The organism is Streptomyces sp. NPDC102278 (genome assembly GCF_044766345.1).
Taxonomy (GTDB): Bacteria; Actinomycetota; Actinomycetes; order Streptomycetales; family Streptomycetaceae; genus Streptomyces.
This window is the reverse complement of the sequence record NZ_JBIWLV010000012.1, coordinates 55,572-111,404: the sequence shown is the minus strand read 5'-3', so window position 1 is coordinate 111,404 and position 55,833 is coordinate 55,572. Positions and strand designations below refer to the sequence as shown.

51 protein-coding genes, 1 tRNA gene, 2 pseudogenes and 1 riboswitch (1 of these 55 cut by a window edge) are annotated in these 55,833 nt (G+C 71.4%); of the genes and pseudogenes, 27 read left to right on the top strand and 27 right to left on the bottom strand.

The features are described from left to right. The first annotated feature begins 107 nt into the window (after positions 1-107). The 3 genes and pseudogenes from ACIRO3_RS26470 to ACIRO3_RS26460 form a co-directional block, all read left to right on the top strand. Positions 108-722, top strand: coding sequence for an NAD(P)H-dependent oxidoreductase (locus tag ACIRO3_RS26470; protein WP_361774118.1), 615 nt, complete (start codon positions 108-110; stop codon positions 720-722). Between the two features lie 144 nt (positions 723-866). Beyond that, positions 867-1,085, top strand: a complete 219-nt coding sequence (locus ACIRO3_RS26465; RefSeq protein WP_404140982.1) for a hypothetical protein — start codon at positions 867-869, stop codon at positions 1,083-1,085. Between the two features lie 184 nt (positions 1,086-1,269). Next, positions 1,270-1,515 (top strand): annotated as a pseudogene (locus ACIRO3_RS26460) (polyphosphate kinase 2); the annotation flags it as partial. Positions 1,516-1,713: 198 nt separating this feature from the next. Here the strand turns inward: ACIRO3_RS26460 and ACIRO3_RS26455 are convergent. The 4 genes from ACIRO3_RS26455 to ACIRO3_RS26440 all read right to left on the bottom strand — a co-directional run bounded on the left by ACIRO3_RS26455 (position 1,714) and on the right by ACIRO3_RS26440 (position 4,530). Continuing rightward, positions 1,714-2,298 (bottom strand): hypothetical protein, encoded by a 585-nt coding sequence (locus ACIRO3_RS26455; protein ID WP_404140980.1) that lies wholly within the window; start codon positions 2,296-2,298, stop codon positions 1,714-1,716. Positions 2,299-2,527: 229 nt separating this feature from the next. Beyond that, a complete protein-coding gene (locus tag ACIRO3_RS26450) occupies positions 2,528-2,845 on the bottom strand; it encodes a hypothetical protein (RefSeq protein WP_404140978.1) in 318 nt (105 codons plus the stop codon). 207 nt (positions 2,846-3,052) lie between these two features. After that, entirely contained in the window at positions 3,053-3,910 is an 858-nt protein-coding gene (locus ACIRO3_RS26445) for an alpha/beta fold hydrolase (RefSeq protein ID WP_404140977.1), read from the bottom strand. After that, positions 3,907-4,530 carry a TetR/AcrR family transcriptional regulator gene (locus tag ACIRO3_RS26440; RefSeq protein ID WP_404140975.1) on the bottom strand — a complete coding sequence of 208 codons (624 nt, stop codon included), beginning with the start codon at positions 4,528-4,530 and terminating at the stop codon, positions 3,907-3,909. Before ACIRO3_RS26440 ends, ACIRO3_RS26445 begins: the two co-directional genes overlap by 4 nt. A gap of 460 nt (positions 4,531-4,990) precedes the next feature. Between ACIRO3_RS26440 and ACIRO3_RS26435 the strand changes: the two genes are divergently transcribed. Next, positions 4,991-5,224: a chaplin gene (locus ACIRO3_RS26435; RefSeq protein WP_404140973.1), complete on the top strand. Its 234-nt coding sequence runs from the start codon at positions 4,991-4,993 to the stop codon at positions 5,222-5,224. A 224-nt stretch (positions 5,225-5,448) separates the two neighbouring features. Here ACIRO3_RS26435 and ACIRO3_RS26430 read toward each other — a convergent pair whose 3' ends face one another. Both ACIRO3_RS26430 and ACIRO3_RS26425 read right to left on the bottom strand, forming a co-directional pair. Next, positions 5,449-6,645, bottom strand: a complete 1,197-nt coding sequence (locus ACIRO3_RS26430) for a protein-L-isoaspartate O-methyltransferase (RefSeq protein ID WP_404140971.1) — start codon at positions 6,643-6,645, stop codon at positions 5,449-5,451. A 283-nt stretch (positions 6,646-6,928) separates the two neighbouring features. Next, the gene (locus ACIRO3_RS26425) at positions 6,929-7,981 is read right to left on the bottom strand and encodes a serine hydrolase domain-containing protein (protein WP_404140969.1); all 1,053 of its coding nucleotides are present in this window, start codon (positions 7,979-7,981) and stop codon (positions 6,929-6,931) included. A gap of 209 nt (positions 7,982-8,190) precedes the next feature. Then, positions 8,191-8,414, top strand: a riboswitch (cobalamin riboswitch). Positions 8,415-8,555: 141 nt separating this feature from the next. Here ACIRO3_RS26425 and ACIRO3_RS26420 point away from each other — a divergent pair. The 4 genes and pseudogenes from ACIRO3_RS26420 to ACIRO3_RS26405 all read left to right on the top strand — a co-directional run. Further along, positions 8,556-8,888 (top strand): annotated as a pseudogene (locus ACIRO3_RS26420) (acyl-CoA thioesterase); the annotation flags it as partial. 351 nt (positions 8,889-9,239) lie between these two features. Continuing rightward, the gene (locus ACIRO3_RS26415; RefSeq protein WP_404140967.1) at positions 9,240-10,238 is read left to right on the top strand and encodes an ABC transporter substrate-binding protein; all 999 of its coding nucleotides are present in this window, start codon (positions 9,240-9,242) and stop codon (positions 10,236-10,238) included. A 77-nt stretch (positions 10,239-10,315) separates the two neighbouring features. Beyond that, positions 10,316-11,332 carry a FecCD family ABC transporter permease gene (locus ACIRO3_RS26410; protein ID WP_404141194.1) on the top strand — a complete coding sequence of 339 codons (1,017 nt, stop codon included), beginning with the start codon at positions 10,316-10,318 and terminating at the stop codon, positions 11,330-11,332. Continuing rightward, positions 11,329-12,183, top strand: a complete 855-nt coding sequence (locus ACIRO3_RS26405; protein ID WP_404140965.1) for an ABC transporter ATP-binding protein — start codon at positions 11,329-11,331, stop codon at positions 12,181-12,183. Before ACIRO3_RS26410 ends, ACIRO3_RS26405 begins: the two co-directional genes overlap by 4 nt. Positions 12,184-12,313: 130 nt before the next feature. Here the strand turns inward: ACIRO3_RS26405 and ACIRO3_RS26400 are convergent, their stop codons facing one another. From ACIRO3_RS26400 to ACIRO3_RS26370, 7 genes are all read right to left on the bottom strand, one after another. Beyond that, a complete protein-coding gene (locus tag ACIRO3_RS26400) occupies positions 12,314-12,703 on the bottom strand; it encodes a hypothetical protein (RefSeq protein ID WP_404140964.1) in 390 nt (129 codons plus the stop codon). A 241-nt stretch (positions 12,704-12,944) separates the two neighbouring features. Beyond that, on the bottom strand, positions 12,945-13,862 hold the full coding sequence (locus ACIRO3_RS26395; RefSeq protein WP_404140963.1) for an SMP-30/gluconolactonase/LRE family protein: 918 nt from the start codon (positions 13,860-13,862) through the stop codon (positions 12,945-12,947). Between the two features lie 133 nt (positions 13,863-13,995). Continuing rightward, positions 13,996-14,655 (bottom strand): DUF5825 family protein, encoded by a 660-nt coding sequence (locus tag ACIRO3_RS26390; RefSeq protein ID WP_366146938.1) that lies wholly within the window; start codon positions 14,653-14,655, stop codon positions 13,996-13,998. Positions 14,656-14,768: 113 nt separating this feature from the next. Continuing rightward, positions 14,769-16,670: a RiPP maturation radical SAM C-methyltransferase gene (locus ACIRO3_RS26385; protein ID WP_404140960.1), complete on the bottom strand. Its 1,902-nt coding sequence runs from the start codon at positions 16,668-16,670 to the stop codon at positions 14,769-14,771. A gap of 311 nt (positions 16,671-16,981) precedes the next feature. Beyond that, positions 16,982-18,829, bottom strand: a complete 1,848-nt coding sequence (locus tag ACIRO3_RS26380; RefSeq protein WP_404140959.1) for an alpha/beta hydrolase family protein — start codon at positions 18,827-18,829, stop codon at positions 16,982-16,984. After that, positions 18,826-20,085, bottom strand: a complete 1,260-nt coding sequence (locus ACIRO3_RS26375; RefSeq protein ID WP_404140957.1) for an MFS transporter — start codon at positions 20,083-20,085, stop codon at positions 18,826-18,828. The genes ACIRO3_RS26380 and ACIRO3_RS26375 overlap by 4 nt, the downstream gene beginning before the upstream one ends. 531 nt (positions 20,086-20,616) lie before the next feature. Beyond that, on the bottom strand, positions 20,617-22,506 hold the full coding sequence (locus tag ACIRO3_RS26370; protein WP_404140955.1) for a PIG-L family deacetylase: 1,890 nt from the start codon (positions 22,504-22,506) through the stop codon (positions 20,617-20,619). Between ACIRO3_RS26370 and ACIRO3_RS26365 the strand changes: the two genes are divergently transcribed. After that, complete coding sequence (locus ACIRO3_RS26365) at positions 22,505-22,681, top strand: hypothetical protein (protein ID WP_404140953.1); 177 nt, start codon at positions 22,505-22,507, stop codon at positions 22,679-22,681. The two genes, ACIRO3_RS26370 and ACIRO3_RS26365, sit on opposite strands and share 2 nt — an antisense overlap. A 370-nt stretch (positions 22,682-23,051) precedes the next feature. Here ACIRO3_RS26365 and ACIRO3_RS26360 read toward each other — a convergent pair whose 3' ends face one another. Then, positions 23,052-23,399, bottom strand: a complete 348-nt coding sequence (locus ACIRO3_RS26360; RefSeq protein WP_404140951.1) for a hypothetical protein — start codon at positions 23,397-23,399, stop codon at positions 23,052-23,054. 127 nt (positions 23,400-23,526) lie between these two features. On the opposite strand from ACIRO3_RS26360, the gene ACIRO3_RS26355 reads away from it, so the two are divergent. From ACIRO3_RS26355 to ACIRO3_RS26340, 4 genes are all read left to right on the top strand, one after another. Beyond that, positions 23,527-24,102 (top strand): hypothetical protein, encoded by a 576-nt coding sequence (locus ACIRO3_RS26355; RefSeq protein WP_404140950.1) that lies wholly within the window; start codon positions 23,527-23,529, stop codon positions 24,100-24,102. A 64-nt stretch (positions 24,103-24,166) separates the two neighbouring features. After that, on the top strand, positions 24,167-24,412 hold the full coding sequence (locus ACIRO3_RS26350) for a hypothetical protein (protein WP_404140949.1): 246 nt from the start codon (positions 24,167-24,169) through the stop codon (positions 24,410-24,412). Between the two features lie 548 nt (positions 24,413-24,960). Continuing rightward, on the top strand, positions 24,961-25,374 hold the full coding sequence (locus tag ACIRO3_RS26345; RefSeq protein WP_404140947.1) for a TraR/DksA family transcriptional regulator: 414 nt from the start codon (positions 24,961-24,963) through the stop codon (positions 25,372-25,374). Between the two features lie 359 nt (positions 25,375-25,733). Beyond that, the gene (locus ACIRO3_RS26340) at positions 25,734-26,657 is read left to right on the top strand and encodes a MerR family transcriptional regulator (protein ID WP_404140945.1); all 924 of its coding nucleotides are present in this window, start codon (positions 25,734-25,736) and stop codon (positions 26,655-26,657) included. A gap of 36 nt (positions 26,658-26,693) precedes the next feature. Here ACIRO3_RS26340 and ACIRO3_RS26335 read toward each other — a convergent pair whose 3' ends face one another. Further along, the gene (locus ACIRO3_RS26335) at positions 26,694-27,308 is read right to left on the bottom strand and encodes a hypothetical protein (RefSeq protein WP_404140943.1); all 615 of its coding nucleotides are present in this window, start codon (positions 27,306-27,308) and stop codon (positions 26,694-26,696) included. Positions 27,309-27,791: 483 nt separating this feature from the next. On the opposite strand from ACIRO3_RS26335, the gene ACIRO3_RS26330 reads away from it, so the two are divergent. Next, on the top strand, positions 27,792-28,262 hold the full coding sequence (locus ACIRO3_RS26330) for a protein kilB (RefSeq protein ID WP_404140941.1): 471 nt from the start codon (positions 27,792-27,794) through the stop codon (positions 28,260-28,262). Between the two features lie 740 nt (positions 28,263-29,002). Here ACIRO3_RS26330 and ACIRO3_RS26325 read toward each other — a convergent pair. After that, positions 29,003-30,913 (bottom strand): helix-turn-helix domain-containing protein, encoded by a 1,911-nt coding sequence (locus ACIRO3_RS26325; RefSeq protein WP_404140939.1) that lies wholly within the window; start codon positions 30,911-30,913, stop codon positions 29,003-29,005. 627 nt (positions 30,914-31,540) lie between these two features. Here ACIRO3_RS26325 and ACIRO3_RS26320 point away from each other — a divergent pair. Continuing rightward, a complete protein-coding gene (locus ACIRO3_RS26320; RefSeq protein WP_361782070.1) occupies positions 31,541-32,044 on the top strand; it encodes a helix-turn-helix domain-containing protein in 504 nt (167 codons plus the stop codon). Between the two features lie 3 nt (positions 32,045-32,047). Further along, a complete protein-coding gene (locus ACIRO3_RS26315; RefSeq protein WP_404140937.1) occupies positions 32,048-32,809 on the top strand; it encodes a hypothetical protein in 762 nt (253 codons plus the stop codon). Between the two features lie 79 nt (positions 32,810-32,888). Here the strand turns inward: ACIRO3_RS26315 and ACIRO3_RS26310 are convergent, their stop codons facing one another. Then, a complete protein-coding gene (locus ACIRO3_RS26310) occupies positions 32,889-34,079 on the bottom strand; it encodes a cytochrome P450 (RefSeq protein ID WP_404140936.1) in 1,191 nt (396 codons plus the stop codon). 195 nt (positions 34,080-34,274) lie between these two features. Here ACIRO3_RS26310 and ACIRO3_RS26305 point away from each other — a divergent pair, with 195 nt between their 5' ends. Further along, the gene (locus ACIRO3_RS26305; RefSeq protein ID WP_404140934.1) at positions 34,275-35,747 is read left to right on the top strand and encodes an MFS transporter; all 1,473 of its coding nucleotides are present in this window, start codon (positions 34,275-34,277) and stop codon (positions 35,745-35,747) included. A 448-nt stretch (positions 35,748-36,195) separates the two neighbouring features. Further along, on the top strand, positions 36,196-36,864 hold the full coding sequence (locus tag ACIRO3_RS26300; protein WP_404140932.1) for a hypothetical protein: 669 nt from the start codon (positions 36,196-36,198) through the stop codon (positions 36,862-36,864). On the opposite strand, the gene zwf is transcribed toward ACIRO3_RS26300, so the two are convergent. The 3 genes from zwf to ACIRO3_RS26285 all read right to left on the bottom strand — a co-directional run bounded on the left by zwf (position 36,815) and on the right by ACIRO3_RS26285 (position 40,019). Further along, entirely contained in the window at positions 36,815-38,281 is a 1,467-nt protein-coding gene (gene zwf, locus ACIRO3_RS26295; RefSeq protein ID WP_404140930.1) for a glucose-6-phosphate dehydrogenase, read from the bottom strand. The genes ACIRO3_RS26300 and zwf overlap by 50 nt on opposite strands. A 215-nt stretch (positions 38,282-38,496) precedes the next feature. Beyond that, positions 38,497-39,099 carry a TIGR03086 family metal-binding protein gene (locus ACIRO3_RS26290; RefSeq protein ID WP_404140928.1) on the bottom strand — a complete coding sequence of 201 codons (603 nt, stop codon included), beginning with the start codon at positions 39,097-39,099 and terminating at the stop codon, positions 38,497-38,499. A 260-nt stretch (positions 39,100-39,359) separates the two neighbouring features. Next, positions 39,360-40,019 (bottom strand): MerR family transcriptional regulator, encoded by a 660-nt coding sequence (locus tag ACIRO3_RS26285; RefSeq protein WP_404140926.1) that lies wholly within the window; start codon positions 40,017-40,019, stop codon positions 39,360-39,362. Between the two features lie 156 nt (positions 40,020-40,175). Between ACIRO3_RS26285 and ACIRO3_RS26280 the strand changes: the two genes are divergently transcribed. Then, a complete protein-coding gene (locus ACIRO3_RS26280) occupies positions 40,176-41,561 on the top strand; it encodes a YhgE/Pip family protein (protein ID WP_404140924.1) in 1,386 nt (461 codons plus the stop codon). A gap of 83 nt (positions 41,562-41,644) precedes the next feature. Here ACIRO3_RS26280 and ACIRO3_RS26275 read toward each other — a convergent pair whose 3' ends face one another. Continuing rightward, entirely contained in the window at positions 41,645-42,328 is a 684-nt protein-coding gene (locus ACIRO3_RS26275) for a DUF4232 domain-containing protein (protein WP_404140922.1), read from the bottom strand. A gap of 607 nt (positions 42,329-42,935) precedes the next feature. On the opposite strand from ACIRO3_RS26275, the gene ACIRO3_RS26270 reads away from it, so the two are divergent. Both ACIRO3_RS26270 and ACIRO3_RS26265 read left to right on the top strand, forming a co-directional pair. After that, positions 42,936-44,039 (top strand): serine hydrolase domain-containing protein, encoded by a 1,104-nt coding sequence (locus ACIRO3_RS26270; protein WP_404140920.1) that lies wholly within the window; start codon positions 42,936-42,938, stop codon positions 44,037-44,039. A gap of 72 nt (positions 44,040-44,111) precedes the next feature. Beyond that, positions 44,112-44,185: transfer RNA gene (locus ACIRO3_RS26265), tRNA-Ala, on the top strand. A 382-nt stretch (positions 44,186-44,567) separates the two neighbouring features. On the opposite strand, the gene ACIRO3_RS26260 is transcribed toward ACIRO3_RS26265, so the two are convergent. After that, positions 44,568-44,888 carry a hypothetical protein gene (locus ACIRO3_RS26260; RefSeq protein ID WP_365997154.1) on the bottom strand — a complete coding sequence of 107 codons (321 nt, stop codon included), beginning with the start codon at positions 44,886-44,888 and terminating at the stop codon, positions 44,568-44,570. A 430-nt stretch (positions 44,889-45,318) separates the two neighbouring features. Here ACIRO3_RS26260 and ACIRO3_RS26255 point away from each other — a divergent pair, with 430 nt between their 5' ends. The 5 genes from ACIRO3_RS26255 to ACIRO3_RS26235 all read left to right on the top strand — a co-directional run bounded on the left by ACIRO3_RS26255 (position 45,319) and on the right by ACIRO3_RS26235 (position 47,977). Then, the gene (locus ACIRO3_RS26255) at positions 45,319-45,975 is read left to right on the top strand and encodes a nucleotidyltransferase family protein (protein ID WP_404140918.1); all 657 of its coding nucleotides are present in this window, start codon (positions 45,319-45,321) and stop codon (positions 45,973-45,975) included. Continuing rightward, positions 45,972-46,226, top strand: coding sequence for a hypothetical protein (locus ACIRO3_RS26250; RefSeq protein ID WP_361782101.1), 255 nt, complete (start codon positions 45,972-45,974; stop codon positions 46,224-46,226). Before ACIRO3_RS26255 ends, ACIRO3_RS26250 begins: the two co-directional genes overlap by 4 nt. Beyond that, complete coding sequence (locus tag ACIRO3_RS26245) at positions 46,223-47,020, top strand: metallophosphoesterase (protein WP_404140916.1); 798 nt, start codon at positions 46,223-46,225, stop codon at positions 47,018-47,020. Before ACIRO3_RS26250 ends, ACIRO3_RS26245 begins: the two co-directional genes overlap by 4 nt. Before the next feature lie 72 nt (positions 47,021-47,092). After that, positions 47,093-47,689 carry a hypothetical protein gene (locus tag ACIRO3_RS26240; RefSeq protein ID WP_404140914.1) on the top strand — a complete coding sequence of 199 codons (597 nt, stop codon included), beginning with the start codon at positions 47,093-47,095 and terminating at the stop codon, positions 47,687-47,689. Positions 47,690-47,752: 63 nt separating this feature from the next. Continuing rightward, a complete protein-coding gene (locus tag ACIRO3_RS26235; RefSeq protein ID WP_404140912.1) occupies positions 47,753-47,977 on the top strand; it encodes a DUF2945 domain-containing protein in 225 nt (74 codons plus the stop codon). A 131-nt stretch (positions 47,978-48,108) separates the two neighbouring features. Here the strand turns inward: ACIRO3_RS26235 and ACIRO3_RS26230 are convergent, their stop codons facing one another. Next, the gene (locus ACIRO3_RS26230; protein ID WP_404140910.1) at positions 48,109-49,203 is read right to left on the bottom strand and encodes a hypothetical protein; all 1,095 of its coding nucleotides are present in this window, start codon (positions 49,201-49,203) and stop codon (positions 48,109-48,111) included. A 179-nt stretch (positions 49,204-49,382) separates the two neighbouring features. Next, positions 49,383-50,126, bottom strand: a complete 744-nt coding sequence (locus ACIRO3_RS26225) for a maleylpyruvate isomerase family mycothiol-dependent enzyme (protein WP_404140908.1) — start codon at positions 50,124-50,126, stop codon at positions 49,383-49,385. Between the two features lie 305 nt (positions 50,127-50,431). Between ACIRO3_RS26225 and tkt the strand changes: the two genes are divergently transcribed. Further along, on the top strand, positions 50,432-52,648 hold the full coding sequence (gene tkt / locus ACIRO3_RS26220; RefSeq protein ID WP_404140906.1) for a transketolase: 2,217 nt from the start codon (positions 50,432-50,434) through the stop codon (positions 52,646-52,648). Between the two features lie 16 nt (positions 52,649-52,664). On the opposite strand, the gene ACIRO3_RS26215 is transcribed toward tkt, so the two are convergent. From ACIRO3_RS26215 to ACIRO3_RS26205, 3 genes are all read right to left on the bottom strand, one after another. After that, positions 52,665-53,294 carry a histidine phosphatase family protein gene (locus ACIRO3_RS26215; protein WP_404140904.1) on the bottom strand — a complete coding sequence of 210 codons (630 nt, stop codon included), beginning with the start codon at positions 53,292-53,294 and terminating at the stop codon, positions 52,665-52,667. Between the two features lie 85 nt (positions 53,295-53,379). After that, positions 53,380-55,119: an asparagine synthase (glutamine-hydrolyzing) gene (asnB, locus tag ACIRO3_RS26210; RefSeq protein ID WP_404140902.1), complete on the bottom strand. Its 1,740-nt coding sequence runs from the start codon at positions 55,117-55,119 to the stop codon at positions 53,380-53,382. Between the two features lie 41 nt (positions 55,120-55,160). Then, positions 55,161-55,833, bottom strand: the 3' portion of a protein-coding gene (locus ACIRO3_RS26205) for a hypothetical protein (RefSeq protein ID WP_404140900.1). It continues 428 nt past the right edge of the window; 673 of the gene's 1,101 nt are visible here — the last part of the coding sequence; the start codon falls outside the window, past its right edge; its stop codon occupies positions 55,161-55,163.

Genomic DNA, 55,833 nt, shown 5'->3' with positions numbered 1-55,833 from the left:
GCGTCGGGGCGGCGTGCGGCCCGCGGCTCGGGTCCGGGCGTGACCCGAAAGGATCAATTCGGGGCCGGAGTGATATCAGGCGGGATGGGCGGGGTAGCCGGGCACGTATGAATCAGACACCTCTGCGGGCTGTCGCCCTGGTCTGCACCCTGTCCCCCTCGCCCGCCCGATCCAGCTCTCAGCTGCTGGCCGAGCAGACGATGGCCGCGCTCGGCGAGCATGGCGTCACCGGCACCACCATCCGGATCGCCGACCACGACGTGAAGCCCGGCGTGAAGACCGACATGGGAGACGGCGACGCCTGGCCCGGCATCCGCGACGCAATCCTGGGTGCCGACATCCTGATCCTGTCCACACCCATCTGGCTCGGCCATCCATCGAGCATCGCCCAGCGGGTGCTGGAGCGCCTGGACGCGGAGCTAGGCGAGAGCGACGACGAGGGGCGCCTGCTCACCTACGGCAAAGCCGCGGCCGTCTGCGTCGTCGGCAACGAGGACGGAGCCCACAAGGTCGGCGCCGACCTCTTCCAAGGACTCAACGACGTCGGCTTCTCCCTCGCCCCCAACGCCGTCACCTACTGGGTCGGCGAAGCCATGCAGGGCACCGACTACCAAGACCTCGACAAGACCCCCGAAAAGACCGCCGCCACCACCAAAACCCTCGCCGCGAACACCGCCCACCTCGCCCGACACCTCAAGACCAACCCCTACCCGCCCAGCTGAACCGCCCCCACAACCCACCCACGCGACGTTCCCCGGGACGTTCCCCGGGACGTTCACGGGAACAGGCATCCGTCCCGCGTGGCGGCGGTGGCCGCACGACATCTTCCCGAGCCCGGAACATTCAGAGTCGAGAGGTAGAAGAACGTGGTCGGCAACGCTCCCTCACCAGGCCAGTCAGCGCGTCGGAAGGCCTTCCTTGTCGCTGATCAGCTGGTCGAAGCAGGCAATGGCACCCCACCGGAGATCAGCAATGGCGTCCCCGCGGCGCGCGCCGCCCTGGCACGGCCGGCGGTCCGCTACGGCCTGCTGCTCACCGTCGCGACGCTCGCGGTCCTCGCCCGGCGCAGAAGCAAGCGGCGCTGAGGCGGCTCGTCCGCTGAGCGCGGCGGGCAGGGCGGTCGGCGCGGACACCCCGGCCCGGGGGCCGGATGTTTCCCCGCGGGGTGGCCGGCGCCCAGGGCGCCCTGGCGGGCGGAGGCGCGTTCCCCGCGTCCGGCCCTGTACGGGAGCCTTCCAGGGTAGGAGAACCGGTATGGAGACGCACGGAATGCGGCAGCCCGGGGGCGTGGGCCTCCTGGCGGGGCTGCGGGTGGATGACCAGCATCCGGAGCAGCCGGTGCTGCTGGACGCGGACGGCTACCCGATCCGCACCTGGCGGGAGAACCATCCGTACGACCGCAAGATCCGGCGCGGCGCGTACGAGCGGACAAAGCGGATCCTGCGGATCGAGCTGTTGAAGCTCCAGCGTTGGGTGAAGGAGACGGGGGCCCGTCTGGTGGTGATCTGCGAGGGGACGGCCCGGCGCCGGTGAGCCGGTCGCTTCCAGGCCCGGTACTGCGAGCATCCGGGCGTGCGGATCGGCGAGCGGCAGTTCCCGCCGAGGGCAGCTCCGGTCCCACCCTCACCGCCGGTCCTCGTGCGGGCTCCGGGTCACGGGCGTCTTCCTCTGGTGCGCGTTGATCCAAGCGGCACCGTCCGGCGCCAGTTGATCTCAGACCGGTACGGCCAGGCCTTGTCCTCGAAGGTCGACCAGCATGCGCCGGAAGCACCGACCGACCTCTGCCCCGTCGAAGCGCAGCATGTCGAGCAGTGGGCCGTCGCGAACGATGAGGGTCCATCCCGGTGTCCTCCGCTCGCCATCGGCCTTGAGGAAGACGCTCAAGCCCTGCTCTGCCAGCCAGTCCAACACGAGCACCCCGATCCCCTCGACGCAGTCCGCCCTGAGCCCCGCTGCCCCTGAGGTCCCGCCTACCGGCAGACCCGCTTCCTCCAGCAGGGGAAGGGCGATACGCACGCACTGCCCCGCAGTGGCTTCCTCGGCCACGACGCTCTGCCGTGGATCTGTAGTGGCACCGGGCCCCGAGCCGGCGCGAAACACCCACCTGGGCTCGTCCGCGCGCGACGGCCCGCCGGCGGCAGAGAGGATGGCGACCACGCCATGCTCGGCCAGCCACTGCATGAGGAGCAGGATTCCATCCTGGTCGAAGTCCGGATAGGTGTCGGTGCTCGCCAGCAGGGTGACTGCACCCCTGCCGAGCGCCGCTGTCCCTCGACCACGCATCGAGTCGTCTCCCATGCCTCTTCGTCGGCGTCGATGTCCCGCCACAGCGGAGACACTACGCCGGGCCTGGTTCTGAGGGCCCGCGCGTCGCCTGACCCTCAGACACCTCCGGGAGCCGTCGAGCGGGCGGCTCCGGCGCCCGCGCCGCCCGTGCCGTCCGTGACGCGACAGAAGCCCGTTCTCCGGCAGATCGGGGGTTGCGGGCCGGGCCGGGGTAGTGGCCGAACGTGCGCGGACCTCGTCGTCAGCCGGCGCCCGGGCCTTCGAAGCGGTTGCGGGCCCGATACTGCCTACGGAACTCCTCCGCGACCCGCCGCAGGTTTGCCGTGACCGGGCTTTCCTCGTCCGCCGACCGGCGCGGCTCCTGGTCACGCCGTCCCCGCTGGTACCGCTGCCCTCCGCAGACGGCCGTCTCCTGCCACTTCTCCACCGACCACCACAGCCTCGTGTAGGGCGCGGCGCCGGGCACGAGGATGCCCAGGGTCCGCCACTGCTCCGGCGTATAGCTCTTGACCCGAGCGGTCTTCTCCAGCTCGCGCAGCAGGCCGAGTACCGCCTCCACCGAAGCCGAAGCCGACGCCGACGCCGGAACCGAAACCGACGGCGCCGTCCTGCCGCGTCCGGTCCTCTCATCGACCCTCGCGGCGACTTCTGCCGCAGCCGAGGGGCGTGCCAGTGATGCGACGGCCTCCAACACCTCTTCCTCGCCCGGTACGTATGCCCGCCGGTTGTTTCCGCTCGTCCCCACCGTCCGTCTCCCCCACTCGTTTCATGCGGTTCCCGCCAGGAACGGGACGATCGCGTCGAGGAAGTGCTCGTTGCGATCGCCGACCACCATGTGCCCCGCGCCGGCCACGTCGACGCGCCGCGCCTTGGGAACCCCCGCGCAGAACTGCCGGGCGACCTCTTCGCACACCACGTCGCTGCTCCCGCCGCGGACGAGCAGGATCGGCACGTCGGCGTGGCGGGCGGCGTCGAGGAGGCGCTCCGCCATGCCGGGCGGGTCCATCCGGCCCTCGAAGCTGTCCAGCATCCGGGGGTCCCAGTGCCAGACCCAGCGGTCGCCGCGGCGCCGCAGGTTGGTCCGTATGCCCTCGGGGTCGGACGGACGCGGACGGTGCGGCAGGTAGGCGGACACCGCAGCGGCCGCCTCCCCCACTTCGGCGAATCCGTCCGGATCGCGGCGCATGAACGTGACGATCCGGCGGAACCCGCGGGGATCCGGCCGATGGGCGACGTCGACGAGAACCAGGGCGCGGACCGCCACCGCGGGTTCTTCTCCGGCTGCCAGCAGGGAACTCAGACCTCCCAGCGAGGCGCCGACGAGCACCGGCCGGTCGCCGACCTCGGCGGCGATCGCCCGGACGTCGCCGGCGAACAGATCGAGGTCGTAGTCACCGTCGGCCGACCAGGCGCTGTCGCCGTGCCCCCGCAGGTCCGGCGCGATGGCCCGCCATCCCAGCGCGGCCAGCCGGGGCCCGGTCCGGGCCCAGGCGTGCCGCGTCTGGCCGCCGCCGTGCAGCAGGACGAGAGGGGGATCGGATGTCCGGCCCCACACGTCCGCCGCGAGCCGGATCCCGCCCCGACCCACGAAGTTCCGTGACCGGGGCGGCGCGTCGGCGGTCATTTCGCGTCCCGGGTGCGCAGCGGCGCCAGCAGTTGGTCGCGGTACGGATCCGCGGCCGCCGCGGCGAGCGCGACGTCCAGCGCGAACAGGGAACGGGTGAGGAACCGGTCGTCGTCGATCAGGCCTGCGACCCACTGGTGCAGCGCCCCCACGCACGAGGCGCTGACCACGGCGGCCAACGCGTCGGTATCGATGTCGGCGCGCAGGAGGCCTCGTGTCCGGGCGTCCGCCATCGCCCGACGGAGCTGGGTGTGGGGACTGCGGGCGAGTACGAGGCCGCTCGCCTCCCACCCGCGCACCATGCGGCGCGACACGACCGGATCGCTCACGAAGAGCTGGACGGTCGACCTGACGACATCCCGCGGGTCACCGGCTTCCAGCGGGGCCAGGCGGTCCTCCAGCTCGTCCACGAACCCGTCGGCGAGCGCCTCCCAGATCTTCTCGCGCGGCCCGATCAGGTTGTACACGGTGGCTGGGGAGACCTCGGCCCGTTCGGCGATCCGCTCGGTACTGATCACCGATTCCGGTCCTTCCCGCAGGAGTTCGCGCGTCGCTTCGAGGATCCGCGACCGTCTCCGCGCCTTGTGTCGCTCACGCAGCCCCCCTTCGGCTGTCCGCATGCGCCCACCCGCCTTCCGCAAAACTTAGAGAGTCGTCTAAAAACAGAGTTCCCTCTGGAGAGGGTCGGGCAAACCTCGGTCGGGCAAACCTCGCCGGAGTGCGCGGTTACGTGCCGCTGGGGCTGGTGTGGCTCCGCCGGCCTTGGCGCCCGGCGGCGAGCTGGTGGGCGAGGTGGGTCTCGGAGCCCTCGCCGAAGGCCAACGCACGCGAGGTACACCGTGCCCGGGACTTCCCTCGTTGCCCGGCGAAGCGGAAGCGCCGGCCGGGGTCGGCCGGTTCAATGGCTGCCCGATTCGTTCAGGAGGGCTCGCAGCGTGCGCCGCTCGGCCGTGGACCACCCAACTTCGAACGTACTGCCACAGCACGTCATCGCTTTCCTGGAGATGGAATCGGCATCCCTCCAGAAGCCGGTCGGCCGTTCCCCTGGCGAAGAGCCGGAACCGGAGGCGCTGGTGGGCAATGACCGTGCCCTGGGATTCGATCGCCGCGACCGCGGCCACCGTCGTCATGGGCGCGGCCGGCCTCGCCTCCGCCGACGCCGGCGCCGAGGCCGCCGCCGTGGGCTCCCCCGGCGTCCTGTCCGGCAACACGGCCCAGGTCCCCGTCCACGTTCCCGTCAACGTGTGCGGCAACAGCGTCAACGTCATCGGCCTGCTCAACCCGGCCTTCGGCAACCAGTGCGCCAACGACTGACACCCACCACGCCTGGCGGCGAAGCCTTCACGGCCTCCCCGCCGCCGCGGGAGCGGTGAGCCGGAGAGACCCGGGGGAGACGATCGGATCTCCTCCCCGGCTCCCCCGCTCACACACCACAGGGCCCGCCCCACACCCCGGGGGCGGGCCCTGCCCGTTCCGGGACGCGCCCGGTCCGGTCCGGCTCCAGAAGGCCGCAGGTCAGAAAGCCGGCAGTCAGAAGGTCAGAAGGCAGTCACGGCGGTCGCGGGAGTGTCCACCCACACCGTGGTGGTGGGCCCCGTGACGGTGAGGCCGTAGCGGTCGATGCCGGGTCGGCCGAGTTGTTCCCAGTGCCGGTGTGCGGTGGCGATCTCGTCCCACAGGCGTCGGGGTCCGGCCTGGGTGACGGTGAAGGCGGCCGAGGTGAGGCCGTCGTGGTCGACGGTCGCCCAGGAGTCGGCGGTGTCCGCGACGTGGAGGCGGGTGGGGGCGTGTTCACCGCCGGTGTCCCAGGCGAAGGCGGTGCCGGGGACCGTGAGGCCGATGTGGAACTCGGTGTCGAGGTCACCGCCCGCGACCGCCCACGGCGACAACGTGGTCGACGAGCGCACGGCCTGGCGAGCATCGGCGCCCCGTGCGGCCGGTCCAGGCGCCGGGCCACATCGATCCGTGCCGGGGCGTGCCATCTGCATGAACGAGGCGAACGAGTGGAACCGGCCCTCGGCGCGGCCGTGCTGGTGGGACGTCAACGCGAGGGTGCCGTACGTGCACCAGGCCGAGGACCACGGGGTCACGATCCGGCCGCCGGATGGGACCTGGGTGAGCCAGGTGGGCGGGATGTGATCGACGGAGAACGTGGCGAGAACCACGTCGTGGGGGCCCCCGGGCGGGCGGCAGTCGGCGGCGTCCCCGACGACGACCGTCGGTGTGTACCCGGTCGCCTTGAGGTTCTCCTGCGCCTCGGCGGCGATCACCGGGTCGAGCTCGACGGTGGTCACCCGCCGGTCCCCGACGAGCGCGCACAGCAGGGCCGCGTTGTAGCCGGTGCCTGCGCCCCACTCCAACACCCGGGCGCCGGGGGCTGCCGGACCCGGGGATGATCCGCCGAAGCCGGCCAGGAGCAGCATGCGCGCGACCATCGAGGGCATCGATGCCGACGAGGACGGCAGCCCGTCGGTGAACCGTGTGACGAGCGGCTCGTCCGAGTAGGCCGCGGCCGTCCACCGGTCGGGCTCGGTGGCGCGGTCGACGGGCTCGTAGCCACCGGAGACGTCCCGCTGCCAGATCCGGTCGGGCAGGAACCGGTGCCGGTGCACGCGGCGGAGTACCTGCTCCAGCCCGGCGGGCAACGGTTGATCGAGCTGCTCGGCGACCGCGGTGAGCAGCCCGTCGACGAGCACGTCGTCTGCCGGGGCATCGCCGCGCGGGGTGGTGACCACGGGTCTACTTCTTCTTGTCGGGGTCGGTGGGCGGCGGAGGCGGAGGGGGCGGCGGCACCGGCCGGTTCGGCTGGTGCCCGTCGTCACCGATCGGAGACCGGTGTTTGCCTTCCACGATCCCTGCCACGGCAACCTCCTCGCGGGTCCGAATCCCCAACGGTAGAAGCGGAACAGCGGATGCGGCAGGGCGCGTGTCGGGCGCATACCTGGCCGACGAGTGAAATCGTCGGCCACCGCGGCCCTGGCACGGCCAGGGAGGGGAACCGTACGCGCGGCGGGCGGGTCAGTGCGGCGCGGACGGGTGTTGTGCCTGCAGGGTGCGCAGGAGGTCGAAGGCGGGTCGGTCGACCGGGCGGGGGGTGTTGGCGAGGGCGATGACTCCCAGCCGCTTCTCCGGGTCGAAGCTCACGAAGGAGGAGAATCCGCCGGTGCCGCCGTTGTGCCAGATCTGGAGGTGGGCGCCCTGCCGGGGGTGGAGGCGGTGGGCCATCCAGCCCAGGTGTACCCGGGCGAAGGGACTTTGGCGGTACTCGACCTCCCGGCTCAGGCGGATCGCGGCCGTGAGGGGCTCGGGGCCGCCGTCCAGTTGGGCCCGGACGAAGGCGACCAGGTCGGTCGCGGTCGACCGCAGGCCGCCGGATCCGGTCAGGTCGGCGAGGTGCCAGGCAGGGGTGGGCCGTCCGCCGCGGTCGTGGCCCCGGGCGGAACGTCGCGCCCGTGCAGCGTCCACGCTCACCACGGTGTCCCCCATGTCCAGGGGGCTGCAGATCGTACGGGTGACGAGGGTTTCGTAGTCGGTGCCGGCCCGGCGGGCCAGGGCCAGCCCCAGTAGGCCGCATCCGAGGTTGGAGTAGCGCAACCGCGCGCCCGGTACGGCTCCCAGGCGGGTCCGGGCCAGCCCTGACAGGAGCCACTCGGTGTTGCAATGGGCGTACGGGTCGGGTTTGTTGGGGCGCAGGAGGGCCGGGAGCAGCATGCCTTTGGGGAGTCGGGGCAGGCCGGAGGTGTGGGTTGCGAGGTGCCGCAGGGTGATCCGCTCGCCGCCGCGTGACGGTACGGCCGTGTCTTCGGGCAGCAGGTCGCTCAGCGGTTCGTCCAGGTCTGTTTCGCCGGTCAGGGTCAGCCGCGCGAGGGCCAGGGCGGTGAACGCCTTGGTCACCGACCCGATCTCGAACAGGGTGTCCGGCCCCGGTACATGGGCGTGGTCTCCGCCGGTGCTGCCCGCACCTCTGATCTCCGCGCGGTCTCCCGCGAGGGCGGCGACCACCACGCCCACGCGGTGGTCGGCCAGTTGGTCGGCGGTCTGCCGGACAAGGGTGCCTAGTTCTTGCTCCATGAGCGAAATCATCGCGGCGTCCGACGGTCGGCCCGTGCTCCTGGATGATGAATTCCGGTTCGCGGCCCTGCGACCTGAGCAGGAGGGGCAGCCATCCGCGGGCTGGTGCCGTCGCGTGCGAGAGCGGTCCGCTTCCGACCCTCCGGCCTGCCGCAGCAGTTCAGAGCAGGCTGTCTGACGTGGCCGGCCGACCTCCGCTTCCGCGCGGGTAGGGTGGGAGCGCAGCTGGTTCGCCCCGTCCGCCAGGCGGGATGCGACGCAAGAGGGAACCCGGTGGGAATCCGGGACTGCCCCGCAGCGGTGAGCGGGAACGACCGCCGTCATACGCACTGGGACCGAACGGTCTTGGGAAGCGACGGCCAGTAGGTGTCCGCCGGGAGACCGGCAGGCGTGCCCGCGAGTCCGAAAACCTGCCACTGCCCGCATGCCTCAGGCGTGCGGGGCGCCGAGGAACACCCTCGGGCCTTTCTGCCGCGACTCGCGAAGGAGAGTTGACGTGGCCGACCCGACCGCAAGCACCGCGGGGTGCGTTTCCAAGATCCCGGGCGACTCCCGGGTGACGCTCGCCCACATCATGAGCGAGCACGACACCAATCTCTACGGGACCATCCACGGCGGCGTGGTGATGAAGCTGATCGACGACGCGGCCGCCGCCGCGGCCGGGCGGCACGCGGACGGACCCGCCGTCACCGTGGCCGTGGACCGGATGTCCTTTCTCGCGCCGGTCCGCGCCGGTGACCTGCTCAGCGTCGACGCCGAACTGGAACGGGCCGGCCGGACATCGATGACGGTCGGCGTGCGTGTGCGGGCCGAGCGCTGGAACGCCTCGGGCCCCACGACCGAAGTGGCCACCGCGAGGCTGGCCTTCGTAGCGATAGACGCCGACGGCAAGCCGCGTCCCGTCCCGGCACTCGACGTCTCCGGGGCGACTCCCTCGTAGGCGAAGGGCCGTACACCGCTGCTGTGACGTCCTGCCCCTTCCGCGTCCTTGTGGTCGTGGTCGTGGCAGGACGGTTCCCGGTTGCCCAGGGGGGTGGCGCGATTCGTCGCGCGCGACCCTCCGCGCCCCCGCGAGCCCTCCCCCATCCGTCGGCCTTGTTGCGGTCTCCACGCAGTTGCCTCTGCTTGCGGCAGCGGTAGCGGCAGGGTGGACCGAACTGGCCGGATTCCCACGGGTGGGGCGGCACGCCCCCGCACGGCCCAGTCCTCCGACCAGGCGTGCAGACCATCCGACCCATCTGCGGTGAGAGGACCATCCATGCCCCGCAACCCCCGCAACCCCCTGAAATCCATGCTGTCCGCTTGCGCCCTGGCCCTGCTCATATCCGGCTGCGGAGGCGGTACCACCCCCTCCGCCACCTCGTCGGCGGGCCCGTCCGCCCAGGGCTTTCCGGTCACGATCGACAACTGCGGCGTGAAGACCACGTATCAGCGTCCGCCGGGGCGGGCCGTCTCGCTGAACCAGCACGCGACCGAGGCCCTGCTGTCTCTCGGCGTGGAGAAGTCGATGGTCGGCACGGGCTACCTGGACGACAAGATCCTCCCCGAGTACCAGGCCGCCTACGACAGCGTGAAGGTCATCTCCAAGGAATACCCCTCCTACGAGGCGCTGTTGGAGGCCGAGCCCGACTTCGTCTACGGCGGGTGGACCTCCACCTTCGACGAGAAGGAGGGCCGCGGCCGGGCCGCGTTCACCAAGGCCGGGATCAACACCTACCTCAACACCGAGGAGTGCCCCACCGGTCCGGTGACCGTCGCCTCCCTGGACGAGGAGATCCGTACTCTCGCCAAGATCTTCGGTGTTCCCGAGCGGGGCGAGCAGCGGCTGGGGAAGCTGCACGCCACCCTCGACAAGGTCGAGACCGGGCTCACCGGCGTCACCCCGGTCAAGCTCTTCGTGTACGACAGCGGCGACAAGACGGCCTTCACCGCGGGCGGCAAGGGCATCGGCAACGAGATGATCCGGCGGGCCGGCGGGGTGAACCTCTTCGCCGACCTCGACAAGGCCTTCGGCGACGTCTCCTTCGAACAGGTCGCCCAGCGCGCCCCCGAGGCCATCGTCATCTACGACTACGGTGACCAATCCGTCGAGGACAAGAAGAGGTTCCTGCTCGCCCACCCGGCGCTGAAGGACGTACCCGCGATCAGGAACCAGCGGTTCGCGGTCCTGCCCCTGTCCTCCACGGTGCTCGGCGTCCGGATGCCGTCGGCCGTCGAATCGCTCGCGCAGCAGCTCCACCCCGGCCGCGTCCGGTGACCGACGTGAAGACCCGTGCGACCGAGGGAGTCGCCCTCGACGGGAGTGGCCGGCCCGTCCGCGCGCGGCGACCCGGGATCCCGTACAGCGTGGTGCTGGCCTTCCTCGGCGTCCTGGTGGCCTGCGCCGCGACGGCCGGGATCGCGGCGGGGTCGATCAGTGTCCCGGCCGATCAGGTGTGGAGCATCCTGGCGCACCGCGTGCACCCGGCCCTCGCCGAGCCGACGTGGACCCCGGTGCGCGAGACGATCGTCGTGGATGTCCGCCTCCCCCGGGTGCTGCTGGCCGGGGTGGTCGGGGCGGGGCTGTCGGTCTCCGGAATGGCGTTGCAGGCCCTGGTGCGCAACCCCCTCGCCGACCCGATGCTGCTGGGCGTGTCCTCGGGCGCGTCGGTCGGCGCGGTGCTGGTCCTCGTACTGAATCTGACGGTGTTCGGGCTGTTCACCCTGCCGGTCGCGGCATTCTGCGGGGCGCTGGCGGCTCTGGTCGCGGTCTACTTCCTGGCCCGTTCCGGCGGGCGGATGACGACGGTGCGGCTGGTCCTGGCGGGCGTGGCGACGGCCGAGGTGTTGTCGGCGCTGGCCAGTTTCCTGATCGTCACCTCGAACGATCCGCACAAAACGCAGTCCGCGCTGCGCTGGATGCTCGGCGGGCTGGCCGGCACGACCTGGACGACGGTGTGGATTCCGGTCGGTGCGGTGCTGATGGGGACGGCCGTCCTGCTGGGTGTCTGCCGCTCCCTCAATCTGCTGCTTGCCGGGGAGGAGGCCGCCGCGGCCCTCGGTTTGGACGTGCACCGGTTCCGCGGCGCCCTGTTCACCCTGGTGGCCTTGATGATCGGCACGATCGTCGCGGTCAGCGGGCAGATCGGCTTCGTGGGGCTGATCATGCCGCACGTGGTGCGGCTGCTCGTGGGGGCCGACCACCGCCGGGCGCTGCCCGCGGCCGCGCTCCTGGGCGCGGCCTTCCTGATCGCCGCCGACCTGGCGGCGCGCACGCTCATGAGCCCGGAGGAGATTCCCGTCGGCATCCTCACCGCCCTGGTGGGCGGCCCGTTCTTCCTCTGGCTGATGCGACGCAAGGCGGCCCGATGACGAACCGACCGGTCTCCGGCTCCGCGCCCGGTGTGCTCGACGCCGAGGACGTCAGCGTCGTGGTGAACGGCAGAGCCCTGGTCGACGGGGCGTCGCTGCACGTGGCACCCGGCGAAGTGGTGGGCGTGGTCGGCCCCAACGGCGCCGGCAAGTCCACCCTGCTGCGCACCTTCTACCGGGCGCTGCGGCCGACGTCGGGTCGGGTCCTGCTCGACGGTGAGGACGTCTGGCGGATGCCGGGCAAACGGCTCGCCCAGCGGCTCGCGGCCGTACTGCAGGAAACCTCCGGGGACTTCGAACTGACCGTCCTTGACGTGGTGGCGATGGGCCGTACCCCGCACAAGCGGGCTTTCGCGGGCGATGACGCGGACGACCGCGACATCATCACGCGGTCCCTGGCGGCGCTGCACGTCGACGACCTCGCGCACGCGCCGTTCGATCGTCTGTCGGGCGGGGAGAAGCAGCGGGTCCTGATCTCCCGCGCCCTGGCGCAGCGCACGGGGACCATGGTCCTGGACGAGCCGACCAACCACCTCGATCTGCGGCACCAGCTCGACGCCCTGCGGCTCGTGCGACGGCTCGGCGTCACGGCCGTCGTCGCGCTCCACGACCTGAACCTCGCCGCGGCCTTCTGCGACCGGATCTGCGTCATGGCCGGCGGCCGTGTCGTGGCCACCGGCAAGCCCGAGGAGGTCCTCACGGCGCCTCTCCTGTCCGAGGTGTACCAGGTCGAAGCCGAGGTCATGGAGCACCCGCGCACCGGGGTGCCCTTCATCAGCGTCGTGCCCGGCCCCGAACGGCCCGCGGGCGAGGTGCTGGAGGGAGGAGAACCAGCCGTTCGCACGGACTGAGGGATCACCCCGCACGGCCGGAGCCGGGGCCCGGCGCCAGGGACAGCGGTGTCCGAAACCGTCGCCGCGGCCGCCACCGGGTGTCGAGCCTCCGGCCGACCGGCTCCCGGCCGCCGAGCGGCGAAAGGAGCTACCGGCCGGCGCGGCGGGCGCGCCGACGGGCCAGGAGCTGGGCGGGGGTGCTGGGCGACGGGTCGGGCTCGTCGGGCCACCGCTCGCGCCGGGTGAGCGGAACGAGCGGCATGAGGGAGGTCTGCCCGTCGGCCTCCAGGGTGCACAGCGGTTCGCCGCCGGGGATGTCTGCGCGGCCGAGGCGGACGGTGAAGGGTAGGGGGTCGCCGCTTCCTCCTCGGGCGAGCGAGCCGCCCAACTCCGTCGGGGCGTGGCGGCGCGTACGGGCCGCGGCCACCACTCTGCCGTCGACCAGCAGTTCGGCGCGGCGTCCGCCGGCATCCCGGACGACGGTGATCGAGTGCCCGTCCCGGTCGAGGTGGAAGCGCTGGTCAGCCCCACTGGTCACGGCAGCCTCCTGGATCTGCGGCCCCCGGACCAGCGTAGTCCGGGGCGGCCGGTGACGTCCCGGGGTGGCTCACGCATCCTCCCGGCCACCTGGTTGTCGGTGCTCTGGGGACGGGGTCGCGACGAGACTTCGCCGGGCGTGTACCCCTTGAGTCGCACGCGCGGGAGAGAGGGTGGTGAAGACGTCCGTGGAGACGGCGTACCGGGGCGTTGAGCGGTCCCCGGTACGGCCGGGCCGGCGTTCACCTCGGCGACGGAGCCGCCTTGACCCCCATGATCAGCGAGTAGAGCGTGTCGTTCGCCGTGATGAACAGGCGGTTGCCCCGCGGTCCGCCGAAGCGGATGTTCGAGACCTTGTTGGGCACCAGGATGCGGCCGAGCAAGGTTCCGTCGGGGGCGTAGCAGTGCACGCCGCCGTCCATGGCCGCGGCCCAGAGGTGGCCCCGGTCGTCGAAGCGGATGTTGTCGAAACGGCTCTCTCCGCTCCCCTCGGCGAAGGTCCTGCCCGCCGAGAGGGTGCCGTCGTCGTGCACGTCGAAGACCCGGATGCGGTTGGCCCGGCTGTCGGAGACGTAGAGTTCGCGCTCGTCGGCGGAGAACACCAGGCCGTTCGGCCCGCTGAAGCCATCGGCCACGAGCCGGACCTCGGCGGTGTCCGGGGCGATCCGGTAGACGTTGGTGGCGCCGATCTCGGGCTCGCCGCGTACGCCTTCGTAGTCGCTGGTGAGACCGAAGTCCGGGTCCGAGAACCAGATCGAGCCGTCGGACTTGACGGTCGCGTCGTTCGGACTGTTGAGCCGCTTGCCCTGGTAGCGGTCGGCGAGCACGGTCACCGAGCCGTCGTGCTCGGTGCGGGTGACCCGGCGGTTGCCCTGCTCACAGGTGATCAGGCGGCCTTCGCGATCCATCGTGTTGCCGTTGGGGTGGCCCGCGGGCGAGCGGAAGGTGCTGACGGCTCCCGTGGTCTCGTCCCAGCGCAGCATCCGGTCGTTCGGGATGTCGCTCCAGATCAGCTGGCGCCAGGCCGGAATGTACAGCGGCCCCTCCGCCCAGCGGGAGCCCACGTGGAGGGTCTCCAACTGCAGGTCGCCCGAGGCGCACTTCTCCGTGCGGAACCTGTCGTCGAGTACTTCGTACAGCGCGGGGCGGCCGGCGGCCATGTCCGTTCTCCTTCAGTCATCCTGCCAGTCAGTCCTGAACGACATCCTGTTGATCATGAGTATTGCAGAATGAGGTACGGCCGGCGCAAGACATTTCAGGAGTGAGTTTGGACAGCAGGTGTGACTCGGGCGATCAGATCACCAGTGGTGCCTCCGACCAACGGCGGACCCGGTACGGGGCCCACCACACGTGGTCGCCGAGACGGACGACGAGGGTCTCACTCATGAGATCGTCCAGGATCGGCCGCGGGATCGCGTCGGCGGGGGCGCCGTCGGTGAGGTCGCTGATGGCCTGGTGGTACTCCGGTTCGTCGATGGTGAAGCGGCGCAGCTCGCCGTAGCGCCGGTCACGCACCTGGATGAAACCGGGTCCGTACCGGAAGACGCATTTGCAGATGTAGTACGCGTTGCGCCACGCGAGTGCCGTCGCGGCCGGGTCGGCGGTGCCGAGAACGGCGGTCGGGGGGTGGAGATGGCCGTAGTGCCGCCAGGCGTCGGGGTCCGGGCCGGTGTGGAGCTGCCAGTCGACCGAGATGGCCAGGCTGGACAAGTCACCCACGAAGCTGAGCGCCCGGACCGACCAGGCCGTGTCGGCGGTGTCCGTCACGTCGACGGGACGAGGAAGGGTGACGTGTCGGGCCCCGGCGGCGAAGAGCCGCCGGGCGGCCTCGCCGCCGGTGACATCGATCTCGTAGCGGCCCAGGGACATGGCGGGCAGCGCGCCCACCTCGGGGTCGTAGTCCCGTGAGGCGGTCACGATGAAGGGTGCGGTGCCGGTGAGTGCTGGAGTCATCGTCGTCTCCCGGTCGGGCGATCGTCGGGCGGTCTTCGGGGGAATGTCGGGGGATTGTTCGGGCGATCGTCGGGCGGGCGTCGGGGGATTGTTCGGGCGATCGTCGGCGGGCCTCAGGCGATCGTCGCGGCGAGTTCGGTGTCGCGGGCGCAGGCGTGGCGCATGAAGTCGATGCGCAGGAACTCCTCGTTGAGTGCGGGCGGCGCGATCTGGACGAACTGCCCGCTGTCCTCGAAGACCATCCCGAGCGCCCGCCACCGCGCCAGTACCTGGCGCAGGGCGTCCTCGTCCCTCTGGTGGTCCTCGTGCAGCTTGCGTGCGGCCGCCTTCACCGTGTGCGGCTGGTCGAGCAGCCGGAACAGGGCCAGCTCGAACGGGTCGGTCAGTTCCAGGTGCGTCCAGTCGAAGGCCCGGCGCTTGCTGACCAGCACGATCCGGTCCTCCAGATCGCAATGGGTGAGACGGCTGCCGGCGTAGTTCCGCTTCCAGTGCGCGATGCCTTCGTCGAGGCGTTCGACGACGTCCTCGCCGATCCCGCGCGGCGGCACGTCGAAGACGTACGCGAGGTCGAACATCTCGGCGTCGGGAAGGTCGTAGGTGAGTCGGTAGGGTTCGGCGGCGCGCAGTTCGGAGAAGCCGAGCCCGGGGTTGTTGAAGTACGGACTGAACCGCTCGATCGCGATCCGTGAGGAGGGGCCCACGGGCGGGTTGAGGTGTTCCAGCGCGGCCAGTTGAGCCACCACGTCGTCGTAGTCCTCGATGTCCTCGCCAGGGAAGCCGTGCAGGTAGTTCCAGGCCACCGAGAGGCCGACGGTGGCGGCGTCGCGGAGCATCCGGACGTTCTGGCCGCCGGTCACGCCCTTGTCCATCAGGGTCAGCACCCGGCTGTTGAGGCTCTCGATGCCCGGCTGGACGAAGATCAGGCCCGCGTCGGCGAGGGTCTGGAGCTGGCCGCGCCGCATGTTGGACTTGATCTCGATGTGCATGCGCAGGTCGAACCCGCTGTCGATGATGCGCGGCAGCACCGTGTTCACGTATGCCATGTCCAGGATGTTGTCGACGACGTACATGTCCAGGACGCGGTGCTTGCGGGCCAGTTCGATGATCTCGTCGTAGAACACGTCCGGGCTCTTGCTCCGGAACTGCATGAACGAGCCGTTCAGCCCGCAGAAGGTGCAGTGGTGCTTCTCGCCCCACCAGCAGCCCCGCGCGCCCTCGACCACCAACTTGGGCTCGACCCAGTGCCGCGCGTGGGAGGAGGCGAGTCGCTCGAAGTACCCGGCGTAGTCCGGCGGCAGGATCGAGGCGGGCGGCAGCGGTTTGGTGCTCATGGCGTTGACCACGCCGGCGCCGTCCGCGTCGCGCCAACACAAGCCGGGTACCTCCGACAGTGGCTCGCCGGCGTCCAGCGCCCTGAGGAGCGCGGGGAAGGACACCTCGCCCTCGCCTCGCAGGACGTAGTCGACGAAGGGGAAGTTGCGGTGGACGGTCTCGCCCTGCTTGCCGTCGCAGTTGGCGCCGCCCATGGCCGTCACGATGTGCGGTGCGAGGCGCTTGACGTACTTCGCGGCCGCCAGAGCGGCGGTGTTCTGCTGAAAGGTCGAGGTGAAGCCGACCACGTCAGGAGCGAGCTCGACGATCCGCTCGGCGATGTACTGCACGAAATCGGGCGCGGTCACGTGCAGTGCCTTCGTCATCTCCATCCGAGTCCCCCGTACCCGGCTCCGCATCGCTTCGGTGAATTCGGGAACGCGCCATTGCGGGTCGTCGTAAAGGGCCGAGGAGAACACCCAGTCGCCGCAGCCCAGGAAATAGGAGCCGAGCGCGTAGTAGGAGTAGTCCTCCAGTGTGAACTCCGTGTTCTTGGTGATCCAGTCCACGTATTCGATATTGGCGTGGAGAACGTCCGCCGAACCGTTCGGAACGCGCTCGTCGACACTGCGCTTGAGAATTCCGAGAGCCAGCGACGGGAGATCGATCGGGGCCCAGGGCATGTTCACCAGGAGTACGCGCATGGCCGGCCTCTTCTCATGGGGTCAGTGCATCGGATCGGTGCATCGGATCAGTCGTCTGTCAGGTGTGCGGCGGGGGCGGGCCATGAGCGCCGAACCGGGCTCCCGGCCGGTGACCCGGTCGGGGTCCGGCCGGGTTCGGTCCGGTCGGGGCCGGTCGCGCACGGGTGCGGGGCCGGCCCCTCGTCGCTACTTGTCCTCGTCTTCCATCTCCTCCGCGGAGCGGAGGTAGACGACGACGCCGACGCCCGGCTTGCGGCTCTCCTCGTCGCCCTCGAGCGGGTCGCCGTGGATGATGTCCTTCTGCATGATGTTCACCCCCTCTCCGGGTGCGGGAACGGCTCGGCCGGCGCGGGCGCCGACGGCAGCCCGCGGCCGAGAAATCTGAGGGACCGCCGGATCACGGCCACGTGGTCGGCGCCGTCGTAGCCGTCGTGGCCCGAGTCCAGCCACATCAGCTCGTGGGCGACGCCTCCCGCGCGCAGCACGGCCAGGTACGCCTCGACCTGCTCCGGCGGGCACTTGGCGTCCCGCCGCGCGGCGACGATCAGCAGCGGGGAGCGGATGGCGGTCGCGTACGAGGTCGGGGAGGCGTGGGCGTAGGCCTCGGGTACCTGGTCCGGGGTGCCGCCGAACAGCGCGGTGTCCAGCGCCTGGAGGGCGGGCGTGGAGTGCCGGAAGGCCGTGACGCAGTCGGCGAGCGGTTTGACGGCGACCCCGGCGTTCCACAGGTCCGGGCGGGTTCCCATGGCCAGCAGCGTCAGGTAGCCGCCCCACGAGGTGCCGCACAGGCCCACGGCGCCCTCGCGGCCGATGCCCCGGTCCAGGAGTTCGGCCCGGGCCCGCACCAGGTCGGCGACCTGGGTGTGGCCCACGCCCTCGGAGTAGGCGGAGCGCCAGCGCGGCCCGTAGCCGGTCGAGCCCCGGTAGTTGACTCGGGCCACGGCGTAACCCGAGCCGACGAGGGTCTGCACCATGGGGTCGTAGGCGTCGCGGTCGTGGTCGGCCGGGCCGCCGTGGACGAGGAAGACCAGCGGGTGCGGCGCGGGACGGTCGGCGGGTGTGGTGACGAGGGTGTGCACCGGGCCGTCGGGGCCGGGCGTCCACAGGTCCTGGCGGTGGCCGAACCGGGGAAGGCGCCATTGGCTCTGCCCGGGCAGCGGCGCACCCGACAGGGACAGCGCGCGCGGCACGTGCACCGCGTCGGTCCAGATGAAGTGCACGTCACCGTCGGCGGCGGGTGAGGCGTCCAGGATGCTGCCCTCCGGGGTGGGGACCGGGGTCAGTTCGCGGCGGTCCAGGTCGGCGGTGAACAGCCGGCTGCGGCCGTGCCGGTCCTGCCGGAGCAGGACCCGGGCGCCACCCGGGCCGGGGTACCAGCGGGCGGTCGTCTCCGTGTCGAACGAACACCAGGGCAGCAGCTCCAGCCCGCGCCCCGGGGCCCAGGTACCGAGGTGGTAGCGGCCGGCCCGTTCGCGCATGACCAGCAGCGGGGTGCGGGCCGGCGCCGGTTCGGGTGCGCGGGACGGCGTGGGACCGGGGGTCCGCCCGGGCAGCGGCGCGAAGCCGAGGGCCCAGGTGCGATCCCTGGTGCCGGACAGCACCGCGACGGTGGTCCCGTCCGGGGCCAGCAGCGTCACGGCGCGGGCGGAGTGCGCGGGTCCGGACACCGCCAGCAGGCCGCCGCCCGGTGCCAGGTCGCAGAGCGTGCCGGGTTCCGTCGTGTGCAGGACGGCCGTGCCGGTGCCGCCGCGCCGCCCCAGGTGGACGCTGAGGCCCTCGGGGCTCCGGATGCCGACGGCCACGGTTCCTCCGGCCGCCAGCGCCAACCCGGCGGGCCGCCCGTACGGCACGCCGGCGAGCGCCGGTCGGTCCGGGCCGCCGTCGAAGTGCCGGGTGCGCCAGCCTCCGCTGCCGCCGGGGTCCTCGTCGAACCACCACACGGCCTCGTCGTCGTCGATGGCGCACAGCAGGGTGCCGTGCGGCCGGTCCGTCAACTGCCGTTCCACGCCGCTGGAGCGGTCCCACGCGAAGATCTCGCACCGGCCGTCGGCGTCGCCGGTGTACACCATCCGGTGCGGGTGCCGGGGGCTGGTCACCGGCAGCACCGGCCGGTAGACGCCGTAGGTGCGCGCGGTCGTCCTGGGCGGGGAGGGCGTCACGGCGCCTCCCGGACCACGAGCCCGGCCCTGACGGTCGCGTACAGGGCCAGGCAGGCGAACGCGCCCGCGCAGCCCAACGCCACCGCACGGCCCCCGTACGCCGTCACCAGGACCCCCGCCGCCAGGGGTGCGAGCACCGCGACACCCTGGCCCGCGGTGCCGAGCACGGTCCCCATGCGGGCCAGCAGCCGGTCGGGGGTGACCAGCACCGCCCGGGTCTGCAGCACGACCACCACGGACGGCACGATCAGCGACACCCCGCTCAACAACAGCCCGTAGGTCCAGGTCCGGGACGCGAACGCGAGCCCCGCCGCCGTCGGCACCATGGCCCACGACGCGCCCGTCACGATCCGGGCGGCCGGGACCCGCCGCACCAGTCGCGGCGCGGCAAGTGCGCCCACCAGTCCGCCGACGCCCGCCAGGGTGAGGATGAGGCCGATCGAGGAGGGTCCGGCGCCCTGGGCGTGGGAGGCGAACACCGCGTGGAAGTACAGCGTGCCGAGCAGCGCGTTGATCCCGGCGGTCCACACCACCAGGAAGCGCAGGAAGGGCTGGGCCCACACGAAGCGCAGCCCTTCGGCGAGGTCACGGGTGAACGACGCGGCCGGACCCTCCCGCCCGGGCGCCAGGTCCGTACGGATCGCCTTGCTCAACGCCGCCACCAGCAGGAAGGACGCCGCGTCCGCGAGCAGTGGCACCCACCGGGCCAGTTGGTACAGCACACCGCCCAGCGTCGGCCCGACGATCTGCACCGCCTGGTCCCGTGCCTGGAGGTACCCGATCGCCCGGGTGTACTCCTCGGGCGGTACCAGCCGCCGGATCGTCCCGGAGGCCGCCGCGCCGTAGGTGGCGCCGGCCACCTGCTCGACCACGGCCGCGACGAGGACGTGGAGGAGGAGGACGTGGCCCGAGGCCACGGTCACGAACACCGATCCCATGGCGCCGGCCGCGACCAGCGCCGACACGTACATCATGGGCTTGCGGGGCCACCGGTCGGCGAACACGCCCGCCATCGGGGATACCACCAACCCGCTGACCAGTCCCACCGTCGCGACGAGCCCGGCGAGCCCGGCCGAGTATCCGGCGCCCAGCAGAATCAGCGGGAGAAAGAGCGAGGACGCGCAGGTGCCGAGTCCGTCAATGGCACCCGCCGTCCAGAAGAACAGGAAATCCCGTCTACGGAACGGGGATAAGGACGAGTCCTTGGGTAAGTCAGGGCCGGAAGGTCGTAAATCCTCCTCGGCCTCGTCCCTCAAAAATCCCGCTCGGAGGGTATTGCTGACGCGAACGCACCCACAATGCCCCCTGCAATAGGCGGACTTACGGCTGTCGAGGGGAGCGATCGTATCGAACGGAGACACGCGTCACAACACCCGCGTTCGAACGGAATTCTTGATCAAGGAACGGGATTATCCGGGGTGCGGAGCGGTGCGTCCACAGGGGCTTACCGGCGAATCATTACCGGACCCGCGCCACGGATCAAGGGCGGCGGGTGCCGACGCCCCGGCCTTCGGCGCTCAGCGTGGTGACCGGGCGGCCTGACGCCGGTGGACACGGCCCCTTGGTCGTATCCGTCCCGGTCGGCCGCACCACGGTCGTACCAGCTGATCTTGATGCTGCCACGACCTCCGTCACCGCCGCCGGCGCTGCCGAACATGCTTCCGCCTGCCGCCGCTCTTGCGGCCGTAGTCACGCCCGCCACCCCCGCCCCCGCCCACCGCGGTGATCGTCACCCTGACTCCGGCAGGGATGGCCGAGCCGGCGGTGCCCGCGTCGTGAGGCTTCGACTACCCGGGCGCGAGCTTCCACTCCGGGGAGCCCGCCTCGGACGTCCGGGCCCAGTAGAGCTTGGCATCGAGGCCCAGCGCGGTGAGGAAGCCGTCCGAACCGGTCCGGACACCGGCGGGGGCGCCCGATATGAGCAGTTCAGCGGTGGTCCATTGCGGTGTGCCGCTGCTCATCAGGGTGGTACCGAGGGTGCCGTCGGGACCGCGACCGGCTATGGCGGGGCCGCACAGGCCCACCGCGCCGTAGCCGCCGACTCCGCCCAGGTCGATCACGACCGGGCGGCCCGAGCCGTCGAGCACGGCCGTCTGGACGGCGCCCGAGTCGGGCTTGCGGAAGAACACCCGCACTCCGTCGTCGTCGGCGCAGACTGAGAGTCCGCTGACCGTGGTCGCCGGCAGTCCGCTCGGCTGGGGCCGGACCGGGAGAGGGGCGCCGGGTTTGGCCTGGGCCCAGGTCAGCACGGACTTCGGGGTGGCGGCGACCACATGGACGCGGCCGGCGTGGTCGGTCGTGGCGGCCGGGTCGCCGTGCAGGCCCGCGCCGCCCAGGTCGCCCCAAGCGGACCATTTCCCCGTTGCGTCCTGCCCGATCTGGTACAGCCTGAGGTCTCCCCCGCGCACGAACGCGGTGAGGCGGCCGGAGCCGTCGACGGCGACGGCCGGGGCCGACAGGTCGGACAGGGCGCCGGCGCCGATCTGGGGTGGCGAACCGAGCGCGCGGAAGGGCCCGAAGTCGCCCCCGGGGCGCTGCTGGACGGTGGTGACGACCTCGCGGCGGTAGGCGGCGCCCTGTCCGAGGTGGGTGCAGGTGCCGAACACGGCGATCCGTCCGTCGGGCAGCCGTACCGAGGTGAGTCCGGTGTCGAGCAGCCCGTCCGCCGCCAGCAGTCTCGGCGCCGCCCACGTGTCGTTCGTACCGGCCGACTTGTGCCAGACGGCGAGTTTCTGGTCGAGGACGCCGAACGCCCACAGGCCGCCGTCTTCGCCGGGCTGGAGCCAACTGGTCGAATTGGCTCGGGAGTAGCGGACCGACTGGGCCCAGTTGTTGCCGTACGGACGGTTGGAGACCTTGCGGTCGCCGCAACCCGCCTGGCTGCCACAGTGGTTGTCCTTCGGATCCATCCAGGCGTATGTCTTCACCGTCTCCGCCTTGGCATCCGCTCCCGCCTTGTCAAGGGTGTGCGGCAGGTAGCTGGTGTTGTAGCCGAGGTAGGTCTGGACGGTGAAGTTCGGGTGTCCGGAGGTGGCGGCGTATTTCTGGAGCGCCGCCTGCGCGAAGCGGGCGCTGAAGACGTGGTCCTGGTGGTCGATGATCTGGTGCCTGACGCCCTCGCGGGCCGGGGTGGGGTCCAGGGTGCGTATGTGGGTGGGGCGGAAGCGCCGCATCAGCCCCACGAGCGCGTCGACGAGCTGGTCCTTGGTGTAACTGATGGGCTTGGCCGGGGTGCCGGATGCGAGGAACGGCTCCAGCGAGGGTATCTGGCCGTTCCACAGGCCGCGCAGGCTGTGCGGCACGTCCTTGTACATCTCGCGCGCTTCGCGCAGTTGTATCCAGACCAGGTTGATCTGGGAGTGTGCCTGGAGGGTGTCCAGTTCGGCGGTGCCGCCGCCGGTGGTGGGTATGGATACCCGGGTCCAGGGGCTGGTCTTGTCGCCGGTCGCCATCTGCGCGTATGCCGCGCGTATGCCGTTCTGCCTGGCCTCGGCGTACCGCGCCCGGTCGGCCGGCGGCATGGGGTGCCCCGCGGTCGCGCGGCCGGGGGCGTTGACGCCGTCCGCCTCACCGGACGTCACGTACACCGAGGTCATCGGGCGGCCGGAGCGCAAAGAGTGGCTGGTGTCCGGGTTCATGAAGAACAGGTCGTCGTCGGGGTGCGCGACGATCTGCATGACCGACTCACGACTCGCGAGGGGCACCGCCTGCGTGCTGTCGGTTCCCGTCGCGGCGTCCGTCTCCTCGGTTCCGCCCGGCCAGGAAGCAACCACGCACCCGGCGGCTCCGACGAGCGCCACCGCGGCGGACCTCAACATGAAGTGCCTGCGGGACGGCGTGACTCGGTGCTGACTGGGCGTCATGTATCTGATCTTTCGGTGCGTCGGCCCGGGCAGGGCTCGTTCTCGGAGCGTCAGCACCGCCACTCCGTGTCCGGCCGCCAGTGCTGTTCGGATCAGGACTGGTCAGAATCCGATCCGATAGGGGAGACGGAGGGACTCGAAGTCGGGTTTATTGCGACAGGTGTATCTTTTGTCACACTCTGGTCACGCCCTGCGTGTTCCGTGCCGACCACGTCCCGACGGAGCCGGTCAAGGCCGGCGTCGTGATGGGCCGGCCGCGGACCTCAAGGGGGCGTGCGCATGTTCACCACCGCCGAGGACGGCACATGAAAGAGCGGCGGCCGGGCAGTTGCCGCCCGGCCGCCGCGGTCATGCCCCGCTCAGTTCTCCTGGAGCAGGTCGAGCCCCTCCACTTCGTCGAGTCCGATCTCATCGAGGAGGTCATCCGCGACGCCGGCGGGGGCGACGGCGGATGCGGGTGCGGAGGCTACGGGTGCGGAGGCTGCGGGTGCGGAGAGAACGCCGTGAGCGTGGGCGGTCCCGGCGGCGGACAGAGCGGCGCCCACGAGGGCGAGGGCGGCGAGTGTGCGAGAGGTCGGACGCATGCCCACAAAACGATCTTGTGGTGGCGAGGTCACGCGCAGGGGGCCGGCGTCCAGCGTGTCGTACGGGTCGGTCGTGGTCTCCTCGTTGGTGACGACCCGCATGGCCACCACACGTGCACGCATACCGAACCCCGGGCGGGGAGCGCGTCTCGCTCGTGCGGGGCAGGTTTCGCCATCCGGCCCCGCACGACGCCCGCGGTGCGTCATGGTCGATGTCGACCATGTAGCGGGAAGTCCGGAGGAACCACCGATGTGGCAGACGAACGAGTTCGCGGACGAGCACGATGGCAGGCCTGCCGCCGTTCTGGCCGACGGGAGCGAGCCGAAGCCGCTGATCTACGACATCGGCAGCGGATCGAACTTCCACAGCAGTACCGACTGGTGGGACTACGACGGCACGCTCGGAGCCCCGAAAGCCACCGGCGTGCGCGCCCAGTGCTCGTGCGGCTGGTTCGGCGAGAAGGTGTATCCGATCGCCTGGGAGAAGGTCGACCACTCCCTGCCCACGCCCTTCAACTCGGACACCGAGGGGCCGTTGGGTGATTGGCAGGTGCACGTCGCCGTGATCGAGGCCCAGGCCGTTCCCGTCCCGCAGCACGTCCAAGAGCTGCTGGACCGGATCGACGTCGAACTGGAGAAGCTCGCCGACGAGGCGCCGCTCGCGGCGCTGCGGGCGGCCGGCGCGCTCCAGCGCACCGCGACGCGGATCGGCGCGGACGCCACCCACCACCTCGGGCAGGACGAGGTGTCGGTCGAACGGATCGCCGTCGGACTCGGGATCAGCCCCACGGCGGCCCGCAGCCGCCTCAACCGCTACGAACGCTGACCCAGAGGGCGCGTGGGCGTGGGTGGAGTCGGCGGCGATGGGAGCGCCGCCCAGGCTGACGGCCATGACGGACAACCAGATTCCGCCGACGGAAACGCCTGAGGAGATCGGCCTCATACACGCATCGGCTCAACCTGCCGCGGAGATCGTCTCTCGTGCGCAGGCCGCCTGGCGCAGGATCGAAGCGTGGCTGTCCCGGTATGCCCACGTGACGAGCGCCGCCATCCGGCCTGGGGCGACCGATGATCAGTTCCGGCGGACCGAGGAGGAGACCGGGTACCGCCTCCCGCCCGCTCTGCGGGCGTGGTAAAGCCTCGCGGACGGCATGGAGACGGGCACACGGGGCGCGTATCTGCTGCCGATGGGGTACGCGTAGCTGTCGCTGGGGCGGGCCTGCGAACTGCACGGGCAGTTGATGGCCGGCCCGGAAGAGGAACCCGGCCTGATCCCGATCGCCACCAGCGATGTGGACGACTCCCACTACGGTCTCCACGTCGATGCGCGTGAAGGCTTGCCCTCCTATGGCTGCCTGGGGCTGTGAGGGGCCGGCAGCGAGAGCGTGGCCTGTTCGTCGGGGGCCGGGTGGCCTCTCGTGGAGTACCTGGACGAGATCATCGGGGCCTTGGAGGGCCGTCGTGCCCTGCGGCGTCCGGATGGGACCACGGACACGACGGAGACCCCGGTCACCGACCGCAGCGCACTTCGGTGGCTCGAGCCCGCGAGCGAGTTCGAGGACGGAATGCAACGGCTGCGCCATGGGTGAGATACGAACGAAGGCGACCGGCCCGGCGAGACTCGTGTCGGCCCGGACGCGGTGACCGAGGGAATCGGGGACCGCGGCCCGGCGTTGTCGCAGGCATGGTCGATGCATCCCGACACGGTCGTGAAGAAGGCGACCCGGCCCCCTTCGCGGCCGACCGCGCACGTCTCGCGGCGGACCGCGCCGACACCCTCGCCCGGACCGCGGCACTGCGGCGCGACTTCGACGCGATCGTCGCGGCCAACGCCCTGGTCGCCGTGGACGACGAGCACGACCCCGAAGGAGCCAGCACCGCCTTCGAACGAGCCCACGTGGCCGCCCTGATCGCCCGGGCACACGAGCACCTCGCGGAACTGGACGAGGCGCTGGAACGACTCGAACGAGGCGAGTACGGGCAGTGCGAACGCTGCGGCCAGACGATCCCGCCCGAACGCCTGGAGATCCGTCCGGCGGCGACCACCTGCGTCCGCTGCGCCCAGCCCGACCGGCGACGGCCGCCGCGCCCCGCCTGACGGCCGGCGGTACCCGGCCAGGAAGGACCTCAGCCCCGGCACGGCGCGGGCGGGCCAAGGTGCCGACCGCTGCGGAGGTGCGTGGGGACAGGGCGTACTCCTCGCGCGCGAATCGCGCTCGACTGCGCAGACGCGGCATGAGGTGCACGATTCCCGAGCGGGCCGATCAGGCCGGACTCGCAGGCGCGGCGGCGGTAGCGGTGGGCGGTGGCCGTGGCGGTGGCCGTGGCCGTGGTAGTGGCCGTCCACTCGCTTTCGACCGGCACGGATACCGGGCGGAGTGGCTCGGCTTGCACCTTCCGTAGCGGCATGTGGTCCGGTGGACCCACGTCCCACCCCGTTGAGGAAGGCCCCCGCTCATGTACTCGTCCTTCATCCCACCGCGCCAGGTCAAGATCGGCGACGCGGCGGCTTTCGTCGGAACCACACCGCGGGCGATCCGTCACTACCACGAGATCGGTCTGCTCCCCGAGCCCGTGCGGGGCAGTGACGACCGCCGCCGCTACGGCTACGAGGACATGATCCGGCTGCTGTGGATCCGCAAGATGGCCGACGCCGGGATCGCCCTGGACGACATCCGCGACGCATTCACCGACACGGCTTCCGACGATGCCGCCGGTGCCGCCGGTGCCGAGAGCGACGACAGCATCACGAGCATCCTGGAACGGCTGGAGGGAACCCTCGTCGCCCAGGAAGCAGAACTGCGGCGGCAACGGACTGCCGTGCAGCGCATGCGTACCGAGGGCAGCAGGATGGGCCTGCTCTCCGACTTCGTCACCGGCCGCCTCAAGAGCCTGCCCGAGGGCTCCCTGATCCAGGCGGACCTGGACAGCCTGCTGGTCACCGAGCGGATCTTCGGCCCGCTCGGTGCGGCCGTCCAGGCCGCCCGTTTCATCGCCCTGGCCACTCACCCGGATCTGCGGGAGGACTCCGACCGTGTTGATGCCGCCGAGGAGGCACTCGATGACACGATCGCCGTCGATGACCCCCGTGTGGCTCGGGTGGCTGCCGAACGGCACGCCTTCGAAAAGGCGCTGCACGCCGTTATCGAGGATTCCGGCCTGGCGGAGAGCGACGACGCGCTCTTCGACTCCTGGGACGCTTTGCACCCGGCTACCGCTGATGAGGGTGAGGACGAGGCCGACCAAAGCTCCGGCAGGGGGCAGGATTCCATGAGCGCATTCGAAGCCTGCGCAATGATGCCGTACGACTTCTCCCCGGCCCGCCTGCGCTGCATGGAATTGGCCGAAGAACTCGCCGCCCTCGAGTCACCCACTTCCTGAAGCGCGGCCTTTCCGGCCCGACCCGAAAAACAGGCCCTAGGCGACCTGGTCCGCGAGTGAGGTGGCCAGGGCGGCGATGCGCTCCCGGTCGAGCGCCGGGTGTCTGGCGTCTCCGGCCCCGACGACCATGACCGCGTCGCCCTCACCGTCGAGTTTCAGCCGCACGGATACGACGTTGCCGCTTTCCGTCACGACGGGCTCACCGGTCTTGGCCTTGGCCATCCGGTTGATGTAGGCGATCAGGTCCTTCGTGGAGGATCCGGCCAACTGGCCGACGATCGGGGCGAGTGGCGCCACAGCCTGCGGACGGCGGGTCGCCGCGGTGTGTACGACCACCTCCTCCTGGCCGATGTGGAAGACGCAGCTCACCAGGGCGCCGGGGTTCTGCGCCAGCGGTGTGTCCGCCTCGGCCCGCTTGCCTCCCTCCGCGGTGGCGACCGCCTCACCGGGCTCCTTGACGGAGCCGGGCGCGGACGCGCCCTCCGCGCCCGCGGCCTTCGCGGCCTTGGTGATGTCGTAGGCGAGCGGGCAAGTGTCCTGGCCCTCGCTGGGTATGGCGTCGGCGGTCTTGGTCAGCCCGGCCAGGCTCAGCGCAGGCGCGCTCCCGCTCTCGCACCCGGCCAGGAGAGCCACCGCGGCAGCGGCGCCCATCAGTGATCCGTACCGGCGGTCTCTCATGTGCCCTCGCTGCTCTCGTGTCCACAGGTTCCGCCGACGCGGCGGGCGGTGGACACGGGCAACAATCCCTGCCCGCAACCGCCCTGTTCGCGGTGTCCGTCTTTCCGGCGCACTCGTCCCGATCCTATCGACGGCGTCCGCGGCGGTGCGGGCAGCCCCGGGTACGGCCCGGGTCCAGTGCCTGGGCCGAGCGTCCCGGCAGCTCGGGCCGCCCCTTCCCGCGGGGAGCCGTGGTCCTGTCCCGAAACGCCGGCGCGGGCACAGAGCCGTCGTGCGCCGCACCGTGCTTCCACGTGCCGGCTGTGGGCCGAGGGCCGGACAGCCGACGCGGTCCGCGAGGATTCGAGCTGGACCAGTCTCATCGCAGGGCGCGGGCGGGTACGCCCCGCGCACCTTGTCGCCGGCCGGTCCACCGCTCACCGCTCACCGAGAGGACATTCGCCCATGTGGTCTTCCGTGGTTGCCGTAGTCGGCACCCCGGCCGGCGTCCTGACCGCCGGACTCCTCCAACATCGCGCCGCCCGCACCGCACGCGCCGAGGCCCGTAGCGATGCCCGGCGACAGGAGAAGCCGGCCGCGGTCACGGATCTCGCCACCGCCCTGGACGCCCACAGGTCAGCGATGTTCCACCGGGAGCGGCCGGCCATGACCGACGATCCCTACGGCGCCGCCGCCGACCCCGACGCGCGGACGGCCGCCCAGACGACCTCCCACGACACGCGTACGGCGATCACCGCGCCCCTGGTCCGGCTGCAGGTCCTGGTGCCCGAGCCGGCCGCTTCCGCGCAAGCCGCCGCCGACGCCACGTACGCCCTGCGCAAGGCCGGTACCTCCCCGGAACTGAAGGTCCTACGACAAGCCGCCAAAGCCGCTTCCGTCGCCTTCGTCGCGTCGGCCGCCGCTCTGCTCGCCCCCGACCACCACTGACCTCAAGGCGTGTGCGGGAAGGCTGCGGGTGGTCGGGGGAGCGGCTCGAACCACTCCCCCGGCACCCGCCTACCGGCGTTCATGACGACCGGTTCGCCGCAAGCCTGCCGTCACCCTCCCCCAGCCCGTCCTCGTGCCGTACACCCCCGTGGTTCGGCACTGGACGATCTTCGGGTCGTGGTGGTGGAGACCCCGGGTGCGGGATCCGGCCGTGCTTGCTCCGGCAACGCTATGCACAGGCCGAAGGCCTCACCATTGCGCAGGTGCACCAACCGATCGGCTTGATCTGAGGGTTGTGCACCACGCGTCGCACCCGTGTCCCTCAGGTGCACTCTCCACGACTTCCCCCTTTCGGAGCTGCACATCGGGCCGCCTTTCGAGGGAAGTCAGTCCCTTTCCGGCGATGGACGCGCGGCCCTCGACTCGGTGCTTCTGCGCGTTGGTTGAATTCACGACTTAATGAATGCCCTACGGCCGGAAATGAAGGAAGCCATTGTCTTTTTCGGTCAAGTATTGCGCAGTTTTCGGCCACGCGGACGTTTCCCGTCCGAACCATGGCGTGTACGGATCCCAGACCATTGATGAAGGACGAAGGACGAAGGGCAAAGGACCAACCGCGAAGGCCGATCACGGAGTTCGCCGCGGCCTCCGGCCCGCTCGGCTCGAACTCGATGCCTGGCGGACCCGCTCAGCCGTGGTCAGCCTCGGTCAGCCGAGGGCGGCCCGGCGGGACTGTCGGCTCAGGCGGCCGTGCACAGTTCGCGTGACGCGTCCGGGATTTCGGGCGCACCCGTGACCACGTGCAACGCGAACAGGAGGTCGCGCATGCCGTTGAGTGAGGACAGGTCGCGGGAGAGGTGTCCTTCCAGCGCCCTGATGTGGGAGCGGACCGTCGCCTCCGACAGACCCAGCTCGCGCGCGGTCGGCTCCAGGTGGGCGTCGAACGTGAGCCAGGCCGTCGCCGTGGTGAGCAGGCCGCGGCGGTCCGCACGGGCGGATCGGAGCAGCAGTTCGGCCCAGGCGCGGATCTGTGGACCGTCGAGGAGTCCCCTGAGCGTGGGTTCTCCGGTTTCGAGGTATCCGGAGGCGGGCTCCGGCAGCTCGCGGTGGGTGACGAGTTCGAGCGCCAGGCCGGCCGCGATCCGGTCCGGGAGGGCGGCGAAGTCCATGTTGAGCAGTTCCGCGGCTCGTGCCACACGCCGGGTGACGGTGTTGCGGTGCAGTTCCAGCCGGCGGGCGGCCACGGTGTAGGGGTAGGCGAGGGCGGTGGGGATGGTCTCGCGCAGGAGCTGCCACTGCGTGTCGCTCTGCATGAGGGGATACAGGAGACCGCGCGCCCACAGCTGAGCGTCGTGTGCCGGGAGCAGGCTGACGAGGTCGGTGTCCTGCACGGAGAGAGCCACCGAGTCCGGCTGGTGGAGGGCGAACCGCTGGGCTGTGGTCGCCTCGCGCAGGGCGTGGGCGAGCAGGGACAGCGAGTAGACCCCACTGCCGCCGAGCGAGGCGTCGGCGCCGAACGCGGACACCAGACGGGTGAGTTCCACGGCCACTCGGTCATCGGCGTCGCCGGGCCGGATCGGGTGGATCACCAGGACCCGGTCCTGGCGACGCGCGTCGGCGACGACCAACGCCTGCCCGGACGTGATGGCCTCGCAACGGCGCACGGCGGCGTCCCGCCGGTTGGGTGCCGTCTCGACGACGAAGACCCGAACGGTCTCGGGGTCGAGGAGCCCCGGCGCCAGGTTCCTCATGACCCGGCGCGCTTTGGAGACCTCGCCGTCCAGCAGGAGCTCCACCGCCGCGTCGCGCGCGGCTCGGGAGGCGTCCGAGGCCGCCCGGTACTCGCGGCGGGCCTGGTCCACCAGGCCCAGCAGTTTGGCGGCTTGGCGCAACAGCCGCAGGTCGGCTTCGTCGAAGGGTGTGCGCCGGGCCACGGCCAGGACGGTGTCCGCGGCGGAGGACGGGCCGAGCGAGATGAGCCGGGTGTGAGGTCCTGAGCGGCCGTCAGGGGTGTTGCCGTCGACGGACTGCCGGATGATGGCCTGCGCGAGCTCCTCTGCGGCGGTGGCCGGTGAGGCCACCAGGACGCGGTCGGGTTCGCTGACCATGACCTGTACGTCGAGGGCCCTCGCGAGCCAGTCGGCGATGCGCTGCATGGCTCTCTGGTCGGCAAGCCGGGCCGGCAGTTCCTGGACGAGGGAGGCAAGTTGGGCGGCCCGGCGCTCGGCGAACGTGAGCCGGAGCTGCTGAATGCCGTCGTGGACCCCCTGCCACAGTTCCACGGGCGCCGTGGTGACCAGGAGGGGGACGTCCAGCCGTTCGGCCAGGTCCACGACGGCCGTGGGGAAGGGCTGCCGCGCGCCGGGCGTGGCGCTGACGATCAGGCCGGCGCTGCCGTCCCGGCTCATGCGCCGCAGGAGCGCGTCGAGCACCGTCGTGATGCGGCCGCGCAGGCGGAAGGGGATCGCGTCGGCGACCAGGACGACGTAGCCGCCGGGCAGTGTGGAGGGGACTCCGTCCTCCAGGAGACTCTCCGGGGTCACGGAAAGGACGCCCGTCACCTCCACCGCCAGGGTGGCGGCGGCACACCGGTTGGCGAATGTCAGTTCGAGTTCGGGTTTGCGGGTGGGTAGGGTGCCCAGGGTTGACATCGAACACTCCTCGGAACAGTCGGGAAGTTGTGGCGTGGGTGCTCTCTGCCGCCGAGGACGACATGAGCACCCTGATCACGACTTCATGCCTGCTCTCCTGGGAACGGGCTCCGCTTCCCCGTGATGACGGCTCGTCCGCCTCGATGTGCGGGGCGGCGGGTGGAGGGCGCGTCGCAGGCGCCGGCGCCCATGCGATCCGAGGCGTACGGGCCCGAGGAGTCGTCACGGGGGCGGGCCGTCGGCGCTGCCGGCCTCCACTCGCCGCGGTCGACCACCGTCTGCGAACGCATCTTTCCCCCTCGCGGCGCCGAGTACGAAGGCGCGAGCCGCATCTCGTGCGGAAAACCGCCGACCACAGTCCCTCCGCTTCCGCGCCCGAGCAGCCGGTCATCATGGGTGCGTGGCCGGCTGCGACCGTTCCACATCCCCGTGCCCGCAGGCTTGACCGCCCGCACACGCATCGGTGCGCAGGGTTGTCTTTTCTCTATCGGGATCCTGCCTTGCACACCCGGTAGTGTCAACTAAAGTACACAGACAGAGGCCTGACAGAACGAAAGACCGGTACGTGGTTGTGTGCAGTCATCAGCGGGACGCCCTCCGGGCCGTGAGCGGCTCCTCCTGCCTGAGGTGAGCAACGGCCGTTCGTCGATCGCGGACAAACTCAGGGCCCTCATGGCCGGCCGGCGGGCCTCCAACGGGCGTTCCCACACCTCCCGTTCGTTGTCTGCATCGATCGACTCCCTGCCGGACGAGCACCCCTCGGTGTCCTTCGCCGCCATCGCCAAGATCGCGAACGGATCCCAGGACAACCCGACCGTCGGAACGCTCCTGGCGCTGTGCGAAGCTCTTGGCGTCCCGCCCGCTCATCTGCTCCCCCACGCCGCCTATGACGATCTCGAGGCACTCGAGGCATTCGAGGACCCTCTCGCGCGACACGTCATGGCGCTGCTGAACGGTCTTCCGGCAGATGAACTGCGGGGCGTCATCACAGATCTCGAACGGCGACGGGCCCATCTCGGCCTGGAGCAGGTTCCGCGCAGTTCCGCCGACACTCCGCCGGGCAAGCGCAAGCGACGGCGAAAACCGGACGAGGCCGCGGAGTACGCGGCTGATTCACTGGAAGGGCTGTAGGTAGTGGACGGCATAGTCTTCGGAACCTGCACGGTGGCCGGGTTGCTGGTCACCGTGCTCTGCACGCGGCGGGCCCTGGGCAATCCGCGGGTGGCCACATGGGCCATCGCCATCGCGTTCGGGGTGTGCACGCTGGGCGTTCTGTTCGCCGTGCCCGTGGTGGCCCGGGCAGCCCAGGACGCCACCGACTTCACCAACATCGGCAAACTCGTCGCGCACGTCTGCGCGATCCTGTGGTGCGCCGCGCTGCAGATCACGATGGTGGACCTGGCCTATCGACCCGAGTACGTGAAGTCCGCGATGTTCCAGCGCGCTTTCGCCGCCGTGGTGGAACTGGCGATCATGGTGCCGCTCTTCTTGGCCACGAACGGTCCGGGGGTCGAGTTCACCACCGCCTACGTCGATGACCCGAAGGTCGCCGCGTACCTGCTCCTCTACCTCTCCTACGTCATGGTCACCTGCGGGGAGCTGGCGTTCATGTGCGGCCGGACCGCCCGACGCAACTGGGGCATCAGGCCGTGGAGCGGAGCCGGGTTCTCCCTGTCCGCTTTGGCGGCCGTACTGGGCCTGGCCTACGCGCTGACCAAGGGCTCCTACATCATCTTCCACACCCTCGACAGCCCGTGGTCATTGGAGATCGAGGAGCTCATCAGCCCCACCTTGAGCGGCCTGGCGGTGATCTTCCTCTTCGCGGGCCTGACACTGCCGATGGTCGGAGCGCTCCGTGAGCGGCTCCGCCGGAAGAAGGCCCTGGTGGAAGGCTAGCCGGCGGCCCCGGGGCCGCCGGCCGGAGCGGGCGGTCCTCGGGCTCCTTCCCGCCCCTCCCCCGCGTCCGGCGCGTGCTTCAGGCCGAATCAGGTGCCGCTGCACAGCGGACCGGGAGCGCCTTGAGGCCGCGGGAACGCAGCGACCGGCGCCACTGCGGGGCCGACTCCAGGAGTTCGAGCGTGGGGTAGCGCTCCAGGAGCGCCGCCAAGGCGATCTCGGTCTCCACGCGCGCCAGGGGGCCGCCGAGGCAGTAGTGGATGCCGTGGCCGAGCGCGAGGTGCCCGGAGGTGTCGCGGTCGAAGTCCAGGGTGTCGGGCCGCGAGAACCGCGCCGGGTCGCGGTTGGCCGCCGACAGCGACAGCAGGACGGTCTCCCCCGCCGACACGGTGACGCCGGCGATGGTGACGTCCTCGGTGGCGAACCTGCGGATCGCCAGCAGCGCGGGCCCTTCGAGCCGGGCAAGTTCGGCGACCGCGGCCGGCAGCCGGGACGGGTCGTCGCGAAGCAGGGCCAAGTGGTCCGGGTGCCGCAGCAAGGTGTCTATCGCGTTGCCGATCAGCTGGGTCGTGTTCTCGATGCCGGCGAAGAGGACGAGGAAGACCACGGACATCAGCTCGTCCTCGCTGAGGCGGTCCCCGTCGGTGTCCCGGACGGCGATCAGATCGGACAGCAGGTCGTCAGCCGGCCGCAGGCGCTTGTGCCCGACCAGCTCCGTGAGGAATCCGAGCATGGCCACCAACGCCGCCTTCACGGCGCCCGGCCGGGTGGGATCGGGAGCGACCAGCGCGTCCGTCCAGCCGTGGAAGTCCGGGCGGCGGTCCTCGGGAATCCCCAACAGGTCGCAGATCACGATGGCCGGCAGTGGACCCGCGTACGCGGCCATCAGGTCCGCCCTGGCGGCCGAACCGAGCTGGTCGAGGAGACGGTCGGCGGTCGCGCGGATCGGCGTCCGCAACTGCTCCACCCGCCGCGCGGTGAAGGCGCGGGCCACCAGCCCGCGCATGCGGGTGTGATCCGGCGGGTCCATGTTGAGCAGGTTGGCGTCCAGCGCCGGCGGCAGGGCGAAACCCCGGTAAGCGCCTTCCGCGGCATGCGACTTGTCCAGGGACAGCCTCGGGTCGGCGAGCGCCTCCCGGACGTCCTCGTACCGCGTGACCAGCCACGCGGGTGTGCCGTCGGTGCCCGTGATGCGGCACACCGGTGCGGTGTCACGCAGTCGTTCGTAGACGGAATACGGGTGCTCGATCAATTCGCCCTGAAGATCCATGAGGTCAGCCTAGAACGTGCCTGGAATCACCGGGCCGGCCCGTCTCCGCGGCGGAGGGGCCCTGCGGTCACCCTGTCTCCCCTGCGGATCGACGGCTCTCGGATCCGGTCAGATCCTGACTACCCACCTCGAACCATGCCATAGTGATGCATTCCCGCACATCGGGGGCCTGACGGTCCGTCGAGGAGTACTGCTGTGGCATCTGACGCGAGATCCCGGCCCGGAGCGGGCCTCGGTTGGAACCGTGAGACGGCGACGCTCGCCCTGCTGTCGTTCGCCATGTTCACCGTCTCCCTCGACCAGTACATCGTCGTCGTGGCGCTGCCCGACATCGCCCACGACCTCGGGTACTCCGCACGGACCCTGCAGTCCGTGATCAGTGCGTACGCGGTGGCGTCGGCGGGCTTCCTGCTGTTCGGCGGGCGCGCCGCGGACCTTCTCGGCCGGCGCCGGGTGTTGGCCACCGGGCTCGCCCTCTATGCCGGAGCGGCCTTCGTCGGCGCTTTCGCGACCGGGCCTCCGATGCTCCTGGCCGCCCGCGCGGTCCAGGGCCTGGGCGGCGCGCTGGTCTTCCCCACCACCCTGGCCCTCATCAACGTCACGTTCGCCGAAGGCGGGCCGCGCAACCGCGCGCTGGGGATCTGGGGCGGAGCGGGCGCCGCCGGGCTGGTGATCGGCGTACTCCTCGGCGGAGTGTTGACCCACGCCTTCGGTTGGGAAGCGGTGTTCCTGGTCAACGTCGCGCTGGCGGTCCCGGCCCTGCTCCTCGCGTTCGTCCTCATTCCGAGGGATCGGCCGCGCGACAGGGAGCGCGGGTTCGACCTGCCCGGCGCGCTCAGCGTCACCCTCGGCGTCACGCTGATCGTGTTCGCTCTGGTCCAGGGCCCGGAGCCGGGCCGGCTCTCGCCGGGCACCCTCGGCAGCGCGGCGGCGGGACTCCTCCTGCTGGGCGTGTTCGCGCGCGTCGAGCGGCGCAGCGCCGACCCGCTCGTCCCGTCCCGGCTGCTCGCCAACCGCAACCTCGTCACGAGCGTCTTCATCGCCTTCCTGTTCATGGCGACCTTCGGCTCCGTGCTGTACTTCCTCTCCCTCTACTTCCAGGAGGTCCTGGGCTACGACGCCCTGCGGAGCGGGGCGGGCTTCCTCGTTCCGACGGCGGTCGTCGTCGCCGGATCGACCACCGCCGGCCGGATGGTCACCCGGTTCGGTCTGCGGCACACGCTGCTCGGCGCACTCGCCATGGGTGCCCTCGGCGCCGTCCTGCTCGGCATGGCGATCACCCCGGACGGTACGTACGCCTCCCTGGTGCCGGGGCTGGTCGCGCTCAGCATCGGTGACGGCATCGTGTTCACCGGCATGTTCATCGCCGCCGGCACCGGCGTGGCCGACCGCGACCAGGGCATCGCCTCCGGGATCGCCTCGACCGGGGCGGACATGGGCGCGGCCGTTGGCCTCGCCGTCCTGGTGCTCGTGGCGACGGCGGGCCTGGACGGCCTGGCCGGGGAAGCACTGCGAAACCGGACGGCGCACGGGATCAGCACCACCTTGTACGTGGTGGCGGCGGGGATCGCGCTGACCTTCCTCGTGGTCTTCTTCCGCCGAGGGGGCGGGACCGAGCCGTGCCCGGCCGGGACGACCCCGCTGCCCGCCGGGGGCCGCCGCTGCTGACGGCCGTCCGGAACGCCGCGGCGCCCCGCACGCCTCGTAGGAGCCCTGTGTTTCGGCCATGTGATGCCCTATCAGCCGACCTTCGGTCCACCCGGTTCCGGCCGACGCACTCCGCCTACGATCAAGGAAGTCGATCAGGTCGGCTTCCCGGAACCGGAGCACGTCACCCGGTCCGTGAGGTCCTTGGCCGCCGTTCTGCCGTTCCGCGTGAACGAGTACGTCCTCTCCCACCTGATCGACTGGGACGACGTCCCGGACGACCCCGTCTTCCAGATGGTCTTCCCCCAGAGCGGAATGCTCCGGGCGAAGGACGAACGCCGGCCGGCGCCCCTCGTGGACGATCCGGGCTCGAAGAAGGAGCTCCGGCTCGCGGTCCAGCAGATCCGAGGCGGCCTCAACGCCCACCCCTCGGGTCAGAAACAGCTCAACGTCCCCACCCTGGACGGCGATGCGGTTCCCGGCGTCCAGCACAAGTACCGCGAGACCGTCCTGTACTTCCCCGGCCAGGGGCGCCGTCGCCCGGATCCGGTCCACCGGGGCCCTCGTCTACGGCCAGGCGCCCCTGGTCGCCCACGTCAACGACGACGCGCGGACCTGGGGCGCGCTGTGGCGCGCCGAGTTGGCCGTGGGCGCCGTGCCCTACTACATGTTCGTCGAGCGGGACACCGGCCCGTACGAGTACTTCAAGGTGCCGCTCGCCCGCGCTCACGACATCTTCCGGTCCGCCTATCTCACCTTGCCCGGACTCGCCCGCACGGTGCGCGGACCGGTCATGTCGGCCACACCCGGCAAGGTCGTCGTCGACGGCGTCACCGAGACGGCCGAGGGGCGCTTCTTCCAGTTGCGCATGCTCCAGGCCCGCGACCCGCGGCTGGTCGGCCGTCCGTTCCAGGCGCACTACAGCGAGAGCGCCGCCTGGCTGGACGAACTGCGCCCCGCCCACGACACGCCCTCCGACATCGCCGCCGCGCTGCGGGGGGTGCCACGCCAACCCACCGGTGACGGACCGGACCCGTCGGCCGGACACGGCCGAGGGCGGTCCCGCCGGGCGCCCCTGCCGTCCGGGCCTACGAGGACGAGGCCCGCCGGTCGGGCAGGTGCCAGCGGTACGGCGTGACGAGGGCGTCGATGCTGCCCGGTCCCCAGCTGCCCGGTGCGTACGGTTCCACCGGCGGTGGCGCGTCGAGCAGCGGGGCGGCCACCTCCCAGAGTCGTTCGACGCCGTCGGAGCGCGTGAAGAGGGACTGGTTGCCGCGCATGGCCTCCAGGAGGAGGTGCTCGTACCCCTCCAGCGAGTTCTGTGCGGCGAACGAGGTGCGGTAGTTGAACACCATGTCGGCGTCTGCCAGTTGCATCGACGGTCCCGGTTCCTTCACCAGGAAGCGGGCGGTGATGGAGCCCGGATCGTCGAAGTCGATGACGAGTTCGTTGCTCCGGCCGTCCGCGGCGGCCCGTGCGTCCAGCGGGAACATCCGCAGGACCGGCTCGCGCAGGCCGAGCGTGACCATGTGACGGCCCTCGGCCAGGGCTTTGCCCGTACGCAGGTGGAAGGGCACGCCCGCCCAGCGCCAGTTGTCGATCTCGACGCGTAGCGCCACGAACGTCTCGGTGTCCGAAGCCGGATCCACGTGCTGCTCGTCGCGGTAGCCGGTGTACTGGCCGCGGACGACGTGCGCGGGGTCCAGGGCGCGCAGGCTGTGGAAGACCTTGACCTGCTCGTCGCGCAGCGCGTCCGCCTCCAGCGTGACCGGCGGTTCCATCGCGAGGAACCCGAGCAGCTGGAACAGGTGGGTGACCACCATGTCGCGGAACGTTCCGGTGCCCTCGAAGAAGCGGGCGCGCCCCTGGATGTCGATGTGTTCGGGGACGTCGATCTGTACGTGGCTGATGTGCTCCCGGTTCCACAGCGGCTCGAAGAGGCCGTTGGCGAAGCGGAGCGCCAGGACGTTGTCGACGGCCTCCTTGCCGAGGAAGTGGTCGATGCGGAACACCCGTGACTCGTCGAAGACGGCGTGGATGGCGGCGTTGAGCGCGCGGGCGGACACGAGGTCGGTGCCGAACGGCTTCTCCACGATGACCCGGCCGCCCTCGGCGAGTCCCGTCGCGCCGAGCAGGTCGATCATCGAGGTGAACGCGACGGGAGGCACGGCGAGGTGGAAGAGCCGGCGCGGCCTGCCCCCGAGGGCCTCCTCGGCCTCGCGCACCGCCTTCATCAGGGGGTCCGCTGCTCCCGTGTCGGCCGCGCCGAAGGACAGGGCGTCGGCGAACGCCTCCCAACCCGGCCCCTCGGGCCGCGAACGCCCGAATTCCGCCACGGCCTGCTGCGCGTGTGCCCGGAACTCCTGATCGGTGAGGGCCTCTGACGCCGGAGCGGTGCCGACGATGCGGTACCGCTGAGGCATCAGCCCCGCTCGCGCCAGGTGGAACAGGCCGGGCAGCAGCTTGCGCCGAGCCAGGTCGCCCGTGGCGCCGAACAGGACGATGACGTGGTCTTCAGGGGGCAGGAGCTCGGGAGACTGGGCCGGCTGGGCCATCGGGCATCCTCACTCGTCCGCGCCTCAGCGCTGCACCGGCACGGCCCGGGCCCTGTGCCGTGTCCGCCGTCGCGGCGGCGGCCGTGCGTCCTCAAGCCCCACTGTGCGCGCCCGCGGCGGATCCGGCACCCGGGACCGTCCGAACCGGTACGAGGGGCCGTCGGCCCGCGACCCCCACGTCCCCGCGCGGGGACACGGCCTGGCGACGCCCGTCGTCAGCGCGGCGTCGGCGGCGTCCAGTCCGGAGCGCGTCCGCTCAGCCCGACGGCCCGGTCCAGGAGGGGGGCCTCGTCCGGCACGGGCACGACGGGTCCGAAGATGCCCCCGTCACGGCCCTGCTCCCCGGCGGCCGCCAGGAGGAAGGCGTGCGAGGCGCTCAGCGCGGCCGGATCGGGTGCGTACTCCTGGCCGGTGGCCCGTGCCAGGTCCCAGCCGTGCACCACGAGCTCGTCGGCGGCCACGGCGCCCGCGATGTCGCCCGGCAGGTCCACGCCACCCGCGCGGGTCATGCCCGTCCACGCGGCCGGATCCTTCCAAGCCTCCGCCAGCTCGCCGAGGGCCCGGGGCAGGTCCTCGCGCCAAGAGGCGGGCAGCGAGGGGGCGGCCGAGTCGGGGGCCGTGTCCGTCGTAGGCCCCAGGTCCTTGCGGGCCGCGTCCCGGAAGGCGACGGAGAGGCCCAGCAGGTGGCCCAGCAGGTCGCCGACGGTGTACTCGGGACACGGAGTCCGATCGGCGAGCCGCGCGTCCGGGACGCGGGCCGCGAGTCGGGCGAGGATCCGGCCCTGGGCCGCGAAGTCGAGAATCGTCGTTTCGGTCATCGGTCGCTCCTCCAAGGAGGTTGGTCATGAACGGTAGACCGGCGGCGGGGCGCATTCTCATCGGCGCGCGGGCGGTGAATCCCGCGACCGTCGCACCCACGAGGCACGAGGGTCGTCCAGGGGCGCGGCGCGCTGCCCGGCTCCGGGTACGCCGCCTTCGGACGCGTCGGTCCGCAAACCCCGCATCGCCCCGGCGCGAGGTCGCGCCCGCGCCCGCGGCCCCCGGGCGCCATGCGCAGGCGTGGGCCGCGGGAGGTCGGTCAGGAACCGGTGTCGTCGCCCGCCACCCGGCGTCGGACCTGGTCCTCCTGCGCGAGACGGCGCAGCAGCTCGAAGACCGGGGCGCAGATCGCGAAGACGATGACCGCGCGCTCCGCCAGGGCCACCGGGTCGTCGAGGCCGGCCGCGCGCTCCAGGTCCAGCCGGGCCACCGACTCGGCGAGCCTCGCGTAGGCGGCGAGCTCGCCCGGGGCGTACTGAGCGTCCAGCCGGCGCAGCTCCTCCAGGGCCGCCGTCAACCCCGTCACGTGCGGTGACGTGCCGGGCGCCTGCCAGTCCAGGGCCGCGAGCAGCTCGGCCACCTCGGTTCCGGCGGTGGTGTCGGCCTCCGCCTCCTCCTCGTCGCCCGCGGGGCGCCTGCCCGCCACCGGCACCGGGAGGGCGTAGCTGATCGCTCCGAGGGCGCCCTCGGAGCTTTCGGCCTGGTCGACGGCCCCGAGCACATCGCGGGTGGCGGCGATGGTGAGGCCGCCGAGCGTGGTCAGTGCCTTGATCAGTCGGAGCCGCTGGGCGTGCTCCTCCCCGTACTCGGCGAGGGTCGCGGCGGTCGCCCGCCCGGCGGGCAACAGCCCTTGCCGCAGGAAGTACTTGATGCTGGCGACCGGCACGCCGGTGCGGCGGCTGAGTTCCGAGATCTTCATGCGGCTTCCCTGCTGGTCTCGCGGTCCGGTAACCGTCTGCGGCGATTGGACACCACAACAAGATACTGCCAGTATCCAGTAACTGGATACCTTAAGTATCCAGTCCAGGAACGCCGCCGCACCGGAGAATCGATGCCTCAGCCCACACCCCCCTCCGTGCTCCGCCGACCCCAGTTGTGGATCGGAACGGGCCTCATCGCCGCAGTGGTCTCGATGCTGTTCGCCCTGCTCTACGTGGGGGGCAACGTCAACCCCAGGGGCAATCTGCGCGACCTGCCCGTGGCCCTGGTCAACAGCGACAGCGGCGCCGACGTCAACGGCCGCCGGCTCAACCTGGGCGAGCAGGTCGTGTCGGGAATCGAGAAGGCCGCCGAGGGCGACCGGAGCATCGACTGGCAGATCGTCAGCCGCGAGGAGGCGGACGAGCGGCTGGGCAAGGGCAAGGTCTTCGGCGCCCTCGTCATACCCGCGGACTTCTCCGCCTCCGTGACCGGCCTCACCGCCCCGCAACCCGCATCCCAGGGCAAGCCCGCCGCGCCGACGCTGACCGTGCTGACCAACCAGGCCGCCGGGAGCATCGGCTCCTCCATGTCCTCCCAGGCCGCGCAGAAGGCCGCCCACGCCGCCTCCGCCCAGCTCGGTCAGGAACTCCTCAAGCAGGCGGGTTCCCAGAAGGCCCCGATCCCGACGGCCGCCCGGCTCAAACTGGCCGACCCGGTGACCGTGAACGTCGCCGACGGCCACCCCGTCGGCTCCCGCAGCGCCATGGGCCTGAGCGCCTTCTACTACGCGCTGGTGCTGGTCGTCTGCGGCATGCTCGGCGCCAACGTGGTCAACTCCCAGGTCGACACCGCTCTCGGCTACCTGCACACCGACTTCGGCCCGATCCGCAAGCGCGAACCCGTCCGGCACACCAGCCGGGTTCGTACCCTGGCCATCGGCATCGCGCTCATGCTCGGCCTGTCCCTCGTCATGGGCACCCTGGTCGAGGTCGCCACCGTCGGCATTCTCGACATGGACGCTTCCCACCTCGGCCTGCTGTGGCTCTACTCGGTGGCCACCATCGCGGTCGTCGGCGTCGGCAGCCTCGCTCTCTTCGCCGCCTTCGGCACCCCCGGCATGCTGCTGGCCACCATCGTGTTCGTCGCGATGGCCGTCCCCTCCTCGGGCGCCACCGTGCCCGTGCAGGCGCTGCCCGGGTTCTTCCGCGCCCTCTCCGAGTTCGAGCCGCTGCGCCAGATCACCGAGGGGCTGCGCTCCCTCCTCTACTACGGGGCCCAGGCCGACGCGGGCCTGACCCGGGCGTGGACCTCCATGGGAGTCGCCCTCGTCGCCGCGCTGGCCTTCGGCTTCGCCGTGACCCGCCTGTACGACCGCAGGGGACTGCACCGCATCCCGCACCCGGAGCCCGTGATCGACACCACCCCCACCGACTCGGGCTCGGGCTCGGACTCGGGCGCGGACCATGCCACGGACTCGAACTCGGCCGCGGACTCGGACTCGGGAGCCGAGACCAAGGCCGCGGCTTCCACCACGGCCTGAGGGGCGGCCGGCGTACCGCGTGGGACGGAAGCAGGGCCCGTAAGGGCTCCGCACCGCCGCCCGGTACGCCCGCCCACCGCGGGTCAGCCGCCCTGGCCGGCGCTTCCGATCGGGCCGACCTTGACCGGGGAGCCGGTGCCTTCCGTGACGGGCAGCGTGGCGGCGCCCGGCCAGGCGAGGGTGACCGACTTCGTCTCGTCCGGCGGGGTCACGACCAGCCCCGTCACGCGGACGCCGGATCCGCCCGACGTGTTGAGCGGGTAGGTGACCCCGAAGGAGACCGCCTTCCCCTTCTTGAGGACAACCGGTCCGGGGTGCTCGCCGGTGCGCTTCGCGGACAGCGACCCCGCGCTGGTCTTCAGGTCGACGCCCGCGTACTCGGAGAGCGTGCAGTCCTGACCGCCGCGGTTCTTCAGCTGCACCGCGACGGTGCCGTCGGTGTCGCCGCCGACGGTGCTGTCGATCGCCGTGATCTCCAGGTCGCCGGTGCGGCACTTGCCGGCCTTGCCGGTTCCGTCGGAGCCGGCCCCGGCGGCCGTGCCCTTCCCGTCGGAACCCGTTCCGGCGGAGTTCTTGCCGCCGCTCTGGTCCGTACCACCCGAGCTTGAACCGCCGCCCGGGGAGGCCGGGGCGGACGCGGCCGGCGACCCGGGGGGCGCGGACGACGCACCCCCTTGCGCCGCACCGTCTTCGCCGTTCTGGCACGCCGTGAGCGTGAGACCGGCGGCAACGGCCAGGGCTGCGAAGGTGAACTTGTGAACGCGCATCGTTGCTTCCTCGGAATCGGTGGGCCAGTGGGCCGCCCCCGTCGGTACGGGGCGGTGCGGGGCTGTGCGGTACTGGTCGGTACTGGTCGGGCACTGATCGGTACTGCTCCGGGCGAACGAGCCCTTCTGACCACCATGAGCCGCCCGGCCGGTGAGGCGTTCCGCCTGAGCACCCCCTCATACCTTCCTGTTACACGCACAGCTCGGCACCACGCGTATGCCCGCCGGGCGGCACGCTCCGGGGCAAGTCGCCCACCAGCAGGGACGCCGGTTCCCGCCACCATGCGCACCTGTTCTCGGCCACCCGCCCGCCGGGACAGACCCGTGACGCGGTGGATCTTGACCGTGCGCGTGAATGTCTCCCTCAACCCGCCGTCCCACGACACGGGGCGAGACGGCGGCCGTGGCTGCGCCGTCCGCACCGGGGGGTTACCCCCCTTTGGATCTTGGCGGTAGCGGGATCGCCCGGGGTGGCCGTCGGCGGACAAGCTGAGCCCGGCACATATCGCCGGTATCCCGACCCTTCCATGGGAGTTGACTCGTGCGCGAACAGTCATGGCAACGGCCGCCCTTTTCCGGGCAACGACGAACGGACCCGCGCAGGGGCGTGACAGCCGCAGCGGCGATGGCCCTCGGCGTCCTGACGCTGACCGCCCTGGCGCCACCGGCGGCGGTTGCCGCCGGCCGGCCGGACACCGTCCAGCAGGGCCTGAACGCCCTGGTGCAGAGCGACGGCCTGCCCGCCGCGCTGGCGAGCGTCAAGGACCGTACGGGCCGCACCCGTGACTACACCGCCGGGGTGGGCGACGTGGCCACCGGCTCGAAGGTGCCGGTCGACGGTCAGGTGCGGATCGGCAGCAGCACCAAGACGTTCACCGCGGTGGTCGTCCTGCAACTGGTGGGCGAAGGAAAGATCGACCTCGATGCCATGGTCGACACCTACCTGCCGAACCTCGTCCGCGGCGACGGAATCGACGGACAGCACATCACCGTCCGTCAACTCCTCCAGCACACCAGCGGACTTCCCGATTACGAGGACCTCGTGGGCGAGGACATCCGCGGGCACCGGTACTTCGAGCCCCGCGACATCCTCGACATCGCCCTCCAGCGCAAGGCCGTCTTCGCCCCCGGGAAGGGCTGGTCGTACAGCAACACGAACTACGTGGTGGCCGGCCTGATCGTCCAGAAGGTCACCGGCCGGCCGTTCGCCGAGGAGGTGGACCGGCGCGTCATCCAGCGCATCGGACTGCGCCACACCTACTTCCCGGCCCCCGGTGACATGACCATCCGCGAACGCCATCCCCACGGCTACGCCCGAGACGCGGCGGACGCGCCCCTGCGCGACGTCACGGAACTCGACCCGTCCGTGGGCTGGACGGCGGGCCAGATGATCTCCACCAACTCCGACGTCAACCGGTTCCTGGCCGAGCTGCTGGCCGGCCGCCTCCTCCCGCAGGCCCAGCTCGCCCAGATGCGCACCACCGTCCCCATCGGGGACACCGGCGCCGGCTACGGACTGGGAATCATGAGCAGGCCGCTCTCGTGCGGCGGTGTCTACTGGGGCCACGGCGGTGACATCGACGGGTACGAGACCCGCGGCGGGGTCACCGAGGACGGCCGCGCCGCCAACGTCGCCGTGACCGGCATCCCCGTCGACGGAGCGGGTACGGGGCGCGTCGAAAAGGTCGTGGACACGGCCCTGTGCCGCTGAACCACTGAGTGATCACCCCGAATCAACTCGGAGCGGCGGAGTGCGGGTCGCTTGTATGATCGCGAACGGGATGGGGCTCGTAGCGCAGTGGTCGTCGCGCCTTCACCGCATGTGGGAGGACGCCGGTTCGAATCCGGTCGGCCCCATCCCATCCCGACTCCCGCCGGCAGGACACACCCGCGTCTCGGTCGGGCGTCACGCAGCGGGGAGGGTCGAATCAGCGGCTCTCCCGGTGTCGGCCGTGACGCGGCGGTTCGCGAGTGGCCAGGAGTACGAGCGCCAGTCCGAGGGGCAGCAGGAACAGCAGCATGAGAGTCATACGGCTCTCGTGCCCTCGTGTGGACGGACTGATGCCGACGACCACGCTTTGGCCGGAAGAGACCCTGCCTCGGCTCCGGCACCCACAAGCTGCCACCGGCGACCGAGGCGGCAGGGCTGCCGCGCCCCGCCGCACCCGGGGGAAGGCGGCTGGTTGATCACCTCGGTCGTGGCATCCGGCCGGTCACACGGCCCGGCGACGGCCCGCCCTCATTCGGTGTCTTCGAGGGCGAGGGTGAGTGCGAGGTTCTGGAGGAGTTCCTCGGTGGGGTTCTCGGGCTCGGTGTGGTCATGGGCGTCGGCGACCGTCTGGAACGCCAGGATGAACCCGGTGACCAGCGCGTTGAAGGGCTGGGACACCTGTTCCAGAACTGCGAGCCCCGTCTCTTCCGGGCCGGCTCCGGCGGGGACGAGGAACTGTGAGGGGATCACATCTGCCAGCAGGCCCGAGACGAAATCGGTGTCGGCCCCGGACCGCAGGGCCGTGAGAGCGGCGATGGCTTTGAGTTGGATCTCGTTGTCCGTCACCATGCCGAGCGTAGACCGCCGGCGGTGGACACGGCCTCTCCGCTTCCTCGGCTTCGCCTGCCGCGCCGCGCATCGGGCCGGGGAGCGGGCCCAGGACGGGCCGGGGATCCGCGGCGCCCCGCCCCACGATTGCGCCCGGCCCGGGCCGCCCTTGGTGTCGTTTCAGGTGCTCGCAAGGATCGGGCAGGGCGGCCGGGGACCGCGTCCCGACCCTTCCCGCGAATCGAGCTGGACGATCCGCCAATCGGCTGACCAGCGCGAACCGGCAGCATCCCGTCCACGCGGGCCCCGGCCACCACACCACCCCGCCCCGTGTGATCACGGCTGCCGGACGGATCGCGGCCGAGGCGTTTGGGACCGTCCAGGCGGGTCAGACGTCTCCTTGAAACGTGCGGTTCGTACCGTTACCCCCGTGCGGGGAAGGAGGCATCCGGTGAACTCCGATGCGGTTCTGCCCGTCGATCTGGGGCCGTCGGAGGGCCTGCTCCGTAGCCCTCGCCCCGATGGCCTGCCACAGGACCACACTCAGGCGATCCTGCAGACCACCAAGCGGGTGGCGGCTCTGCTCAAGGCCTCGGGACGTCCGTTCGCGCTCGCGGGCAGCGTGGCCGCCTTCGCCCACGGCCTGCCGGCCGGCTTCCAGCACGACACCGATTTCTGTGTGTGTCCGGAGGATGCGGACGCGGTGATCGAGGCCCTGCAGGCCGGGGGGATCGAGATGCGGCGCGCCCCCGAGGACTGGCTGGTGAAAGGGCGATCGGGCGGAGAGGAGATCGACCTCATCTTCGAACTCGCCCGGCGACCGGTCAGCGTGGAACTGCTCGAACGGGCCGACGTGAGGGCCGTGGACTCGGTACGGATGCCCGTCCTGTCCCCCACCGACCTCATGGACAGCCGACTCGCGGCGCTGTGTGAGCACTATTGCGACTTCGGTGACCTGCTCCCGATGGCCCGCATGCTGCGCGAACGGATCGACTGGGCCCGTCTCGATCGCGACCACCGCGCCGATCCGTTGCCGGACGCGTTCCTTTACCTCTTGGAACGCCTCATGATCATCGAACGTAGCGACCCTGGGGAGAGCGCGTCATGACCTCGGCCGACCTCATCGAGTACCGCATCGCCCACCTGCGCGAACGTCTCGCTCGCGAGGACATCGCCGAACTCGGCCTGCAGATCGAGGCGCACGGCACGCACGCGGTGCTGCGGGGCAGCGTCTGCAGCGATGCGAGCCGCGAGGCCGTCCTGCGCGCGGCCACCGAGGAACTCGACGGCGTCGAATGGCACGAGGACCTGACCGTGAACCACATGTGTCCGCCCGATCACTCCGAGGAGCTCCTGTGACACGGATAGCGGCCGTCGGCGACATCCATCTGGGGCCGGACAGTGCCGGCGCCCTGCGCCCCGCCTTCGAAACGCTCGGCGACTACGCCGACCTGCTTCTCCTCGCGGGCGATCTCACCCGGCACGGCACTCCGGAAGAGGCGCGCGTAGTGGCGGGCGAGGTGGCAGGGCTTCCCGTACCCGTCGTCGCGGTGCTCGGCAACCACGACTACCAGAGCGACCGGCAGGACGAGGTCGCGCGGGAACTCGCCGCACAGGGCGTGCACGTCCTGGAGGGGACGTCGGTGGTCTTGGACGTCCGCGGTACGCGTGTCGGCGTGGCGGGGGTCAAGGGGTTCTGTGGCGGCTTCGCCGGGCGCAGCGGAAGCGAGTTCGGCGAACCGGAGATGAAGGATTTCATCCGCTACACCCGCAGGTGTGCCCAGGGACTCGGCAGGGCCCTGAGGGAGGTGGCCGACCAGGGCTGCGACCTGCGGATCGCCCTGACGCACTACGCGCCGGTCCCGGACACCCTGGCCGGTGAGCCCCCGGAGATCTTTCCGTTCCTCGGCAGCTACCTTCTCGCCGAGGCGATGGACGAGGAGGGCGCGGACCTCGCCGTCCACGGCCACGCCCACCTGGGCACGGAGCACGGTGTGACCGCGGGCGGCGTGCGGGTCCGCAATGTCGCGATGCCGGTCATCGACAGTGCTTTCGCCGTCTACCACCTGACCCCGTCCAACGGGGGTGTGTCGGCCGCCGCACCGGCGACGCGGTCCGCCGCACGCGGAGGGGCGAGCGCGGATGCCCGATGACCACGGCCTGATGACCGGGGCCCAATGACTCGAATGACGTGCTCCCGGGGCACGGCTGAGGGGAGCGTTGCCATGCGGCACAAGCCGGAGCGATCCCGACGGGCTTCGGATCCCGATCGCCTGTTGGGCCTGTACCTGAACGACCATCTCGCCGGGGCGGGGGCCGGGGTGGCCCTGCTGCGGCGGATGACCCGCTCCCACGCGGATACCGCGGCCGGGCCGCGTCTGACGGAACTCGCTGAGGCGGTGACGGCCGATCGCGACAGTCTGCGCGAGATCATGACGGCTCTCGACGTACCGCTCGGACACCGCAGGATGCTCCTGGGCGTGCTCGCGGAGAAGGCGGGTCGCCTGAAGCTCAACGGACGGTTGATCTCCCGGTCGCCGCTGAGCGACGTTCTCGAACTGGAGGCGGTCCGGGTGGGGGTGGAGGGCAAGAAGGAGCTGTGGCGGGCGCTGCGGATCCTGTCCCGCTCGGACTCCCGGATCGACGGCGAGGCCATGGGCCGTCTGCTGGCGCGGGCCGAACGTCAGGCCGATGTCTTGGAGACCCTGCGGCTGACGGCGGTGGAGGGCGCCTTCGACACCCGGGCTCACCGCGGTCCACAGGGGGCGCCGTCCCGCCCCCACGCGAGGACCCGCGGTTTCGCGGGTTGGAGGCCGGCCTGACGGCCGACAACGTCCGAACAGCATGATCGGGGGCCGGGGAGGGAGAACGGAGGAGGAAGCGTCATGGCCAAGGACAACGAGTTCGGCAAGGGCGAGAAGGTCTCGTGGAGGAGCCACGGCACGACTGTGCCCGGTGAGGTCAAGAAGAAGATCACCCAGCGCACGGAGGCGGTCGGCCGTACCGTCGACGCCTCCAAGGACGACCCGCAGTACGAGGTGGAGAGCGACAAGTCGGGCCGCAGGGCCGTCCACAAGCCCCAGGCGTTGCGCAAGCGCGACAAGAAGTGACCAAGCGCGACGAGAAGTGACGACGGGCCGGCTCACGGAGTGGCTGAGGAGGACGATCCCGGGACGGACGAGGCGGCCGCCACGGTCGGGCGGCCGCCTCGCACCACTCGGTCAGAACCCGGTCCGTCACCTCATGAGGCCGTGGCCTCCGCGTCGCGGGCGAGCTCCGGTGCCAGATCGGACGGTGTGTGCAGCGGATCCGGCGCCGCCTCCGGCGGGACGAACACCGGCGGTTCGGGGCTGGGCTGCGGCCTGTCCGAACGGTAGAGCAGGGCCGTGACCGAAAGGACGGCGGTCAGGCCGGCCGCGAGCATCGAGGCTCCGGTGGGCCAGGGCAGCAGGGCCTCCGACACGCCGCCCCAGAGGTCGAGACCGAACACGGACGCGAGCACGTGGATCAACACGAGCGCGATCCCGGTCATGGTCGTCGCCGACCACACCCCTGCGCGGTCCCGCACCAGCACCAGCACGGCGAGGGTCAGGCACACGCCCGCCAGACCCGGCAGGATCCATGCCGACGGCCCGCCCTGGGCGAGGAAGGCGGCGGGATCGCGGGGCAGGTACAGGAGTGCGGAGACGACCAGGGCCGCCGCCACGGGCCACCGCAAGCCGCGGCCGGGCAGGCTCGGCACCTTCGGCGACTCGTCGGCGGGTGCCTCCCACGAAGGGAAGTCGTCGTTGGGGCCGAAGGCTCCGTCAGCGGGTTCCCGATCCGGCTCCGCCGGATACACCGCGCCCTCCTTGGTCCCCGGCGACGGCTGAGCCTCGAACCGCGGCTCGAACTGCGGGCGGGGCGGGAACTCCGGCTGAGGTTCGGACTCCTGTTCGCCCAGCGGCTGGTCGTCCCCCGCGAGGAGTACGGCGAGCGCGATGACGTCCTCGATGGGGCGGCTGATCGCGGCGGCTCGCAAGGCGTGGTCCGCCGCGTCGGGTACCTGCCCGGAACGCCGCAGCAGCGTCACCAGGTCAGCCACCTCGTCCACGGACCGGCGGGTCACCGCGGTCTCCAGCAGCGTACGCAGGCAGGCGGCGTCACCGACCGGGCGCGACCCCTCTTCCAGGTCGTCCGCCTCCCCCGACGGTGGGGAAACGGCGGGTGCGCAGGTCGGCGCGGGCGGCGGGGTCGCGGTACCGGGGGCCTGCGCCCGTTCCTCCCCGGCCTCGGGTGCGGCCCCGACCGCTGCCTCGACCCCTCCGTCGACCTCGGGTATCGCGTGGTCACTCATGGATCGCTCCGTTCGAATGCACCGCTGCGCGCGGTCACGCACGACCGTGCTCGCGCGGGTTGCGGCACGCGAAGACTTGTTTACTCCACGTAACGATGCAGCACAGGGGCTGAGTCCACCACGCGGAGCAAGCAAACGGGGACGGCCCCTCGTGCGGCCCGCGCGGACAGCGCTGCCGCTCAGTGCCTCCAGGCCGGGACCCGGGGAAGTGCGCCGGGCGGATCGACGGTGAGGGCGGTTCCCCGGGATCGGCCGGTCAGCCAGGCCAGGATGTCGGCTGCCGACCCGCTCACGAGTGGGCCCCGGCCTCCCCCGGCGTCGCGCTGGGAGGCCTCGTCGTCCGCGCTGATCCGTACGGGTGGCATGGCCGGGTCGGCCTTCAGTCCGCTCACGGTGTTCCGCAGTTCCCGAGTGACGAAGGCGGCCGGCCAGTCGGCGGGTACGTAGGAGGTCGCCAGATCGACGTGGTGGACCTCCAGCTCTCGCAGCAGACTCCAGAGGACCCCGCGTACCGGCCGCAGCCCTCCCCCGAGCCATCGCACCGGGACGTCCCATGCCTCTGCGGGGTGTTCGGCGATGGCGCTCAGCAGTTCGCCCAGCGACGTCCGCAAGTCGACCCGGATGCTTTCGGTGTCGCGGAGCACGCCTTGGCGGATCTCGCGTGCCCGGGTCGCCTCGTCGGGGTACTGGGGCAGGTCGATGCCGCCCCGGGCGGTCGTCAGCAGGCGGAGGCGGGAATCCGCGCCTCGGGCGAGATGGACCAGTACGTGTGCACGGGTCCAGTCGGGCAGCAGGGAGGCGGCCCTGATCTGTTCGGCGGTCAGAACCTCGACGGTGCGCAGCAGGTGACCGGCGGAGGCGGTCAGGAGGGGCAGGAGCATGTCGGGGTGATCGTGCTCGGCGGGGCTTTCCGGGATGCTCATGGTGGTTCTCCTGCCCCCGCGAAAGCCATCACACGTGGAAGTGTTCCGCGGGGGCCCGTCACGCCCGGCTCGGCAGGGACATGGTGGGCTCCGGTCCGGGCGCCGTTCAGGTGGGTGTGCCCCGAAGGGGCCAATTCACGGCCGGGTTGATATCACCCGGGACGGGCGGGGTAGCCGGGCACGTATGAATCACCCACCCCTGCGAACCGTGGCGCTTGCCGCGAAAAGGGCTCCGGTCGGTCCCCGGCTCTGATCCGGTTCACCGGTTCGGCCGAACCGGCCGCCGGCTTGACGAAGGAGAAGCGATGACGAACGAACGATCCGGCGGAACGACCCGGCGCGACCGGTCCTTGGCCGGTCCGGTGGCGGAGCGTGCGGGGTGGGACGAGGTCGACGTACGCGCCGTCGACACCGTGCGGCTGCTGGCGGCCGACGCGGTGCAGAAGGTCGGCAACGGTCACCCGGGGACGGCGATGAGCCTGGCCCCCCTGGCCTACCTGCTGTTCCAGAACGTCATGCGGCACGACCCGAACGATGACCAGTGGCTGGGACGCGACCGTTTCGTGCTCTCCTGCGGTCACTCCAGCCTCACCCTCTACATCCAGCTCTACCTCGCCGGCTACGGCCTGGAGCTGTCGGACCTGGAGGCGTACCGGACCTGGGGCTCGACCACCCCCGGGCATCCGGAGCACCGGCACACCCCCGGCGTGGAGATCACCACGGGGCCGCTGGGGCAGGGGCTGGCCGCCGCGGTCGGCATGGCGATGGCCGCGCGCCGCGAACGCGGACTGCTCGACCCCGACGCCGAGCCGGGCACCAGCCCCTTCGACCACCACGTCTACGTCATCGCCTCCGACGGCGACATGATGGAAGGCGTCACCGCCGAGGCCTCTTCCCTGGCCGGACACCAGGAACTCGGCAACCTCACGGTGTTCTACGACTCCAACCACATCTCGATCGAGGACGACACCGACGTCTCCTTCAGCGAGGACGTCCCGGCCCGCTACGCCGCCTACGGCTGGCACGTACAGACCGTCGACTGGACGGTAACCGGCGAGTACGTCGAGGACGTCGACGCGCTCCTGGCAGCCGTCCACGCCGCCCGGCAGGAGACCGGGCGGCCCTCCCTGATCATGTTGCGCACCCTGATCGGCTGGCCGGCGCCCACCAAACAGAACACGGGCAAGGCGCACGGCTCCGCGCTGGGCGAGGACGAGATCGCCGCCACGAAGACGCTCCTGGGCTTCGACCCCGACGCGCGTTTCGCCGTCGAGGAGGCGGTCTTGGCCCGGGCCCGTGAGGTCGCCGAGCGGGGCCGGCGGGCACACGCCGCGTGGGACGAGGGCTTCGAGGCCTGGCGGAGCGCGCATCCGCGACGCGCGGCGCTGCTGGACCGCCTGCAAGAACAGCGATTTCCCGACGGCTGGTCGGACGTCCTGCCCGTCTTCCCCGCCGACGCGAAGGGAATGGCGACCCGAGCCGCTTCGGGTGAGGTCCTCAGCGCGCTGGCGTCCGTCCTTCCCGAGCTGTGGGGCGGCTCCGCGGACCTCGCCGGAAGCAACAACACGACCATGGCCGGGGAACCGTCCTTCGTGCCGGCCGACCGCCAGACCAAGGACTGGAAGGGCGGGCCGTACGGGCGCACCCTGCACTTCGGCATCCGCGAGCACGCCATGGGCGCCGTCCTCAACGGCATCGCGCTACAGAGCCTCACCCGCCCCTACGGCGGAACCTTCCTGGCCTTCTCCGACTACATGCGGCCCGCGGTGCGGCTGGCCGCGCTGATGAAGCTGCCGGCCATCTACGTGTGGACCCACGACTCCATCGGTCTGGGCGAGGACGGACCCACCCACCAGCCCGTAGAACACCTGGCCGCGTTGCGGGCCATCCCCGGCCTGGACGTGGTGCGCCCCGCCGACGCGAACGAGACCACCGCGTGCTGGCGCGCCGTCCTCGAACACCACGACCGGCCGGCCGGGCTGATCCTGAGTCGGCAGAACCTGCCCGTCCTGGACCGCGACGGCGGGGAGTACGCGCCCGCCCAGGAGGCTGCCGCGGGCGGATACGTCCTGGTCGACGCGGCGGACGGGGCCGTGCCCGACGTCATCCTGATCGCGACCGGCTCCGAGGTGCACCTGGCGTTGGAAGCCCGCGCGCTCCTGGCGGACGACGGCGTCGCCGTACGCGTGGTGTCGATGCCGTGCCGGGAATGGTTCGCGGCCCGGCCCCAGGACCACCAGGACCGGGTCCTGCCCCCGTCCGTGCGCGCCCGGGTCAGTGTGGAAGCCGCTGTCGGGCAGGGCTGGCGCGACGTGGTGGGCGACGCCGGCCGGATCGTCGGCCTGGAGCACTATGGCGCCTCGGCCGACTACGAGCGCCTGTACACCGAGTTCGGGATCACCGCCCAGGCCATCGCCGCGGCGGCCCGCGACAGCATCCGCGACGCCCGCCGGACGCCGCGGCCAGGCGGCCACCACCCCACCTCGGCGCCCGTCGAGGGCGGCACCGGCGACCGCCCCTGAAGCGGCGACACGCTGATCAGCCTTCGAGGTGGCGGGTGTCTCCGAGGCGGACGAGCTGGCGGTTGTGGAAGAAGTCGTCCTCGCGGAGATGGGTGATGCTGCCCGAGGCCACTCGGAAGTTGACGTGGCCGAGGGAGTCGATCGGCATGCCGATCCAGGCGGCCACCACGAAGGTCAGCGCGAAGCCGTGCGTCACGATGACCTGGTGCTCGTACGGGTGTCGCAGGATCCCGTCCATGGCCTCGTAGATCCGTCCGGCGAACGCGGCCCGCGTCTCCGCTCCCTCGATGCCCTCGTCGTGGCCCATCCGGTCGCCGGTCGCGGGCGGGGGCACGAACCTCTTGTCCAGCCACTCCTGGGGCCTGCCCTCGGCCTCTCCGTACGACTTCTCCCGCAGCCGGGGGTCCAGGGCCGCCTCCACGCCCAGCAGGCTACCGATCTCCTGCGCGGTGCGCCGGGTCCGCAGGAGGTCCGAGGAGATCAACTCGACGTCGGCGTCCTCGGGGATCTCGGTCCGCAGGGCGCGGGCGATCGCGGCCGCCTCCCGCAGTCCTTCGGGGGTCAGCGTGGAATCGTGCCAGCCGCCGACCAGGCCCTCGACGTGGTGGCTCGCCTCCGGGTGGGTGACGACGTGGATGCTGCGCACCGGTGCGCCTTTCTTTCGAAGGGGTGGGTGGGTCCTGCCCTGTTTCGGGACGGTACCGCGTCCGCGCGGCCCGGGTGACGGGGTCTCACGGAAGGGACAGCTCCAGGATCATCAGCCCCCACACCAGTCGGGCCTGGTCGCGCCGGACGGCGTGGGTGTCCAGGACTTCTCGGACGGCGGCGCCGCTCAGGAATCCGTCGGTGCGCAGCCGCGGCCGGGCCAGCACGTCCGTCGCGAACTCCCAGAGCTTGGTACCGGGCGCCAGGAACGCGTCGACGGGGAAGGTGAAGGGTTGTTTCTGCCGTGTGCGCACCGAGTCCGGGACGAGCGGGGCGCCGGCGTCCCAGAGGATCCCCTTGCGCCGGACCGCGGTGGCCTTCAGGGCGTCGGGGGTGCGCCGCGCGAAGTCGGTGACGGCCGGCTGGCAGTAGGGGACCCTGCCCTCGATGCCGTGGGCCATGGAGAGGTGGTCGAGCTTGCGGAGGTTCAGGCCGGGGAGTTTGTGCAGCCGGTCGAAGGTCAGCAGCTGCTCCAGGCGTGCGGGGGCCGGCGGTCCGAGCAGTTCCCGCGCGCGGGCGCGGCTGCTGCCGCCGGAGTCGAGCAGCGCCCGGTACTCGGGCGTGTAGAGCCGGCGGTAGCGCGCGTGCGGGACCAGGGAGAGCCGGTCCAGGTAGCGCTCGCGCCAGGTGTCGTCGGTGGCGGCGAGCGCGGTGCTGTAGCGGCGGTAGCCGCCGAACTGTTCGTCCGCCCCGTCGCCCACGAAGCAGACCCGCAAGGAACGGTCAGCGATCTCCCGGAAGAGGACGTACGCGCTCAACGCGTGGGGCGTCGCGTTGGGAGAGCCCAGCGCCGCCACCATGGGCGGGATCAGTTCGGGCAGCTCGGCCTCGCGGATCTCGACCACTTCGAGCGGGATGCCGGCGTGCGCGGCGGCGTCCCGGGCGTAGGTCTCCTCGTCGGACGGGTGAGTGCCCTCGTGGGTCACGTGGAAGCCGGTGACGTCGGTGCGGCGGCGGCCCAGCAGGGTTGCCAGGACGGCGGAGTCGAGGCCCCCGGAGAGTTGCACGGCCACGGGCGCGGACTGGAGTGACATCCGCTCCACCTCCCCGGTCAGCAGGGAGCCGAGTCGAGCGGGCGTGCAGGTGCCGTCGGGCGGGGGCGTCCGGGTGGGCAGGCGCGCTCGGACGACGCTCGCGTGGCCGTCGTGGACCAGGTGCTCGCCCGCCCGGAGGGCGGACACACCGGTGTACAGCGACGAACCGGGCGGCAGACACTGCCAGTTGAGGTAGTGGTCGACGGCGTACGGGTCCACGTCGAGGCGGCCCGTCCGCAGTGCGGCGAGGCCGCCCGGTTCGGATGCGAAGGCGACGCCGTCCGCGGTGGCCTCGTAGTACAGGCTCTTGACGGCCAGCGGGTCGCTCCACAGCTTCAACTGCCGGCCGGAGCGCAGGTCCACCAGGGCGATGGCGTACATGCCTTCGAGCCGGTCCACGAAGCGGTCGCCGTGCAGTTCGTAGTAGGGGAGCAGGACGGAGCCGTCACAGTCGCCGTCGACGTGCACCCCGTGCGCGGCGAGTTCCCGCCTGATGGCGCGGAAGTTGTAGATCTCGCCGTTGAACACGGCGTGCAACGATCCGTCGGTGTTGGTGAACGGCTGCCGGCCGTGCGAAGGGTCCTGGATCGCGAGGCGGTTGCAGCCCAGGCCCCAGCCCTCCCCCCGGACGTGGGCCTGCCGGTCGGGGCCGCCGGGCAGCTGGGCGTCGCGCGCGGCCTCCATCGCGCGCACGTCGCGATCGGATCCGAAGTAGCCGTAGATCCGGCACAAGGGCGTCTCCCCCAGGTGTTGGACGGAGGCCTGGCGGCCCCTCAGGCGGACTTGTTGTTCTCCCCGACGGGTGCCGTACGGCCCTTCGCCCAGTCCTGGAGCGGCAGGTGGTGCGGCGCCGCGCCGCGGGCGGTCATGGCGGAGAGCAGCTCGCGCAGGGAGGGCAGGCCGGGCTCGGCCTCGCGGGCGCGGAAGCAGTACTCGTTGGAGATCTCGGCGTTCCAGGTCATGCTCTCGTGCAGTTCTTCCTTCAGCAGGTCGAGGAAGTCCGCGCGGCCGACGAACGCGTCCGCCTTCTCGCGGCCGGCCCGGATCTCGGCGAAGGCGAGGTCGATGAGGTCGAGCCATTCCAGGACGGCGTCGCCGGCGTCGGCCTGCGGACCCACGCCGAAGGCGTTCAACTCGTCGAACCGGCGGCGCAGTTCGGCCGGCAGGGGCAGGCGGGCCAGGAAGCGGGCCAGGTACTTCGGGTTGCGGTTGGTGTTGCCGTGGACGTGCGTGAGGCCCCGGAAGGTGTCGACGCCCAGTTTGCGCGCCGCGATCAGCGCCGATGTGTGGTCTCCCTGGGCCCACATGCCGGCCAGGTCACGGAAGTCGGGGTAGCTGCCGACGGACGCGCGGAAGGCCGTGTAGGCGACCTCCCCGGGGCGCACCTCCGCGGCGAGTTCCCCGAACGCGGCGGCGTTGGTGAGCGGGATCCCGTACGTGAGCCGC

What these genes read in the sequence shown, in the direction of transcription:
- ACIRO3_RS26455 (WP_404140980.1), bottom strand. Translation starts at nt 2,298, where the DNA reads ATGGGAGACGACTCGATGCGTGGTCGAGGGACAGCGGCGCTCGGCAGG.
- ACIRO3_RS26405 (WP_404140965.1), top strand. Translation starts at nt 11,329, where the DNA reads ATGACGAACCGACCGGTCTCCGGCTCCGCGCCCGGTGTGCTCGACGCC.
- ACIRO3_RS26225 (WP_404140908.1), bottom strand. Translation starts at nt 50,126, where the DNA reads ATGAGCATCCCGGAAAGCCCCGCCGAGCACGATCACCCCGACATGCTC.
- ACIRO3_RS26435 (WP_404140973.1), top strand. Translation starts at nt 4,991, where the DNA reads ATGACCGTGCCCTGGGATTCGATCGCCGCGACCGCGGCCACCGTCGTC.
- zwf (WP_404140930.1), bottom strand. Translation starts at nt 38,281, where the DNA reads ATGGCCCAGCCGGCCCAGTCTCCCGAGCTCCTGCCCCCTGAAGACCAC.
- ACIRO3_RS26470 (WP_361774118.1), top strand. Translation starts at nt 108, where the DNA reads ATGAATCAGACACCTCTGCGGGCTGTCGCCCTGGTCTGCACCCTGTCC.
- ACIRO3_RS26395 (WP_404140963.1), bottom strand. Translation starts at nt 13,862, where the DNA reads ATGGCCGCCGGCCGCCCCGCGCTGTACGAAGTACTCGACGACAGGTTC.
- ACIRO3_RS26290 (WP_404140928.1), bottom strand. Translation starts at nt 39,099, where the DNA reads ATGACCGAAACGACGATTCTCGACTTCGCGGCCCAGGGCCGGATCCTC.
- ACIRO3_RS26300 (WP_404140932.1), top strand. Translation starts at nt 36,196, where the DNA reads ATGCGGTTCCCGGCGTCCAGCACAAGTACCGCGAGACCGTCCTGTACT.
- ACIRO3_RS26360 (WP_404140951.1), bottom strand. Translation starts at nt 23,399, where the DNA reads ATGCGTGCACGTGTGGTGGCCATGCGGGTCGTCACCAACGAGGAGACC.
- ACIRO3_RS26345 (WP_404140947.1), top strand. Translation starts at nt 24,961, where the DNA reads ATGGTCGATGCATCCCGACACGGTCGTGAAGAAGGCGACCCGGCCCCC.
- tkt (WP_404140906.1), top strand. Translation starts at nt 50,432, where the DNA reads ATGACGAACGAACGATCCGGCGGAACGACCCGGCGCGACCGGTCCTTG.
- ACIRO3_RS26230 (WP_404140910.1), bottom strand. Translation starts at nt 49,203, where the DNA reads ATGAGTGACCACGCGATACCCGAGGTCGACGGAGGGGTCGAGGCAGCG.
- ACIRO3_RS26355 (WP_404140950.1), top strand. Translation starts at nt 23,527, where the DNA reads ATGTGGCAGACGAACGAGTTCGCGGACGAGCACGATGGCAGGCCTGCC.
- ACIRO3_RS26325 (WP_404140939.1), bottom strand. Translation starts at nt 30,913, where the DNA reads ATGTCAACCCTGGGCACCCTACCCACCCGCAAACCCGAACTCGAACTG.
- ACIRO3_RS26285 (WP_404140926.1), bottom strand. Translation starts at nt 40,019, where the DNA reads ATGAAGATCTCGGAACTCAGCCGCCGCACCGGCGTGCCGGTCGCCAGC.
- ACIRO3_RS26390 (WP_366146938.1), bottom strand. Translation starts at nt 14,655, where the DNA reads ATGACTCCAGCACTCACCGGCACCGCACCCTTCATCGTGACCGCCTCA.
- ACIRO3_RS26240 (WP_404140914.1), top strand. Translation starts at nt 47,093, where the DNA reads ATGCGGCACAAGCCGGAGCGATCCCGACGGGCTTCGGATCCCGATCGC.
- ACIRO3_RS26250 (WP_361782101.1), top strand. Translation starts at nt 45,972, where the DNA reads ATGACCTCGGCCGACCTCATCGAGTACCGCATCGCCCACCTGCGCGAA.
- ACIRO3_RS26385 (WP_404140960.1), bottom strand. Translation starts at nt 16,670, where the DNA reads ATGCGCGTACTCCTGGTGAACATGCCCTGGGCCCCGATCGATCTCCCG.
- ACIRO3_RS26335 (WP_404140943.1), bottom strand. Translation starts at nt 27,308, where the DNA reads ATGGGCGCCGCTGCCGCGGTGGCTCTCCTGGCCGGGTGCGAGAGCGGG.
- ACIRO3_RS26260 (WP_365997154.1), bottom strand. Translation starts at nt 44,888, where the DNA reads ATGGTGACGGACAACGAGATCCAACTCAAAGCCATCGCCGCTCTCACG.
- ACIRO3_RS26425 (WP_404140969.1), bottom strand. Translation starts at nt 7,981, where the DNA reads ATGGAGCAAGAACTAGGCACCCTTGTCCGGCAGACCGCCGACCAACTG.
- ACIRO3_RS26445 (WP_404140977.1), bottom strand. Translation starts at nt 3,910, where the DNA reads ATGACCGCCGACGCGCCGCCCCGGTCACGGAACTTCGTGGGTCGGGGC.
- ACIRO3_RS26275 (WP_404140922.1), bottom strand. Translation starts at nt 42,328, where the DNA reads ATGCGCGTTCACAAGTTCACCTTCGCAGCCCTGGCCGTTGCCGCCGGT.
- ACIRO3_RS26370 (WP_404140955.1), bottom strand. Translation starts at nt 22,506, where the DNA reads ATGCAGATCGTCGCGCACCCCGACGACGACCTGTTCTTCATGAACCCG.
- ACIRO3_RS26415 (WP_404140967.1), top strand. Translation starts at nt 9,240, where the DNA reads ATGCCCCGCAACCCCCGCAACCCCCTGAAATCCATGCTGTCCGCTTGC.
- ACIRO3_RS26235 (WP_404140912.1), top strand. Translation starts at nt 47,753, where the DNA reads ATGGCCAAGGACAACGAGTTCGGCAAGGGCGAGAAGGTCTCGTGGAGG.
- ACIRO3_RS26350 (WP_404140949.1), top strand. Translation starts at nt 24,167, where the DNA reads ATGACGGACAACCAGATTCCGCCGACGGAAACGCCTGAGGAGATCGGC.
- ACIRO3_RS26440 (WP_404140975.1), bottom strand. Translation starts at nt 4,530, where the DNA reads ATGCGGACAGCCGAAGGGGGGCTGCGTGAGCGACACAAGGCGCGGAGA.
- ACIRO3_RS26365 (WP_404140953.1), top strand. Translation starts at nt 22,505, where the DNA reads ATGACCGACTCACGACTCGCGAGGGGCACCGCCTGCGTGCTGTCGGTT.
- ACIRO3_RS26310 (WP_404140936.1), bottom strand. Translation starts at nt 34,079, where the DNA reads ATGGATCTTCAGGGCGAATTGATCGAGCACCCGTATTCCGTCTACGAA.
- ACIRO3_RS26340 (WP_404140945.1), top strand. Translation starts at nt 25,734, where the DNA reads ATGTACTCGTCCTTCATCCCACCGCGCCAGGTCAAGATCGGCGACGCG.